Annotated in this window: 53 protein-coding genes and 1 tRNA gene (2 of these 54 running past the window's edge); 25 read left to right on the top strand and 29 right to left on the bottom strand. The window is 63.5% G+C overall.

What is annotated here, in order from left to right; genetic code table 11:
• A protein-coding gene (secD, locus tag ACFOKF_RS02120) for a protein translocase subunit SecD (RefSeq protein WP_380792750.1) crosses the window boundary here: on the bottom strand, nt 1-1,542 show its 5' portion. It extends 57 nt beyond the left edge of the window; 1,542 of the gene's 1,599 nt are visible here — the first part of the coding sequence; it begins with the start codon at nt 1,540-1,542; its stop codon lies beyond the left edge, outside the window.
• An 8-nt stretch (nt 1,543-1,550) separates the two neighbouring features.
• Nucleotides 1,551-1,886: a preprotein translocase subunit YajC gene (gene yajC, locus ACFOKF_RS02115; protein ID WP_298400441.1), complete on the bottom strand. Its 336-nt coding sequence runs from the start codon at nt 1,884-1,886 to the stop codon at nt 1,551-1,553.
• Nucleotides 1,887-2,071: 185 nt separating this feature from the next.
• Here yajC and ACFOKF_RS02110 point away from each other — a divergent pair.
• From ACFOKF_RS02110 to ACFOKF_RS02085, 6 genes are all read left to right on the top strand, one after another.
• Nucleotides 2,072-2,148 (top strand) — tRNA-Pro (locus ACFOKF_RS02110).
• 147 nt (nt 2,149-2,295) lie between these two features.
• Nucleotides 2,296-3,525 (top strand): hypothetical protein, encoded by a 1,230-nt coding sequence (locus tag ACFOKF_RS02105; RefSeq protein WP_380792747.1) that lies wholly within the window; start codon nt 2,296-2,298, stop codon nt 3,523-3,525.
• A 10-nt stretch (nt 3,526-3,535) separates the two neighbouring features.
• Nucleotides 3,536-3,997 (top strand): GIY-YIG nuclease family protein, encoded by a 462-nt coding sequence (locus tag ACFOKF_RS02100; RefSeq protein WP_380792744.1) that lies wholly within the window; start codon nt 3,536-3,538, stop codon nt 3,995-3,997.
• A 433-nt stretch (nt 3,998-4,430) separates the two neighbouring features.
• Complete coding sequence (locus tag ACFOKF_RS02095) at nt 4,431-6,479, top strand: site-specific DNA-methyltransferase (RefSeq protein ID WP_380792740.1); 2,049 nt, start codon at nt 4,431-4,433, stop codon at nt 6,477-6,479.
• A gap of 215 nt (nt 6,480-6,694) precedes the next feature.
• Nucleotides 6,695-7,459, top strand: coding sequence for a hypothetical protein (locus ACFOKF_RS02090; RefSeq protein ID WP_380792738.1), 765 nt, complete (start codon nt 6,695-6,697; stop codon nt 7,457-7,459).
• A complete protein-coding gene (locus tag ACFOKF_RS02085; RefSeq protein ID WP_380792735.1) occupies nt 7,456-10,437 on the top strand; it encodes a type III restriction-modification system endonuclease in 2,982 nt (993 codons plus the stop codon). Before ACFOKF_RS02090 ends, ACFOKF_RS02085 begins: the two co-directional genes overlap by 4 nt.
• Before the next feature lie 206 nt (nt 10,438-10,643).
• On the opposite strand, the gene ACFOKF_RS02080 is transcribed toward ACFOKF_RS02085, so the two are convergent.
• Nucleotides 10,644-10,946, bottom strand: coding sequence for a polyhydroxyalkanoic acid system family protein (locus tag ACFOKF_RS02080; RefSeq protein ID WP_380792732.1), 303 nt, complete (start codon nt 10,944-10,946; stop codon nt 10,644-10,646).
• 127 nt (nt 10,947-11,073) lie between these two features.
• Between ACFOKF_RS02080 and ACFOKF_RS02075 the strand changes: the two genes are divergently transcribed.
• The gene (locus tag ACFOKF_RS02075; protein ID WP_380792729.1) at nt 11,074-11,619 is read left to right on the top strand and encodes a glycoside hydrolase family 108 protein; all 546 of its coding nucleotides are present in this window, start codon (nt 11,074-11,076) and stop codon (nt 11,617-11,619) included.
• Entirely contained in the window at nt 11,616-11,891 is a 276-nt protein-coding gene (locus tag ACFOKF_RS02070) for a 3TM-type holin (protein ID WP_380792726.1), read from the top strand. The genes ACFOKF_RS02075 and ACFOKF_RS02070 overlap by 4 nt, the downstream gene beginning before the upstream one ends.
• Before the next feature lie 141 nt (nt 11,892-12,032).
• Here the strand turns inward: ACFOKF_RS02070 and ACFOKF_RS02065 are convergent, their stop codons facing one another.
• Together ACFOKF_RS02065 and ACFOKF_RS02060 are read right to left on the bottom strand one after the other, a co-directional pair.
• Nucleotides 12,033-12,890: a hypothetical protein gene (locus ACFOKF_RS02065; RefSeq protein WP_380792723.1), complete on the bottom strand. Its 858-nt coding sequence runs from the start codon at nt 12,888-12,890 to the stop codon at nt 12,033-12,035.
• Between the two features lie 231 nt (nt 12,891-13,121).
• Entirely contained in the window at nt 13,122-14,012 is an 891-nt protein-coding gene (locus tag ACFOKF_RS02060) for a LysR family transcriptional regulator (protein ID WP_380792720.1), read from the bottom strand.
• A gap of 162 nt (nt 14,013-14,174) precedes the next feature.
• Here ACFOKF_RS02060 and ACFOKF_RS02055 point away from each other — a divergent pair, with 162 nt between their 5' ends.
• Nucleotides 14,175-15,689, top strand: coding sequence for an acetyl-CoA hydrolase/transferase family protein (locus ACFOKF_RS02055; protein WP_380792717.1), 1,515 nt, complete (start codon nt 14,175-14,177; stop codon nt 15,687-15,689).
• A 156-nt stretch (nt 15,690-15,845) separates the two neighbouring features.
• Here the strand turns inward: ACFOKF_RS02055 and ACFOKF_RS02050 are convergent, their stop codons facing one another.
• From ACFOKF_RS02050 to rpsM, 8 genes are all read right to left on the bottom strand, one after another.
• Nucleotides 15,846-17,528: a flotillin family protein gene (locus tag ACFOKF_RS02050; RefSeq protein WP_380792714.1), complete on the bottom strand. Its 1,683-nt coding sequence runs from the start codon at nt 17,526-17,528 to the stop codon at nt 15,846-15,848.
• Nucleotides 17,529-17,537: 9 nt separating this feature from the next.
• Nucleotides 17,538-18,137 (bottom strand): OB-fold-containig protein, encoded by a 600-nt coding sequence (locus ACFOKF_RS02045; RefSeq protein WP_380792711.1) that lies wholly within the window; start codon nt 18,135-18,137, stop codon nt 17,538-17,540.
• A 79-nt stretch (nt 18,138-18,216) separates the two neighbouring features.
• Nucleotides 18,217-18,837 carry a hypothetical protein gene (locus ACFOKF_RS02040; protein ID WP_380797614.1) on the bottom strand — a complete coding sequence of 207 codons (621 nt, stop codon included), beginning with the start codon at nt 18,835-18,837 and terminating at the stop codon, nt 18,217-18,219.
• Nucleotides 18,838-18,901: 64 nt separating this feature from the next.
• Complete coding sequence (locus ACFOKF_RS02035) at nt 18,902-21,085, bottom strand: prolyl oligopeptidase family serine peptidase (protein ID WP_380792708.1); 2,184 nt, start codon at nt 21,083-21,085, stop codon at nt 18,902-18,904.
• Nucleotides 21,086-21,189: 104 nt separating this feature from the next.
• Complete coding sequence (gene rplQ / locus ACFOKF_RS02030) at nt 21,190-21,609, bottom strand: 50S ribosomal protein L17 (protein ID WP_380792705.1); 420 nt, start codon at nt 21,607-21,609, stop codon at nt 21,190-21,192.
• A 179-nt stretch (nt 21,610-21,788) separates the two neighbouring features.
• On the bottom strand, nt 21,789-22,850 hold the full coding sequence (locus tag ACFOKF_RS02025) for a DNA-directed RNA polymerase subunit alpha (protein WP_298400413.1): 1,062 nt from the start codon (nt 22,848-22,850) through the stop codon (nt 21,789-21,791).
• A gap of 120 nt (nt 22,851-22,970) precedes the next feature.
• Complete coding sequence (gene rpsK, locus ACFOKF_RS02020; protein WP_004208752.1) at nt 22,971-23,360, bottom strand: 30S ribosomal protein S11; 390 nt, start codon at nt 23,358-23,360, stop codon at nt 22,971-22,973.
• 94 nt (nt 23,361-23,454) lie between these two features.
• The gene (rpsM, locus tag ACFOKF_RS02015) at nt 23,455-23,823 is read right to left on the bottom strand and encodes a 30S ribosomal protein S13 (RefSeq protein WP_004208751.1); all 369 of its coding nucleotides are present in this window, start codon (nt 23,821-23,823) and stop codon (nt 23,455-23,457) included.
• Between the two features lie 276 nt (nt 23,824-24,099).
• Here rpsM and ACFOKF_RS02010 point away from each other — a divergent pair, with 276 nt between their 5' ends.
• The 3 genes from ACFOKF_RS02010 to guaA all read left to right on the top strand — a co-directional run bounded on the left by ACFOKF_RS02010 (nt 24,100) and on the right by guaA (nt 28,596).
• Nucleotides 24,100-24,663, top strand: a complete 564-nt coding sequence (locus ACFOKF_RS02010) for a hypothetical protein (protein ID WP_380792701.1) — start codon at nt 24,100-24,102, stop codon at nt 24,661-24,663.
• A gap of 1,082 nt (nt 24,664-25,745) precedes the next feature.
• The gene (locus tag ACFOKF_RS02005) at nt 25,746-26,966 is read left to right on the top strand and encodes a TCR/Tet family MFS transporter (RefSeq protein ID WP_380792698.1); all 1,221 of its coding nucleotides are present in this window, start codon (nt 25,746-25,748) and stop codon (nt 26,964-26,966) included.
• A gap of 70 nt (nt 26,967-27,036) precedes the next feature.
• Complete coding sequence (gene guaA, locus ACFOKF_RS02000) at nt 27,037-28,596, top strand: glutamine-hydrolyzing GMP synthase (RefSeq protein WP_298396800.1); 1,560 nt, start codon at nt 27,037-27,039, stop codon at nt 28,594-28,596.
• 93 nt (nt 28,597-28,689) lie between these two features.
• Here the strand turns inward: guaA and ACFOKF_RS01995 are convergent, their stop codons facing one another.
• Both ACFOKF_RS01995 and queG read right to left on the bottom strand, forming a co-directional pair.
• Nucleotides 28,690-29,148, bottom strand: a complete 459-nt coding sequence (locus ACFOKF_RS01995; protein WP_380792695.1) for an Lrp/AsnC family transcriptional regulator — start codon at nt 29,146-29,148, stop codon at nt 28,690-28,692.
• Between the two features lie 123 nt (nt 29,149-29,271).
• A complete protein-coding gene (gene queG, locus ACFOKF_RS01990) occupies nt 29,272-30,297 on the bottom strand; it encodes a tRNA epoxyqueuosine(34) reductase QueG (RefSeq protein ID WP_380797613.1) in 1,026 nt (341 codons plus the stop codon).
• A gap of 43 nt (nt 30,298-30,340) precedes the next feature.
• Between queG and ACFOKF_RS01985 the strand changes: the two genes are divergently transcribed.
• From ACFOKF_RS01985 to msrB, 3 genes are read left to right on the top strand one after another with little or no spacing between them, the layout of a single operon-like run.
• Nucleotides 30,341-31,318 carry an ABC transporter ATP-binding protein gene (locus tag ACFOKF_RS01985; RefSeq protein WP_380792692.1) on the top strand — a complete coding sequence of 326 codons (978 nt, stop codon included), beginning with the start codon at nt 30,341-30,343 and terminating at the stop codon, nt 31,316-31,318.
• On the top strand, nt 31,315-32,505 hold the full coding sequence (locus ACFOKF_RS01980) for an ABC transporter permease (protein WP_380792689.1): 1,191 nt from the start codon (nt 31,315-31,317) through the stop codon (nt 32,503-32,505). The genes ACFOKF_RS01985 and ACFOKF_RS01980 overlap by 4 nt, the downstream gene beginning before the upstream one ends.
• A 19-nt stretch (nt 32,506-32,524) precedes the next feature.
• Nucleotides 32,525-33,001, top strand: a complete 477-nt coding sequence (gene msrB, locus ACFOKF_RS01975) for a peptide-methionine (R)-S-oxide reductase MsrB (protein WP_380792686.1) — start codon at nt 32,525-32,527, stop codon at nt 32,999-33,001.
• Here msrB and ACFOKF_RS01970 read toward each other — a convergent pair.
• The 4 genes from ACFOKF_RS01970 to ACFOKF_RS01955 form a co-directional block, all read right to left on the bottom strand.
• Nucleotides 32,988-34,745 carry a hypothetical protein gene (locus ACFOKF_RS01970; RefSeq protein ID WP_380792683.1) on the bottom strand — a complete coding sequence of 586 codons (1,758 nt, stop codon included), beginning with the start codon at nt 34,743-34,745 and terminating at the stop codon, nt 32,988-32,990. The two genes, msrB and ACFOKF_RS01970, sit on opposite strands and share 14 nt — an antisense overlap.
• The gene (locus tag ACFOKF_RS01965; protein ID WP_380797611.1) at nt 34,723-35,085 is read right to left on the bottom strand and encodes a GtrA family protein; all 363 of its coding nucleotides are present in this window, start codon (nt 35,083-35,085) and stop codon (nt 34,723-34,725) included. Before ACFOKF_RS01965 ends, ACFOKF_RS01970 begins: the two co-directional genes overlap by 23 nt.
• 41 nt (nt 35,086-35,126) lie before the next feature.
• Nucleotides 35,127-36,662, bottom strand: coding sequence for an NAD(P)/FAD-dependent oxidoreductase (locus ACFOKF_RS01960; protein WP_380792680.1), 1,536 nt, complete (start codon nt 36,660-36,662; stop codon nt 35,127-35,129).
• Nucleotides 36,663-36,819: 157 nt separating this feature from the next.
• Nucleotides 36,820-37,152: a UrcA family protein gene (locus ACFOKF_RS01955; RefSeq protein WP_380792677.1), complete on the bottom strand. Its 333-nt coding sequence runs from the start codon at nt 37,150-37,152 to the stop codon at nt 36,820-36,822.
• A 197-nt stretch (nt 37,153-37,349) separates the two neighbouring features.
• Between ACFOKF_RS01955 and ACFOKF_RS01950 the strand changes: the two genes are divergently transcribed.
• Nucleotides 37,350-38,132 carry a hypothetical protein gene (locus tag ACFOKF_RS01950; protein ID WP_380792674.1) on the top strand — a complete coding sequence of 261 codons (783 nt, stop codon included), beginning with the start codon at nt 37,350-37,352 and terminating at the stop codon, nt 38,130-38,132.
• Nucleotides 38,133-38,143: 11 nt separating this feature from the next.
• Here ACFOKF_RS01950 and purH read toward each other — a convergent pair whose 3' ends face one another.
• The 3 genes from purH to ACFOKF_RS01935 form a co-directional block, all read right to left on the bottom strand.
• On the bottom strand, nt 38,144-39,733 hold the full coding sequence (gene purH / locus ACFOKF_RS01945; protein ID WP_380792671.1) for a bifunctional phosphoribosylaminoimidazolecarboxamide formyltransferase/IMP cyclohydrolase: 1,590 nt from the start codon (nt 39,731-39,733) through the stop codon (nt 38,144-38,146).
• A 275-nt stretch (nt 39,734-40,008) separates the two neighbouring features.
• The gene (locus tag ACFOKF_RS01940; protein ID WP_380792668.1) at nt 40,009-40,383 is read right to left on the bottom strand and encodes a hypothetical protein; all 375 of its coding nucleotides are present in this window, start codon (nt 40,381-40,383) and stop codon (nt 40,009-40,011) included.
• Nucleotides 40,380-41,051 (bottom strand): EI24 domain-containing protein, encoded by a 672-nt coding sequence (locus ACFOKF_RS01935; RefSeq protein WP_380792665.1) that lies wholly within the window; start codon nt 41,049-41,051, stop codon nt 40,380-40,382. Before ACFOKF_RS01935 ends, ACFOKF_RS01940 begins: the two co-directional genes overlap by 4 nt.
• A gap of 112 nt (nt 41,052-41,163) precedes the next feature.
• Here ACFOKF_RS01935 and ACFOKF_RS01930 point away from each other — a divergent pair, with 112 nt between their 5' ends.
• Nucleotides 41,164-42,165: an adenosine kinase gene (locus tag ACFOKF_RS01930; protein ID WP_380792662.1), complete on the top strand. Its 1,002-nt coding sequence runs from the start codon at nt 41,164-41,166 to the stop codon at nt 42,163-42,165.
• 58 nt (nt 42,166-42,223) lie between these two features.
• Here the strand turns inward: ACFOKF_RS01930 and ACFOKF_RS01925 are convergent, their stop codons facing one another.
• The 3 genes from ACFOKF_RS01925 to tsaD are packed head-to-tail and all read right to left on the bottom strand — an operon-like array spanning nt 42,224 to nt 45,809.
• The gene (locus tag ACFOKF_RS01925; RefSeq protein ID WP_380792659.1) at nt 42,224-43,744 is read right to left on the bottom strand and encodes a lipopolysaccharide biosynthesis protein; all 1,521 of its coding nucleotides are present in this window, start codon (nt 43,742-43,744) and stop codon (nt 42,224-42,226) included.
• A 45-nt stretch (nt 43,745-43,789) separates the two neighbouring features.
• Nucleotides 43,790-44,761, bottom strand: coding sequence for an NAD(P)H-dependent glycerol-3-phosphate dehydrogenase (locus ACFOKF_RS01920; protein WP_380792656.1), 972 nt, complete (start codon nt 44,759-44,761; stop codon nt 43,790-43,792).
• Between the two features lie 13 nt (nt 44,762-44,774).
• The gene (tsaD, locus tag ACFOKF_RS01915; protein ID WP_380792653.1) at nt 44,775-45,809 is read right to left on the bottom strand and encodes a tRNA (adenosine(37)-N6)-threonylcarbamoyltransferase complex transferase subunit TsaD; all 1,035 of its coding nucleotides are present in this window, start codon (nt 45,807-45,809) and stop codon (nt 44,775-44,777) included.
• Nucleotides 45,810-45,853: 44 nt separating this feature from the next.
• Here tsaD and hemC point away from each other — a divergent pair, with 44 nt between their 5' ends.
• The 4 genes from hemC (at nt 45,854) to ACFOKF_RS01895 (ending at nt 49,226) form a co-directional block, all read left to right on the top strand.
• On the top strand, nt 45,854-46,780 hold the full coding sequence (hemC, locus tag ACFOKF_RS01910; RefSeq protein ID WP_380792650.1) for a hydroxymethylbilane synthase: 927 nt from the start codon (nt 45,854-45,856) through the stop codon (nt 46,778-46,780).
• On the top strand, nt 46,777-47,448 hold the full coding sequence (locus tag ACFOKF_RS01905; protein WP_380792647.1) for a uroporphyrinogen-III synthase: 672 nt from the start codon (nt 46,777-46,779) through the stop codon (nt 47,446-47,448). The genes hemC and ACFOKF_RS01905 overlap by 4 nt, the downstream gene beginning before the upstream one ends.
• Nucleotides 47,449-47,455: 7 nt before the next feature.
• Nucleotides 47,456-48,364 (top strand): hypothetical protein, encoded by a 909-nt coding sequence (locus ACFOKF_RS01900; RefSeq protein WP_380792644.1) that lies wholly within the window; start codon nt 47,456-47,458, stop codon nt 48,362-48,364.
• Between the two features lie 112 nt (nt 48,365-48,476).
• Nucleotides 48,477-49,226 carry an esterase/lipase family protein gene (locus tag ACFOKF_RS01895; protein WP_380792641.1) on the top strand — a complete coding sequence of 250 codons (750 nt, stop codon included), beginning with the start codon at nt 48,477-48,479 and terminating at the stop codon, nt 49,224-49,226.
• A 53-nt stretch (nt 49,227-49,279) separates the two neighbouring features.
• Here the strand turns inward: ACFOKF_RS01895 and gltX are convergent, their stop codons facing one another.
• Entirely contained in the window at nt 49,280-50,614 is a 1,335-nt protein-coding gene (gene gltX, locus ACFOKF_RS01890; protein WP_380792638.1) for a glutamate--tRNA ligase, read from the bottom strand.
• Nucleotides 50,615-50,631: 17 nt separating this feature from the next.
• A complete protein-coding gene (locus tag ACFOKF_RS01885) occupies nt 50,632-52,293 on the bottom strand; it encodes an NAD+ synthase (RefSeq protein ID WP_380792635.1) in 1,662 nt (553 codons plus the stop codon).
• Between the two features lie 118 nt (nt 52,294-52,411).
• Here ACFOKF_RS01885 and ACFOKF_RS01880 point away from each other — a divergent pair, with 118 nt between their 5' ends.
• Genes ACFOKF_RS01880 through ACFOKF_RS01870 form a run of 3 tightly spaced genes read left to right on the top strand, consistent with a single transcriptional unit; the run spans nt 52,412 to nt 55,123 of the window.
• The gene (locus ACFOKF_RS01880) at nt 52,412-53,347 is read left to right on the top strand and encodes a ribose-phosphate pyrophosphokinase (RefSeq protein WP_380792632.1); all 936 of its coding nucleotides are present in this window, start codon (nt 52,412-52,414) and stop codon (nt 53,345-53,347) included.
• A gap of 7 nt (nt 53,348-53,354) precedes the next feature.
• Complete coding sequence (locus ACFOKF_RS01875; protein WP_380792629.1) at nt 53,355-54,650, top strand: SDR family oxidoreductase; 1,296 nt, start codon at nt 53,355-53,357, stop codon at nt 54,648-54,650.
• Entirely contained in the window at nt 54,647-55,123 is a 477-nt protein-coding gene (locus ACFOKF_RS01870; RefSeq protein WP_380792627.1) for a DUF2269 family protein, read from the top strand. Before ACFOKF_RS01875 ends, ACFOKF_RS01870 begins: the two co-directional genes overlap by 4 nt.
• A gap of 6 nt (nt 55,124-55,129) precedes the next feature.
• Here the strand turns inward: ACFOKF_RS01870 and ACFOKF_RS01865 are convergent, their stop codons facing one another.
• Together ACFOKF_RS01865 and ACFOKF_RS01860 are read right to left on the bottom strand one after the other, a co-directional pair.
• Nucleotides 55,130-55,366: a hypothetical protein gene (locus ACFOKF_RS01865; RefSeq protein ID WP_380792624.1), complete on the bottom strand. Its 237-nt coding sequence runs from the start codon at nt 55,364-55,366 to the stop codon at nt 55,130-55,132.
• Between the two features lie 48 nt (nt 55,367-55,414).
• Nucleotides 55,415-55,843: a VOC family protein gene (locus ACFOKF_RS01860; RefSeq protein WP_380792621.1), complete on the bottom strand. Its 429-nt coding sequence runs from the start codon at nt 55,841-55,843 to the stop codon at nt 55,415-55,417.
• A gap of 71 nt (nt 55,844-55,914) precedes the next feature.
• Here ACFOKF_RS01860 and ACFOKF_RS01855 point away from each other — a divergent pair, with 71 nt between their 5' ends.
• Nucleotides 55,915-56,173 carry the start of an inositol monophosphatase family protein gene (locus ACFOKF_RS01855; protein ID WP_380792618.1) on the top strand. Its footprint extends 563 nt past the window's final position, so only the first 259 of its 822 coding nucleotides appear in the window; it begins with the start codon at nt 55,915-55,917; its stop codon lies off the right edge, out of view.

The following is a 56,173-nucleotide window of genomic DNA, read 5'->3' as shown; positions in this document are numbered from 1 at the left end:
CGTGAAGGTCACGGCGGTAAACACGCTGGTCGCAATGCCGATCAACAGCACGATGGCGAAGCCTTTGACCGGGCCGGAACCCAGCGCGAGCATGATGCCGCCGGCAATGGCGTGGGTCACGTTCGCTTCGAAAATGGTGCGGCTGGCTTCTTTATAGCCAAATTCGATCGCCTGCACCACGCCGCGCCCGCGCCGCCGCTCTTCGCGGATGCGCTCATAGATCAGCACGTTGGCGTCGACCGCCGTACCGATGGTCAGCACGAAGCCGGCGATGCCGGGCAGCGTCAGCGTAGCGCCGAGGATGCCCATCACGCCCAGAATCACCAGCACGTTGATGGCGACGGCGATGTTGGCATAGACTCCGAAGCGGCCATAGCTCAGGAACATGAAGGCCGCGACCGCAACCACGGCGACGAGCGATGCGATCAGCCCGGCGCGAATCGAGTCGGCGCCAAGGCCCGGCCCAACCGTGCGTTCTTCCACCACGGTAAAGTTCACGGGCAGCTTGCCCGATCGCAGCGCGATGGCGAGCTGATTGGCGCTTTCCACGGTGAAGCTGCCGCTGATCTGCGCGCTGCCGCCCAGAATCGGTTCATTGATGTTGGGGGCGGACAACACCTTGCCGTCCAGGATGATGGCGAAGGGACGGTTCACATTCTGCGACGTCACCTGACCGAATTTACGGCCGCCCGCGCTATTGAAGCGGATGTTGACGATCGCCTGATTGCTCTGGTCATAGCCCTGCGTCGCGTCGGTCAGATCCTCGCCCGACACCATCACCTGACGATGCACCGCAATGAAGGGCACACCGGTCGGGTTGGCGGCATAAGGCAGGACTTCGCTGCCCACCGGCGCACGCCCCTGCGCCACTTCGGACGGGTTGGCGTTGATGTCGACCAGCTTGAATTCCAGCTTGGCGGTCTGGCCGAGCAGGGATTTCAGCGCCTTGGGATCTTGCAGACCCGGCACCTGCACGACGATGCGATTGTCGCCCTGTTGCTGAATCGTGGGCTCGCGCGTGCCCATTTCGTCGATGCGGCGGCGGATGACTTCGGTCGAAACCTCCATCGCGCTCTTGATCGCGCTCTTGATGCCCGCATCGGTCGGCGTGATGGTGACAGTGGAGCTGTTCACCACCTCGACATTGAAGTCGCGCTGGCCGGTCAGCCCGGCGCCCTGCGTCAGCGGGCGGATGCGCTCGACGGCGGCATCGACCTGGGCAGGATCGCGCACCATGAAGCTGAGCTTGCCGTCGCGGCTGGAAATGTCGCCGATCGCGATCTTCGGGTCGCCACGGCGCAGCTCGGTGCGGACCTGCTCTTCCATATTGGCGAGCCGCTGCTTGGCGACATCCTGCGTCGACGCCTCCAGCAGCAAATGGCTGCCGCCGGCAAGATCGAGGCCCAGATTGACGCGCGTGCGCATGAAGCCGGGCAGCTGCGCCACGGTCGCGTCAGGCAGGAAGCTGGGCACGGCGCACAGCACGCCCAGCACCAGCGGCAGGAGGATCGCGGCGACCGCCCAGCGCGAAAAGTTCAGCATGGGTCCGCTCAGTCGTTCGCAGGCTTGGCCGCGGCGGGATCGATCACGTCGGTCAGGGTCGACTTGACCGCCTTGACCTTCATGCCGGGCGCCAGTTCAACGTCGGCATAGACGTCATCGACGCGCAGCACCTTGCCGACCAGGCCGCCGCCGGTCACGACCTGATCGCCCTTCTTCACGGCGTCGATCCGGGCCTTATGCTCCTTCATCTTCTTCTGCTGCGGACGGATCAGCAGGAAATAGAAAACGATGAAGATCAGGACCAGCGGGGCCATCTGGACCACGATGCTGGCGCCGGAGGCTTGCCCGCCCGCGGTCTGGGCAAAGGCTGGGGTAATGAACATGGGTGGGACTGCCTTGTTTTCTGTCGGTCGCGGGCGCGGTTGAAACACCCACGGATCAAGGGCGGGCGGCTACCACAGATGCGCCCGGCGAGGCAATATGATTAGGGATTTGGGCCCATGCCCCAGAAAGCGGCGATTGAACGCTTGCAACTTGGCGCAGGGGCTTCTAAAGGGCGCCCTCCGGTCGGGACGTAGCGCAGCCTGGTAGCGCATCACACTGGGGGTGTGGGGGTCGGAGGTTCGAATCCTCTCGTCCCGACCAAATAAATCAACAACTTAGCCACACCTGCCCGCTGCCAAGGGCAGCGTGGGCAGGTCATGGGCAGGTGGCGCGCATATGCACTGGCATACGTCTGCCGAATCCCATTTTACCGTTCGCTTTCGCCTACGATGATGGCACGATGAACGGATGCACTGGCTTTCGTCACATAATCGTTCCGAATTTTTGGCCTGTCCGCAGCTAATTCGCTTTGAATACGGCAAGGGCAGCGATGGCTTCGAACCGACGCTTCTAATTAAAGGCAGCACTGTCCTTTTAAAATACGTCGTGCTTGGCGCACGGATGCAACTTGCCTTCGCCATCTGCGAAGGACGCTTGCTCTATGCGCTGAAGGTCTTTGACGACGGAAACGACGGCGGTATTCTCTGGTCGATTGCAGAACGCGACGCCGAATTGAATGGCATTCGCGGCTTGGTGCGGGGTGAACCGCTGGTTTCGTTCCTGTTTAACGAACTTGCCGTCAACGTCGCTTGGAATGACATGCCCACATTGAGCGGGCTGGACCGCCTTGCCACGTGGGCAGATAGTGCGGCGCTTGGTCGCGTGGATCATGCGGCGATGCAGGCGACGGTTAGCCCAATGATCGACCGGCTTCACCAGTCTGGCGTGAGCGACGATGAATGGTTGGTGCTAGAAGTCGGCGGAAGGTCCGATTGGAAAGCCGTCCATAACCATTTCATCACGGCGGGCGCTTCGTCCAGCCTCATTGATCTATTCGACAGTGACGAAGGCAATCAACAGGAGCAGCTTGGCGTTTGGCTCACCGACAACCTTCAGCCTTTTGACGTGTATCACAGCCCCCAAATTCCGAAGGGCGCTGGCACGCGCGAACTGATCGACATATTGCTTAGTCACGAGTTCGGCGCGGTGCTGATAGAATCGAAAACCCTTTCGATATTGGCGCGTGAACGCTTGCCTGATCGGGCGAAGCTTAAGCACGACGTATCCGCTCATATCAGCAAAGCGTTCGCGCAGTTGCGCGGTGCCATACGTTCGCTCAAATCCGGCGTCCCGGTGACAAGCGCGACGGGTGAAACGCTTGCCATCGAACGCGAAAAGCCCGCCCATGCTATCGTTCTCATTCCCGACTTGGAACTTGTTGAAGACCAAGCCGCCTATGGCATTGATTTCATCCGCGACTTCATGACCGCAACAGGCGCCTTCCCCCATTTGCTCGACATTTCAGAACTACTTCGTGTCGTTCAAGCCGCCGAAATGATAGCGGCGCGGGGCACGACGACCACGCCCATAATGGCGTTCGATTATTACCTTACCGAACGCGCTGAAAAGGCCGTGAACGCCGGAACGCTCTGCATCGAAGTGCTGCTACGCTTCGCCGACGACACGGCGGAGGGTTAAGGCGATGCAAGTGACGGGCAAAGCCGTCGAAGGCTTCGAATTTGCCTTCGTCGGCAACATTCAACCCATGCTTTCCGTCGATGGGGCGATCAATGCCCACATGCCCCAGTCACGATACGCAAATGTGCGAGGCGATCCCCTCAACCGCTACGGCGCTGGCCCATTCTGCAAATTCGTCATACCGCGCACATATCGGCAAAGCGGCGTCTATCTCGTTTTTGCTGGCGACGACCTAAAATACGTCGGCGAATGCGCGAACTTGTCCGCCCGGTTCAACGCTGGCTATGGCAACATTTCGCCGAAGAATTGTTTCAAGGGCGGGCAGGAAACGAACTGCCGTTTGAACAATCTGATTTACGTCGCGACGACCGGCGGCGAAGCGTTGACGCTGTGGTTCCATCCGACGCCCGACTATAAAGCCGTTGAAGCGACCCTTCGTTCGAAGCTTCGTGCGCCGTGGAATCGGGTCTAAAACCTACCCATGCCCTACCCTTTCCATCGTTGGAGAGTTCGAAGGTCAATACGTCGTTGATTTTGTTGAATTTGATTTGCGGATTTGCCCACATTCCATCGCACCATGCAGGCGAAGGAATATAGTTCGAAACGAAAAAGCCCGGCCCAACGCTGGCACCTACGTTGAACCGGGCTTCCCAAGCGCGACGGCACGGAAGGGAATGCCGACGCCGCGCTAACTGGTCGGGATGAAGGGCAATGTGACCTTGACTCGCTCTTTAGGCGTCAGGCGCGCACAACGCTGGCAAGCGGCTCCCGCTCAAACTAAGGTGCGGAATGCTCTGCCGTTTGACACCCCTTCTCCTATTCACTCCTGCCGGATTCCAACGACGCGAAGTCGACCTCGCCGCCGGTGCGAACCAACTGCGACGCCAAGGGAAAAGCCGTCTTTCATGCCTGAAATGAAGAAACTCGTTCTGAACGACCCTGATACCAGGAGCGCCGACATCATCGCCGCGAATGTCGATGCCCTGAAAATTTTGTTTCCTGAAGCCTTTGCGGAAGGGGTGATAGACTTTGACGTGCTCCGGCAGATGCTGGGCGATGCCGTGGGCGAGAAGGACGAGAAATACGGCCTCAACTGGCACGGCAAGCGCAACGCGCGGCAGATAGCGCTGACTCCGTCGAGCGGCACATTATTGCCTTGCCCGGATGATAGCGTTGATTGGGCCGGGACGCAAAATCTGATGATTGAAGGCGACAATCTCGAGGTGCTGAAACTCTTGCAAAAGAGTTACGCGCGGAAGGTGAAACTCGTCTATATCGATCCGCCATATAATACGAATGGGGATTTCATTTACCCGGACCGCTATGCCGATACGCTCAACGATTATTTGAGTTATACTGGACAGAAGGTCAACGGTGATTGGGCGGTGAGTGAAAGCGCCCGCGACACGGGGGGGCGCAAGCACTCCAACTGGCTTTCCATGATGCTTCCGCGGATTAAATTGTCCCATATGCTGTTGCGCGACGACGGCTTCCTGCTGATCCATATTGACGAGCATGAAATCGCGAACGCGATCAGCCTTGTTTCGGAGATATATGGCGAGGAAAATTTCCTTGGCCCTATCATATGGGACAAAAGAAATCCCAAGGGCGACGCAACGAAGATTGCAGTGCAGCACGAATATATTCTGGTCTTCGCCAAGCGATCGGACGTGGTGAAGGAGCTTCATCCGCTAAAGCGCAGCAAGGGCAATGCGGAGGCCATGCTGACCCGTGCGGCGCAGTTTTTTTCGAGGATAGGAAAGGAGATCGCGCCTGACGATCTTCGCAATGTCATCCGGGACTATCGATTGGACATCGACCCGAAGCAATATGCGCGAGCATATGGGCTGGGCGACGCCATTGCTGATTATCAGGCATGGCTTGCCAAGCAGGACACGTCCGGCGGAGAGGCCGCCTACAAATATATCGATGAGGATGGGGAGGTTTTCCGCACCGTCTCCATGGCCTGGCCAAACAAGAAGAAGGCGCCCGCGGAATATTTCATCCCGCTCATTCATCCGGTCACTGGTCAGCCATGCCCTGTGCCCGATCGCGGATGGCGCAATCCGCCGGAAACCATGCGACGGCTGCTTGCGGAGGAGCGGATCGTCTTCGGCAAAGATCATAGCAAGCAGCCTGAACGCAAATATTTGCTCAGGGAAAATATGGACGAGAATGTTCCCTCCGTCCTGCCCTATGGCGGAAGCGACGATGCATTGCTCGGCAGGATGGGGATTCCTTTCGACAATCCCAAACCGCTTGAGTTCGCCAAGCAGCTCATCAGGATATTTGCGGGGGACGACGGCATCGTGCTGGATTTCTTCGCGGGCTCGGGCACGGTCGGCCAGGCATGTTTGGAGCTTGCGCGCGACAGCGGGCGACGCAACCGCTTCATACTTGTCCAGCTGCCCGAGCCGATCGAAGGCCACAAGCGGTTCCGCACGATTTTCGAGATTACCAAACAACGCGTCAGGCAAACGTCGGACGCCATTCGCAACGGCGCCCAGCCCGCGAAAGGGGATTTCGGATTTCGCGTGTTCAGGCTTGCAACGTCGAACATCGTCGCATGGGAGCCCAACATGGCCGACCTCAATGGCGCCCTTTTCGCAAATGCCGAACATCTCGTTCCGGGCCGCAGCGAGCAGGACATCCTTTTCGAACTTCTGCTCAAGCTGGGCCTCGACCTTTGCGTTTCGGTCGAGACGAAGACTATCGACGGCAGCCAAGTCTATTCCGTTGGCGACGGCGCGCTGATTGCCTGCCTTGCGGACGGCATTGACCCGGATAAGGTGGAAACCTTGGCTGATGGCATCCTGGCTTGGTGGAAAGACCTTGCGCCCGCCGTTGAAACCCGCGCCGTGTTCAAGGATTCGGGTTTCGCCGACGACATAGCAAAAGCCAATATGGCGGCCATTCTCAGCCAGTCCGGCATTACCGATATTCGCAGTCTCTAGAGCATAATCCGTTCATACTGAATCGGATTATGCTCTATTTCTCTTTTACTTTCCGCATTTTCCGAGTCAGCAGATGATGCCATCTGCTTCGAACATGCTCTTAGAGCATCATCCGATTAGATCGAATCGGATGATGCTCTAATTTTCTTTTGTTTTCCGCATTCTGCGAGCCGCCTGCTGTTCCAGCCGACTTCAGAATGCTCTTAGAGGCCCTTATGGAAAGATATTATTCGCATAATGCGCTCTACGAGCAGCTCGGGAAAAGAGGATGTCCGGATTTTCTTTGGGCGGCGGGAAGTTCGTGGATGCTTCTTTATGGGGACCGCAGCGTGCCGAAGCTGCTTGTCTTCGTTTCCGGCGCATCGACCGCAGACCTGGACAGCGCCGGGCAGGATCGATTGCGCAAGACGCGTCGGCTCGCGCGCGAACTCGCAAAGCGCGCCGACCCGCCGTTCGGAACGATCGAATTTGACGATCGCATCGAACAGATTTCCGGGGTTTCACTGAACGGAGCGTCTGTCGACATGCATGGCCTGAAGTCTTGGTTTTCCAGCCTGGACCTGCCAGTCAGGGAGGGCGGAATGGCGATCAAGGCGATCAATGACGCTTCGAGCAGCGCCTATCACAAATGGCAGAGAGCTGCGCTTGGCTCGACCATCGTAGCGACGGATCTGGATTTGGTTCGCATCAATGTCGCTAGCGGCGATCCACTATCATTATATGAACTCAAAAGGTCGTACATCTCTCTGGACAGATGGAGCCCCTATCCCGCCGATTATCGCAACTTTGACCTGATCTCGGATTTCGCAAGGATGGCAGGCGTCGATTTCAGCATCGTTTACAACGTGCGTCATAAAACGCCGAGATTTTTCGACGATGCGAGCAGCCTGAGCATCTTCTCCTATTCCAGACAGGAGGGGGCAAAAAGGCGCGGGCAGCTTTCCCTCGACGCGTTTATCGGGAAAGATGCGCACGCATGAAGCTGCATTTCGATCCGGACCTCGATTACCAGCATGCCGCCATCAAAGCCGTTTGCGACCTGTTTCGCGGACAGGAGATCAACCGCACCGAATTTACCGTTACCCGTCAAGCGACCAACAATGCGCAACAGGAGCTTGGTCTCGGCGAAAACGCCCTTGGCATCGGCAACCGATTGACCCTGCTGGATGAAGAAATTTTTTCCAATCTCAATGCGATTCAGCTTCGCAACGGATTGCCGCCGTCCGCCGGCCTCACATCCGGCGACTTCACCGTGGAAATGGAGACGGGCACCGGCAAGACCTATGTCTATCTGCGCACCATCTTTGAGTTGAACAAGCATTTCGGCTTTACGAAATTCGTGATCGTCGTGCCTTCCGTCGCCATCAAGGAAGGCGTCTACAAGACGATTCACATCACCGAGGAGCATTTCAAGGGTCTCTATTCCGGCCAGCCCTTCGACTATTTCCTCTATGATTCATCGAAACTGGGTCAGGTGCGCAATTTCGCCACCAGTCCGACCATTCAGATCATGGTTGTGACCGTGGGGGCGATCAACAAGAAGGACGTGAACAACCTCTACAAGGACAGCGAGAAAACCGGCGGCGAAGCGCCCATCGACCTGATCCGCGCCACGCGCCCCATCATCATCGTGGACGAACCGCAAAGCGTGGATGGCGGCCTTGACGGCCGAGGCAAGCAGGCCCTGGGTGAAATGCATCCGCTTTGCACGCTACGATATTCGGCGACCCATGCGGAAAAACACCACATGGTTTACCGGCTGGATGCCGTGGACGCCTATGAGCGCAAGCTGGTCAAGCAGATCGAAGTGGCGTCGCTTGAAATCGAAGGCGGGCACAATCAAGCATATCTGCGCTTCCTCTCCGCCAGCAATGTTCGCGGCGCAGTGACCGCCAGGGTCGAAATCGACCTGCTGCACGGTGGGCAAGTGCGCCGCAAGGAAATCACCGTGCAGGACGGTGACGACCTGGAAGACAGGACGGGACGCGCCATCTACAAGGGCTGCCGCGTCGGCGAAATCCGCGTGGCGGGCGCACAATCGCTTTTGGAAGTGAAAACCGCCGGTTCAGAATCCTTCCTTGCCGCAGGACAGGCCATCGGTGACGCAGATCCCGACGCCGTCAGACGGCTGATGATCCGCCGCACCATCACCGAACATCTTGAGAAGGAACGGCGCCTTGCGCCGCTGGGCATAAAGGTGCTCAGCCTGTTTTTCATCGACGCCGTGGAACATTACCGCTCCTATGGGGAGGACGGAAATACGGTAAAAGGCAAATATGCGACGATCTTCGAAGAAGAATATCGCCGCGCCGCCAGGCTCCCCGAATTTGCGAGCCTGTTCAGGGAAGTGGACCTCGCCACCGAAGCAGAGGACGTCCATGATGGCTATTTTTCCATCGACAAGAACAAGCGATGGACAAATACCGCCGAAAATAATCAGGCGGGCCGTGATAGCGCCGAACGTGCGTATAATCTCATCATGAAGGACAAGGAGAAGCTGCTGAGCTTCGATACGAAGCTCAAGTTCATCTTCTCCCACTCGGCGCTTAAAGAGGGTTGGGATAATCCAAACGTCTTCCAGATTTGCGCGCTGCGCGAAATCGGCACTGAACGCGAACGCCGCCAGACCATCGGGCGCGGCCTGCGTCTCTGCGTCGATCAAAAGGGCGAACGCGTGCGCGGATTTGAGATCAACACTCTCACCGTGATCGCCAAAGAAAGCTATGAAGCCTTCGCCGAGAATCTTCAGAAGGAGTTCGAGGCAGATACCGGCATCCGTTTCGGCATCATTGAAAAGCACCAGTTCGCGGCCATCCCAGTGTTGCAGGAGGATGGAACGCTGACCATGCTGGGCTTTGAGGAATCCGCCGCAATCCACGAATATCTCAAAAAGGCCAACTTCATCGACGCCAAAGGCAAGGTGCAGGATAAGTTGCGCATGGCGCTCAAAGACGGAAGCTTGACGGTCTCCGACAAGCATGCCGCGCACCTTCCGCAGATAAAGGAGGTTCTGCGCAAGATCGCGGGCAAGCTCGACATCAAGAACGCCGATGGCCGCAAGACAGTGCGTGTGCGCAAGGAAATATTGCACAGCGCCGAGTTTCAGGCGCTATGGGACCGCATCAAGCACCGGACGACGTATCGCGTCCACTTTGACAACGCCAGGCTGATCGAAGATTGCACCAAGGCAATCGCCAGCGCCCCGCCCATCACCAAAGCGAAGGCTGTCATCCGCAAGGCAGGTCTCGCCATTGGCCAGGGTGGCGTGACAGCCACCGAAACCGCAACCTCCGGCCCCATGGCCATTGAGGAGGGCGACATCATGCTTCCTGACATATTGACCGACCTTCAGGACCGTACCCAACTCACGCGCCGCAGCCTCGCCACCATATTGACCGGAAGCGACAGGCTTGACGATTTCAAGCGCAATCCCCAGGCCTTCATCGAGCTTGCAGCCGACAGCATCAACCGCGCCAAACGGCTCGCGCTTGTGGACGGCATCAAATATCAGCGGATCGGCGACGATCATTTCTACGCTCAGCAACTATTCGAGCAGGAGGAATTGACCGGCTACCTTAAGAATATGTTGCACAATACCCAGAAATCCGTGTTCGAGCACGTCATCCACGATTCTGGCGGCGTCGAGCGCAGCTTCGCCGAACAGCTCGAAAAGAACGAGGCGGTGAAAGTCTTCGCCAAATTGCCCGGCTGGTTCAAAATTCCCACGCCGCTTGGCGCCTACAATCCCGATTGGGCGGTCCTGGTGCAGGGTGGCGAAACGGAGCATCTCTATTTCGTGGTTGAAACCAAGGGCAGCCTGTTCGCCGACGACCTGCGCGACAAGGAAGCCGCAAAGATCGCCTGTGGAAAAGCACATTTCAAGGCGCTTGCTGTCAGCAAGAACCCAGCCCGTTACGTGAATGCCACCAAAATCGGCGACCTGATGGAGCATTGCTGATCCAGTTGAGGCCAGAACTGCCGTCCCGCTGAGCATTTTCGAAGCAGACGGCATCCTCTGCTGACTCGGAAAATGCGGAAAACAAAAGAGAAATAGAGCGTAATCCGGTTCAGAATGAACGGATTATGCTCTAGAAGCCGCACCTTCAGACAATCGTCCGCCCTCTGCCTCTGCGCAAAAGGCGGGGTTTTCATCTGTCCCCCTGATCAGGCGGGCCTGGACAGCATCTTTTGCGCGCTGGCCTTCACAAATTCACCGATTGGCCCAGCCATCATCCGCAGCAGCATCGGCACCGCCACCGTTCCGCGCACCTGATCATCGGACACCTGCAAACGGACCGGAATGGTCTGCCCCATGGCGCTGATCTCCATATCCAGTTGATCTTGCGTCGACCAGGTCGCCTGCACCGTGCCACCGCCGGGAATATGCTGCTCCAGCTTGGGCAGCCCGGCCTCGATCCGGCGACGCGCTTCCGCCTTGCCCAGATCATGGGGAATTTCGATGTCCATCCCTGCTCCTTCTTGCATTTCATCGATGGTCAGCGCCTATCGGGCAAATCGCCATAGCGAAAGCCCTGTCCTACAGATAACCATATGGGATAAATAATTCGCCTCATTTCTCTATGGAGGCGCGAACATGGATATTGACGACCTGATCGCAGGGGTCATCGCCCGCGAGGGTGGTTATAGCGATCATCCGGCCGATCGCGGCGGGCCGACCAATATGGGCATCAGCCAGGCCGTGGCGCGCGCCAATGGCTATTATGGCGCGATGCAGGCGCTGCCGCGCACATTGGCCGAAAGCCTGTATCGCCGCCTCTATTGGGACCAGCCGGGCTATGGCTTCGTCGCGGAAACAAGCTGGAAAATCGCCGCCGAACTGTTCGATACGGCGGTCAATATGGGCGCGGCCACGGCGACCGGCTTTCTTCAGCGGGCGCTCAATGCACTCAATCGCAACCAGCAGGACTATCCCGACCTGAAGGTCGACCGGCTGCTGGGCGCGCGGACGCTGGGCGCGCTACGGGCCTTCCGGGCCTTGCGCGGCGCGAGCGGCGACGCGGTGCTGCTCAAGGCGATCGAAGCGTTGCAGGGCGAACGCTATATCGCGCTGGCCGAAAGCCGCCCGGCCAACGAAGCCTTTCTCTATGGCTGGCTGGCCAACCGGATCGGTTCGTCATGAGCCGGCTCGACCCACAAGCGGAAGACAGCGTCGATCGCTGGACGCTGCGCGCCCGGCCCGCCTTTCTCTATGTCATGTACGCCTTAGTGCTCTGGTCGATCCCGATGGGATTGATTGCGGGCGTCCATCCCGCGGTGGCCGCAGCGATCATTGCGGGGATGCGCGCCTATCTCGATGCCTTGCCCGAACCGCTCTATGCGCTCTTTGGCACCGGCTATCTGGGCTATACCGCCGCGCGCGCATGGGGCAAGGCGAAGGGGGTGGAGCGCTGATCAAGGCGGGCGGGGTCAGCTAGAGCATTTTCGAAGCAGATGGCATCATCTGCTGGCTCGGAAAATGCGGAAAACAAAAGAGAAATAGACCATGATCTGATTCAGCATGAACGGATCATGGTCTAGCCCCGCCCTTCCCCTTCAGAAGCGCCGATGCGCGGCCGCCTCCACCGTGTCGCACGTGCCGCGAAACGCATAATCCCCCATTCCCGCGATGCTGATCTGTCCACTGACGCGGTTGATCAGGATGCGCGGCTTGTTGAGGCTGTTCAGCCGATATTCGCCACTGATCCGGTCAGGCTGCATGGACACATTATAGACGTCCCACCAGCCATCATCGGCGCCGCGCGAATGAATGGGCGGCACCAGCTTTCGAGGCAGCTTGATCCGCCCGCCGCCCTGCCAGAATTGCAACATCACCGACGCATCGAATTGCTGCGCCGTCATCTCGACACGATTGCCATAGACATAGCGCTTGCGATCATGATCCCATGTCCAGCCATAGCTGTTGGCGACACCCGGCCGCTGCCCATCGCCAAAGCAGACAAGGCCCAGTTCGATCGACTGACCATCCACCATCGGCGGATCCCGGTCGGATGCGGCATAGCTGGGCGCCTGACGCGCCAACTGCGGCTGGCGATAGCCAATGTCGGGATGATAACCCGATTCCCGCGCATCATGCCCCCGGCCCCGATCGCCATCCGATGGACGGGCCTGTTCCCTGCAATCCGGCGCAGGAGTTGAGACGATCGATTGATAACGGCCATCATAGGTGGCGACACTCAGGCATTGGTGGCGTTGCGGGTGCCACCAATAGCTCCATTTACGATCGTCGCCGGTATCGACGCGAACGAAGCGATAGCCCCGCGCCTGTAATTGCGTTTCCCCTCCCGCCCCCTTCGCCCCGACCAGATCGGCGACATCGGGCGGCGTCTGTGCCGTCGCGGCTCCGGCAAGGCAAAGAAGGCCCGGCAAAACAAGCGTAAGCGATCGACTCATTTTCTCGCTCCTGTGGACAAGGGAAAGCGCATGGCGATGTCTTGCATGAGATCGCGACGGAAGCATGAATACAACGCCCAATTGCTTCAAAGTCTGTTTGGAAATGCGCCTCCGGCGCATCCGCACCAGCCCTCTCCCCCACCCGACCGCCCAGACATGATACCCTAGATGGGTGGTCGGGTGGAGGAGAGGGCTGGTGCGGCAACAAAAATGCGCTCTTTCGCGCATTTTTCAAACGGACTCGCAGACGCTCGCCGGAAAATGGGCCTTCATGAAATCCAGCACCAGCCGGGCGCGCGGCGGCAGGCGGCGGTGGGAGGGGTGAACGGCGAAAATATCGAGCGGGGCGATGACGCAGTCAGGCAGGACGAGCGCCAGCCGCCCCGCCGCCATGTCCGCCGCCACGCGGATCGCGGGCAGCAGGGCGATGCCAAGGCCGCTGAGCGCCGCGCGATGCACCGCTTCGCTATTGTCCGACCGGAACAGGCCCGACACCAGCCGCTCCCGCCCGTCGATCGTCCAGCGCGCGGGCATGTCGCCATAGGCATAGGCGATGCACTGGTGATCGCCCAGCGCATCGACGCTGGCGGGCACGCCATGCCGCGCCAGATAATCGGGATGCGCCACCAGCCTGCGCGCCAGCGGTCCCAGCGGATGGACGACCAGACTGTCGTCGCTCACCGGCCCGACCCGCAGCGCAATGTCCAGCCGGTCCTCCACCACATCGCGCTGCCAGTCTGTCATGGCGCAATCGATCTGGAGTCCGGGATGGCGTTCGGCCAGTTCGCCCAGCCGCTCGACATAATATAGCCCGAGCGCCGTGGTCAGCCCCACGCGCACCAACCCGCGCGGCTGATCCTTCGCCGGGCCGAAATCCGCCTCCGCCGCGTCGAGCGCATCAAGCATGGCGCGGGCATGCAGCAACAGCCGATCGGCCTCCGCCGTGGGCACCAGCCGCCGCGTGGTGCGGTGGAACAGCGGCACGCCGAAATGCGCCTCCACCTGATCCAGCCGCCGGGCGATAGTGGTGTGGCTGGCATGCATTTCCTGCGCCACGCGGGAGAAGTTGGGCACCTCATGCAGGCGCACGAATGTTCGCATTGCGATCAACAGATCAGACATTTGAACAAACCTTGCACAAATATTGTGCGGCCAATCCCTATTGTGTTGTGCCCCGAAAAGCCAGAACGGAACGATCGAAAGCGGCCCGATTGACCGCTGGCATGCCGGAGTCGTCCCGATGGAACGCCGCCCGACCCATGCCGAACCGAGAGCAGGTAGAGGATGATGACCGATCGTATCGCCCATGCGGGCCTTGCCGCCAAAAGCCGCTCCGCGCAGGACGCCGCCGCCCTGATCCAAGATGGCATGACCGTTGGCATGAGCGGCTTTACCGGATCAGGCTATCCCAAGGCGGTGCCGCTGGCGCTGGCCGACCGGATGACCGCCGCGCATCAGGCGGGCGATCGCTTCCGCGTGAAGATCTGGACCGGCGCATCCACCGGCCCGGAACTGGACGGCGCGCTGGCCAAGGCCGACGGCGTCGAGTTCCGCCTGCCCTATAATAGCGACCCTATCGCCCGCGAACGCATCAACCGCGGCGAAATGAACTATTTCGACATGCATCTAAGCCAGGTCGCGCCGATGGCGTGGCAGGGTTTCCTGGGCGATCTGGACGTCGCCGTGGTCGAAGTGACCGGCATTACGCCGGATGGCGACCTGATCCCGTCCGCCTCGGTCGGCAACAACAAGACCTGGATCGATCGCGCCAAGGGCGTGATCCTGGAGGTCAATCGCTGGCAGAACCCCGCGCTGGAGGGGATGCACGACATTTATTACGGCACCGCCCTGCCCCCGCATCGCAAGCCCATTCCGCTGGTGCGCGCCGACCAGCGAATCGGCCAGCCGACCTTCCGCTGCGATCTCGACAAGGTGATCGCCGTGGTCGAAACGGACGCGCCGGACCGCAACGCCCCCTTCTCCCCACCGGACGCCGCCGCCCATGCGATCGCCGGCCATCTGCTCGACTTCCTCAGCCATGAAGTGCGTCAGGGCCGCCTGCCCGCATCGCTGCTGCCGCTGCAATCGGGCGTCGGCAATATCGCCAACGCCGTGCTCAGCGGCCTGATCGACGCGCCGTTCGACAATATGGTCGCCTATACCGAAGTGATTCAGGACGGGATGCTCGACCTGCTGGAATCGGGCAAGCTGCGCATGGCCAGCGCCACCGCCTTCTCGCTCTCGCCCGAAGCGGCCGCCCGGCTCAACAGCGACATGCACCGTTTCCGCGACAAGATGATCCTGCGCCCGCAGGAAATCAGCAACCATCCCGAACTGATCCGGCGTCTGGGCTGCATCGCCATGAACGGGCTGATCGAAGCGGACATTTATGGCAACGTCAATTCGACCCACCTGATGGGATCGCGGATTCAGAATGGCATTGGCGGATCGGGCGATTTTGCCCGCAACGCCTATCTGTCGGTGTTCATGACGCCATCGACCGCCAAGGGCGGCGCCATTTCGGCGATCGTCCCCCATTGCAGCCATGTCGACCATATCAATCAGGATGTGCAGGTGATCGTGACCGAACAGGGGCTGGCCGACCTGCGCGGCCTCGCCCCGCGCCAGCGCGCGGAACTGATCATCGCCAAATGCGCCCATCCCGATTTCCGGCCGATGCTGGCGGACTATTATGCGCGGGCGCAGAAGGGCAGTTTCGGCCTGCAATCGCCGATGCTGCCGGGCGAAGCGCTCGCCTGGCACCAGCGCTATATCGAGACAGGCACGATGCGGGGGTAGGAGAGCGGGGACGGGCCGGACGCTTCATCCGCCGGCCTGTCTCCACACAGACCCGAAGGAGCCGGTGCAGGCAGTCCCCTCAGCCTGTTTCGGATCGCATCTTGCCCGGCGGGCCTGCGCAGCGCACACGCAGGTCCGCCATTTCATTGGGCGCAATCAGCCTTCGTTCGGCGTCGGCGCAACAGGGACGGGATCAGCCGCGCTCTTGACCAGCGCGTCGAGGCTGGAACCGTCCAGGCCCAGTTCCTTCATCAGCCCGTCGATCACCGGCGCCTGCGCCCGATAGCGCAAGGCAGCAGAAACGGCGGCGCTGGCGAGATTCTGATCGCCACCCGTGCCGATCACCGCGCTGTCCCCGCCGCCATGACCGCCGGTCAGGCCATCGACCTGCACGATCTTGATGGAATCGATCGATTCCATCGGCCGGGCTGCTTCGCGCACCAGGTCAGGCAGCACCTTGAGCAACGCCAGCTTGGTCTGGAGCGACATCTGATCGGACGACAACAGGTTCGCCGCCTCATTGACCGCGCGCTGGCCCGCCGCCTCGACTTCAAAACGGACGCGATCGGCCTCGGCGCGCAGCTTGGCGGCTTCGGCTTCACCCTCGGCCGCGACGCGCAGCGCTTCGGCGCGGTCTGCGGCCGCCTGCTTTTCGGCCTCCGCCTCCACCCGGACCTGAATGGCGGCACGCTCCGCCTCACGCGAGGCATCGATCAGTTCGATCCGCTTGGCGCGCTCGGCGATTTCGGTCGCGCGGGACGTTTGCACCTGCTCCTCGGCGGCCACCGCCTTGGCGCGGGCTTCGTCCGCCTGCGCCTTGGCCTGGCTTTCCTCGCGGCTCTTGTTCTGCACCGCGATCTGCTGTTCCTGCCGGGCGAGTTCGAGCGCCTGCGCCTGCGCGATCTTGGCCTGCTGCACGGCGCGGTCGGCCTCGATCTGCTGGCTGTCGACCAGCTTCTTCGCTTCGATGCGCGCCTGATCGGCTTCCTGGCTGCGCAGCGATTGTTCGCGCGCGACCTCGGCGACCTGCGCGGCCCGGCGCATCTCCACTTCGCGCTCCTGCTCCAGCCGCGCAAATTCCGTGTCGCGCGAAATGAGGAGCGACTGACGCTGCGCCTCCAGATTCTTCGTCTCGATCTGGACGCGCGTGTCCTGCTCGATGTCGTTCCTCGTCTTCTTGCGCAGTTCGATCTGCTCGGTCAGCTTGGTCAGACCTTCGGCGTCAAAGGCGTTATTGGCGTTGAAATGCTCGATCGACGTCTGGTCGAGGCCGGTGAGCGACACGCTCTCCAGTTCCAGCCCGTTCATGGCCAGGTCGACCGAGGACACCTGCTGCACCTTCTGCACGAAATCGCCGCGCTGTTCGTGCAACTGGTTCATGGTCATGCCCGCCGCGACCGAACGCAGCGCGTCGACAAACTTGCCCTCGACCAGTTCCTTCAGCGCTTCCGGGTTCATCGTGCGCATGCCCAAAGTCTGCGCAGCGGTCGCGATCGACTGCGCGTCGGGGCGGACGCGCACATAAAATTCGGCCTTCACGTCGATGCGCAGGCGATCCAGCGTGATCAGCGCGTCGCTATTCTTGCGCTCCACCGCAAGGCGCACCGTGTTCATGTTGACCGGCATGGTTTCGTGAAAGATCGGCAGCACCAGCGCGCCGCCATTCATCACGACCTTTTCCCCGCCAAAGCCGGTACGGACAAAGCCAATCTCCTTCGACGCCCGTTTGTAGAGGCGGGCGATCACGATCCCCAAGACGATCAGGACCAGCAGGCCGCTGCCCGCGATCATCGCATAGGGAAGGATGGAAAAGCTTTGCTGGACGGCAGGCAGGTTCATGTCTGTCTCCTAAAGTTGCGGCAGATAATGGTCGCCCTGGGAAATGGCGCGGAAGAGATGGTTTTCGCGGCGGACAAGCAGGATGGTTTCACCTTCCTCCAGCACCTGACCATCATTGTCGGGTTCGACCATGACATAATGGGTCTGGCCATGATGGTCCTGCACGCGGGCGCGAGCCGGCGATCCGCTGGTGGCGCGGCCGGTGACGATGGTCGCGCGGCTGCCGACCAGATGGTCGATCGGAATGGCGGTGGTGTGATCCTGCGGCAGCAGCGGCGCGACGATCCGCGCGGCAAGACCGGTGGCCGGCAGGGCGGCGACACAAGCAGCCGGCACCGCGATCCAGGGCGTGATCATGCCCCCGAACATATCCTGCGCCGCCTGCTGGCCCAACAGGCCGATGATGGCGAACAGGGTGAGGAAGAGAGCAATCAGCGCCAGCAGCGGCAGGCGGCCAAGGCCAAGCCAGCCAAGCAAATCCGCATCGCCGTCAATATCCAGATCGGCGTCGCCGGCAAAACCCATTGCCTGAACCGCCCCGATCAGCAGCATCAGCAGCAGGGCCGAAACGAAGACGAGATTTTCTGGAGCGAAAAGAAAGGCTGCCACTCCTAACCTCCTGATTCGCCAATAATGCTAACTGACGAACCGAGGCTGGGACAGGATAAAGCGACTAGACTGTATTATTTTACTGCATCACCACGTCGCGGCTCAAATAAACCTGCGCCACGCGGCCATCCTTCATCGCGCAGGTGAAACGCCGGGTGGTGCCGCTGGCCGCGCGATAGCTGGCGCGGGTTTCCACCTCGCCATCGATATTGGTCGTTCCGCCCTGTCCGGCGCGAGGCGCTTCCATATGGCGGATTTCGACATAGCCGCTCTGGCCCTGCGCTTCGTCCCGCGCGGCAAGCGCGCAAGCGTCGGTCAGCGCGTCATCCCCGGCGGCGACATCGGAGAAGTCGGCGTGGTCGCGGCTGGGGGTGCTATGGACGTCAGCGCCATAGTCGGTGCCGCTGCTGGGCGGCGGCGCGTCATAATCGTCGCTGTCGTTGCGGGCGGTCTGCGCCTGCTTGTCCTTGTTCAGGGAGGAGGCGACGATCGCCACCGCACCCACCAGCGCCGCGACGCCCACTGCATCGCCAAAACCGAAGCCATTGCCGCGATGGCGATGATGCCGATCCCAGCCGCCCCGATCCCAGCCGCGTCCGCCGCCCCAGCCGGGCTGCGCCTGCGCCGCGCTTATGCTGCCCAGCATCAGCCCCGCGCTCACCAGCGCTCCGGTCATCCAGCGTGCCTTGGTCCCGATCATCATCGAATCTCCTGCGATGGAAAGAGCCATAGCTGCGCTGGGCTGTCCAGCGGCTGAACGAGGACTATTGCGGCTTCGCGCTGATGGTCAGGCCGGTGAAATGGGCCAGGAAAGCATAGCTGTCGGCATATTCGTCAATCAGCTTGTCGACCGGCTTGCCCGCGCCATGGCCGGCGCGCGTTTCAATGCGGATCAGATGCGGCCGGTCGCCAATGTCGGCGGCCTGCAAAGCGGCGGCATATTTGAAGCTGTGCGCCGGAACGACCCGGTCGTCCGTGTCGGCGGTGGTGACGAGGATCGCGGGATAATCCTTGCCCGGCAATATGTTGTGATAGGGTGAATAGCCATAGAGCAACGGGAAGTCGGCCGCCTTGTCCGGCGATCCATAATCATCCACCCAATAGCGGCCGGCGGTGAAGCGGTCGAAGCGCAGCATGTCCATCACCCCCACCGCGGGCAGCGCGGCGGCGAACAGGTCGGGCCGCTGGTTCACCACCGCGCCGACCAGCAGCCCGCCATTGGACCGCCCCTCGATCGCCAGGCCGCCCGGCGGCGTATAGCCATTGGCCTTGAGCCATTCGCCCGCCGCGATGAAATCATCGAACACATTCTGCTTGTTCGCGCCGCGCCCGGCATCATGCCATGCCTTGCCATATTCGCCGCCGCCACGCAGATTGGCGATGGCATAGGCCCCGCCCTGCTCCAGCCAGGCCATGCGCACTGCCGAATAGCCCGGCGTCAGCGAAATGTTGAAGCCGCCATAGCCATAGAGGATGGTCGGCGCGGCGACGGCGCGATCTGCCAGCACCTTCTTGCGCAATATGGTGATGGGGATCATCGTCCCGTCCTTCGACGGATAGAGCCGCTGTTCGATGCCGAAATCATTCGGATCGAAGGGCAGATCGGGCTGGGCGAATATCTGATATTGCTGGGTCGCCGTGTCGAAACGATAGATGCTGGACGGGGTGACGAAGCCCGAAAAGCTGAAAAAGGTTTCGGGGTCGCCCTCCCGCCCGCCAAAGCCCGCCGCCGTGCCCACGCCGGGCAGCGGCACATCGCCGACCTTGCGCCCGTCCAGTTCGGTCAGTTCCGCGACCGTCTGCGCCTCGCTCATATAGGCCAGGATCATCCGGTTGCCGATCAGCGATCCGCCCGCCAGCGTTTCGGGCCGCTCCGCGACGACGGGCTTGGCGCCCTTTCCTGGTCGGGCGGCGTCCAGCGTCACCACCCGCATATGCGGGGCGCGATTGTCGGTGATGAAATAGAGGGTCGATCCCTTACTGCCGATCAGTCGCCAGTCATTGGCCGGCCCCTTGACCAGCAATCGCGGTTTTACCGCGTCGCCGTTGAGTTCGGCGACATGCACTTCCCGGCGCGGATCGATCCCCTGAAAGCTGTTGATCACCAGCCAGCGACCATCCGCCGTCACCTGCGCCTGATGGCTGAGCGCCGGACGATCGGGCGTGGCGTAGATCAGCCGGTCCTGCGCCTGATCGGTGCCGACCCGGTGATAGAAAAGCTGCTGGTCGGCATTGGCCGATCGGAAGGTTTCTCCGTCCTGCGGCGCGGCGAAGCGCGAATAGAAAAAGCCCTCACCCCGCCCGTCCCAGGCGATCTGCGAGAATTTGACCCACTCGACCGCATCGTCCAGTTTTTTGCCGTTGTCGACGTCGATCAGCTTGAGCGTCCGCCAGTCACTGCCGGCCTCCTGCACCGCATAGGCAAGGTAACGGCCATCGGGCGAAGGCGCCCATTCGGCAAGCGCATCCGCTCCATCCTCCGCCCAGTCATTGGGGTCGAGCAGCAGGCGCTGCGCGCCCGTCAGCCCTTCGCGCACATAGAGCGGAGTCTGGTTCTGCAGTCCCTTGTTATAGCCGTAGAAATAGCGTCCACCCGCCTTGCGCGGCACGGTGTAGCGGCCATGGGAGAAAAGCGCCTGCATCCGCCCCTTGAGCGCCTCTCGCCCCGGCAGGCCGTCAATATAGCGGCGGGTCAGGCTGTTTTCCTGCCCCACCCAGTCGCGCACCGCTGGATCGGCGCGCAGGTCATTTTCCAGCCAGCGATAGGGATCGGCGACCTTCACGCCGAAATGATCCTCGATCAGGTTCAGCCGCCGGGCGACCGGATAGCGCAGCCCGCCATCGCCCGCGTCGATGATCGCATCATCGGGGGTAGCGCCGGCGGGCGCTGCGACGGCAGGCGCGGCCGCCAGCACCAGCGGCAGCAGGATCAGGGCAGCGGCGCGCATCCTCTCTCTTCGTCACTCTTATCCAAAACAAAACAGGCCGCGCCTCCCTAGGGAAACGCGGCCTGCCGGTAAAGCATCCAGTCCTGCGCGGCAGGACCGATGGATCAGGCTTCTTCCAGCTCGTCTTCGCCCTGGACCGGACCGGAGTCCTGACCCTTGGCGGAAACGTCGCGGTCGACCAGTTCGATGATCGCGATCGGCGCCGCGTCCGAAGCGCGGAAACCGGCCTTGATCACGCGGGTATAGCCGCCGTCGCGATCCTTGTAGCGCTCGGCCAGAACGTCGAACAGCTTGACCAGCTGCGCGTCGTCCTGAAGACGGGCATGGGCCAGACGACGGTTGGACAGGCCACCCTTCTTGGCGAGGGTGATCAGCTTTTCGACGTAAGGACGCAGTTCCTTGGCCTTGGCGGTGCCGGTCAGGATCTGCTCATGCTTGATGAGCGACGCTGCGAGGTTGCGCAGCAGCGAGTTACGATGGCCGGCGCTGCGCTGCAGCTTACGATGACCAACCTTATGACGCATGATAACTTCCTTCGTTCGTTAAGGGACCGTGTAAGGTATCCCAGACCAGGCGGTGTTTAAGGGCCACCGCCCCATGCCCTTGCCCTGCAATCAGGCGAAGTTCACACCGTCGCAGGGCACCGAAATGCCTGGCCGGTGATCGCCCCCTCCTCCGGCGAAACGGGGGAGGGGAAAGGGGATCAGCCCAGCAGCTCCTGTTCGAGCTTCTTGGCCATTTCCTCGATATTTTCCGGCGGCCAGCCGGGGATGTCCATGCCCAGGCGCAGGCCCATGGACGACAGCACTTCCTTGATTTCGTTCAGCGACTTGCGGCCGAAATTCGGGGTGCGCAGCATCTCGGCTTCGGTCTTCTGGACCAGATCGCCGATATAGATGATGTTGTCGTTCTTGAGGCAGTTGGCCGAGCGGACCGACAGTTCCAGTTCGTCCACCTTCTTGAGAAGGTAACGGTTGATCTGGTTGGTGTCGCTTTCGCCTTCCGAAGCGGCGGCAGCGGCATGACCGGCGGCCGGAGCAGCGGCGGGCAGCGCGTCTTCGAAGTGGACGAACAGCTGGAGCTGGTCCTGCAGAATGCGGGCGGCATAGGCCACCGCGTCTTCCGGCGCGACCGTGCCGTCGGTTTCGACGGTCAGCGACAGCTTGTCATAGTCCAGTTCCTGGCCGACGCGGGTGTTGTCCACCTTGTACGCGACCTGACGGACCGGCGAGTAAAGCGCATCGACCGGGATCAGACCGATGGGGGCATCGGCCGGACGGTTGGCGACGGCGGGGACATAGCCCTTGCCGACGTCGGCGGTCAGTTCCATGTTCAGGGTCGCGCCCTGGTCCAGATGGCAGATCACCAGATCGGGGTTCATCACTTCGATGTCGCCCACGACGCTGATGTCGCCAGCCTTCACCACGGCCGGGCCGGTGGCGGACAGCTGCAGCCGCTTGGGGCCTTCGCCTTCCATGCGCAGCGCGACCTGCTTGATGTTGAGGACGATGTCGGTGACGTCCTCACGCACGCCGGCCAGCGACGAGAATTCGTGCAGGACATTCTCGATCTTGATCGAGGTGACCGCCGCGCCCTGAAGCGAGGACAGAAGAACCCGGCGCAGCGCGTTGCCGAGCGTCAGGCCGAACCCGCGCTCCAGCGGCTCGGCAACGAAGGTCGCCTTGCGCTTGCCGTCACCCGACGCCTTGATCTCAAGGCTGTTGGGCTTCTTCAATTCCTGCCAGTTCTTCATGTTGACAGTCATGTATTTCCCCTGGGGATGGGCCGAAACGCTTCATAATCCTGAACCCGGCAGGACGTTCCGGCGATGCAAACGGGTAAACGGGCGACGCGTCCGCCGCCCGCATGTCATGCAGCGCTGCGATTAGACGCGGCGACGCTTGGACGGACGCACGCCATTGTGCGGGATCGGCGTGACGTCACGGATCGAGGTGATGTGGAAGCCGACGGCCTGCAGCGCGCGCAGAGCCGATTCACGGCCCGAACCCGGACCCTTGACTTCGACTTCGAGGGTGCGGACGCCATGTTCGGCGGCCTTGCGGCCGGCGTCTTCGGCGCACACCTGAGCGGCGTACGGGGTCGACTTGCGGCTGCCCTTGAAGCCCATCATGCCGGCCGAGGACCAGGAGATCGCGTTGCCCTGGGCGTCGGTGATGGTCACCATGGTGTTGTTGAAGCTGGCGTTGACGTGCGCGACGCCGGCCGAGATGTTCTTGCGTTCGCGGCGCTTAATGCGCTGGGGTTCGCGTGCCATTTTGCTCTAATCCTACAAAAATCTGGTTGCGCAGGAGGCGTCTTCCCTTGGGGGGAGCGCTGCCTCCGGCGGAGTAATTCGTCCCCCGGACGAATTACTTCTTCTTGCCGGCGATCGGCTTGGCCTTGCCCTTGCGGGTGCGCGCATTGGTGTGCGTGCGCTGACCGCGGACCGGCAGGCCCTTGCGATGACGCAGGCCGCGATAGCAGGCCAGATCCATCAGGCGCTTGATGTTCATCGCGGTTTCGCGACGCAGATCGCCTTCGACGGTCAGGTCGGCGTCGATGGCTTCGCGGATCTGGAGGACTTCGGCGTCCGACAGGTCCTGAACGCGGCGCGCATGGTCGATGCCCAGCTTGTCGGCCAGGTCAACGGCGGTCTTGCGACCGATGCCGTGGATGTAGGTGAGCGCGATGATCACGCGCTTGTTGGTCGGGATGTTGACACCCGCAATACGTGCCATGTTAGTATAATCTCCTGCTCCACAGGACGACTTTCGCCATCCTATCTCAAAGCGTCAGACCGGATTTCCCTGGCGAGGAAAGGCGGCCAATTACATGCCCCCGGACGCAAAAAAGACGGCAGGTGCATGAAACACCGCCGCTCACCAGCATTTGGGGAGGACGGCCCTTACCGATTCGGGCCTAAACTGTCAATTGCCGTGCGGCCGACCGCGCATGGTCGGCGGTTCGCCCCTTTTCGGGTTGAGCGGGGCGGACGGCTCCGGCATGGAGGGGCGATGCGCCTTATTCCGTCCTTCGCCGCTTTCGTGCCCTCGCTGGCGCTTCTCGCCTCCTGCGTCGGCCCGGCGCCGCAGCGACCAGCGCCGACGCCAGCGCCCCAGCCGACCCGGCCTGCACCACCGCCGCCCGCTCCTGCGCCGGCTGCGCCGACAACGGTCGAATGGCAATATCGGCCCGTTACGCCGGGCAACTGGAGCTATCGCGCCGAAGCGGCTGGATCAGCCGCCTTTTACGGCCCCACCGCCGCCGACGCGCGCCTGATCCTGCGCTGCGATCGCGCCAGCCGGCGGATCAGCCTGGCGCGCGCGAACGCAGGGCCAAATCCAGCCAATGGCGGCGCCATCATCGTGCGGACCAGCTATGGCGCGACCAGCTGGCCCGCGACGCCGTCGGCCGGCGCGCCGCCACAACTCGTCGCCGTCCGCGCCGCGTCTGACCCGGTGCTCGACCAGATCGCCTATAGCCGGGGCAAGATTGCGGTGGAAACAACCGGCACAGAGCCGCTGATCATCCCCGCCTGGGCGGAAGCCGCGCGCGTGATCGAGGATTGCCGGGGATAAGGCGTTTCGCCCCGAAGCGGGGACGCGAAATTATGATTCCAAAAAAGAATAATACAAGTCTTGATCCTGTAATCCGTCTGATTCACAATCCATCTCGTGGCCGGTCAAGAGGGTAATCGAAGCCGGTCACGCGGGCTTCAACATAGCGAAAGGAGGTGATCCGATGTCTCATGGTTCAGCAATGGGGTCGGTCAAGTCCATTCGGGGAATGCGCCGCTGAGCGACGCCGCTGCGTCGGTTCCTGCTGACATCCTGCCGAACTTGCGCGCCAACACACAGGCCGTTCGCAGGACCGCACGGGAATAGCGCGAACACACATTCCCCCTGGGCGGCGCTTCCGGCCGCTGACCATGTCAATGATGGGCCGTCGGGCATCGACCCGGCGGCCCCTCTCATTTTTGGGGATGGCCCGTCGGCCGATCAGTCAGCGACATAGGATGAACTGGCGATCAGGGATGGGGAACGGAAAGTCTTATTTACTCCGTCATCCCAGCGAAGGCTGGGATCTCAGGCCCGGTAGTGCGTCATCGCCTGAGACCCCAGCTTCCGCTGGGGTGACTGCCATTGGGTGAACGAAATTAACCACCGCACAGAAGATTTTGCTCGGCAGCCCCCTTCCGTCATGCCGGGCTTGACCCGGCATCCCGTTTTTCTTCGCTGGCGCCAAGGAGGAAACCCCGGATCAGGTCCGGGGCGAAGGAAGCTGGCCATTGCCCACCCCACGACACACTGTCCTACAGCCCCGCAATCTGCGACCGCATCGGCGGCTCTTTCCATCGTAGACGCTTGCCGCCTGGCTCCTGTCATAAGGTGACATAAAGTGACAAAAGCAGGCGCGTTTTGCGTCTCTTTTGTCACTTTATCGTCGCCGCCCCGCCTATCCTTCCGCCATGTCGCCCCCTGCCACAGGCTCAAAACAGGCCTGATTCACCCCCTCGGCTCTTCCCGCCTTCCCTCCGCGCCAGCGGCTATGGCGCGACCTTTCCCCTGCGGTTTGCATGACCTTCGGTAATGATCGCCAATGCCCTTCCCGGGCGCGCCGCCTCTTGGCATCGCCCTCCCCACGCGATAGCCCCGCCGCCATGTCCACCTCCGCCCCTCGCCGCACCGCCGCGATCCTGTTCATCCTCATCACCGCGTTGCTCGACGTCATGTCGATGGGGATCGTCATCCCGGTGCTGCCGCAACTGATCGAAACGCTGTCTGGCTCCAGCGCGGCGGCGGGGATGTGGAACGGGCTGTTTGTCGCGCTTTGGGCGGGCATGCAGTTTATCTGTTCGCCGCTGATCGGATCGCTGTCCGATCGCTTCGGGCGTCGTCCTGTCATCCTGATTTCGGTTGCGGGGCTGGCGCTCGATTATGTGCTGATGGCGCTCGCACCCAATCTATGGTGGCTGGCGCTTGGCCGCATCCTGGCGGGCGTCACCTCCTCCAGCTTCACCTCCACCTTCGCCTATATGGCCGACATCACCCCGCCGGAGGGCCGCGCAAAGGGCTATGGCCTGATCGGCGCGGCGTTCAGCGCCGGCTTCGTCGCCGGGCCGCTGATCGGCGGGGTGCTGGGCGAGATTTCCCATCGCGCGCCCTTCTGGGCGGCGGCAGCCCTCTCCGGCATCGCCTTCGTCTATGGCCTGTTCGTGCTGCCGGAATCGCTGGCCCCGGAAAAGCGGATGGCGTTCAGTTGGCGGCGGGCCAATCCGTTCGGCGCGTTGCGATTGCTGCGCTCCCATCCCGAACTCTCCAGCCTCGCCGTCGGCAATTTCCTGCTCTACTTCGCCCACCATCTCTTCTCGGCCGTGTTCGTCCTCTATGCCGGCGACCGCTATGGCTGGGGCGCGTGGCAGGTCGGCACGCTGCTGGCGCTGGTCGGCCTGATGGACATGGGGGTGCAGGGATTGCTGGTGGGACCGGTGGTCCGGTGGCTGGGCGACCGCACCACCATGGTCGTGGGCCTCAGCTTCGGCGCGATCGGCATCGCCGCTATGGGCCTTGCGCCGACCGGCTGGCTGTTCGTCGCCGCCATGTTCCCCAATGCGCTCTGGGGCCTCGCCATGCCGACCATCCAGTCTCTGATGACGAGCCATGTCTCCGAATCCGAACAGGGCCAGCTTCAGGGCGCGAACAACAGTGTCGGCGCGATCGCCGGCATCATCTCGCCGCTCTTCTTCGGCGCCGTCTATTCGCTGTCGGTCGGGCCAGAGCCGACACTGCCCTATATCGGCAGCGCCTTTCTGATCGCGGCGCTGGTGCTGGCCGGCGCAGCGCTGATCGGCTGGCGCGCCGGCAGGCAGTTCAAGGCCTGACTGGACTTATCGGGACGGGGCGACTAACCGGGCGCGAATCCCTTCCACCGCACGATATAAAGGCGATTCGATGACGCTGCCCCTTCAGGATAACATCCTTATCGTGGACTTTGGCAGTCAGGTGACACAGCTCATCGCCCGCCGCGTCCGCGAAGCCGGCGTCTATTCCGAGATCGCCCCCTTCAACAACGCTGCCGAAGCTTTTGAGCGCCTGAAGCCCAAGGGCATCATCCTGTCGGGCGGTCCCTCCTCCGTCATGTGGGAGGACAGTCCCCGCGCCCCGCAGGCTTTCTTTGACGCGGGCATTCCGATCCTGGGCATCTGCTATGGCCAGCAGACGATGATGCAGCAACTGGGCGGCAATGTGGAAGGCGGCGAAAGCGGCGAATTCGGCCGCGCCTTCATTGAGGTGAAGAAGGATTGCGCCCTGTTCGACGGCCTGTGGGCCGAAGGCGAAAAGCATCAGGTGTGGATGAGCCATGGCGACAAGGTGACGCAGCTTGCGCCCGGCTTCGAAGTCGTCGCCGTCAGCGAAGGCGCGCCCTATGCCATCACCGCGAACGAGGCCAAGCGCTTCTACGCGACCCAATTCCACCCCGAAGTCGTCCACACGCCCGACGGCGGCAAGCTGCTCGCCAATTTCGTCCGCCATGTCTGCGGTCTGGCGGGCGACTGGACCATGGCCGAATTCCGCGCCACCAAGATCGCCGAAATCCGCGAGCAGGTGGGCGAAGGCCGGGTGATTTGCGGCCTGTCGGGCGGCGTAGACAGCGCGGTCGCCGCCGTGCTGATCCATGAAGCGATCGGCGACCAACTGACCTGCGTCTTCGTCGACCATGGCCTGATGCGTCTGGGCGAAGCCGAACAGGTGGTCAGCCTGTTCCGCGAACATTATGGCATCAAGCTGGTCCATGTGAACGCGGAGGAGCGCTTTCTGGGCGGCCTCGCCGGCCTCACCGACCCGGAAAAGAAGCGCAAGTTCATCGGCGGCGAATTCATCGCCGTGTTCGAGGAGGAAGCCGCCAAGATCGGCGGCGCCGATTTCCTGGCGCAGGGCACCCTCTATCCCGACGTCATCGAATCGGTCAGCTTCACCGGCGGTCCTTCGGTCACGATCAAGTCGCACCACAATGTCGGCGGCCTGCCCGAACGCATGAACATGAAGCTGGTCGAGCCGCTGCGCGAACTGTTCAAGGACGAGGTCCGCGTGCTGGGCAAGGAACTGGGCCTGCCCGACATTTTCGTCGGCCGCCATCCCTTCCCCGGGCCGGGCCTCGCCATCCGCATTCCCGGCGAAGTCACCAAGGAGCGGTGCGACATCCTGCGCAAGGCGGACTTCATCTATCTGGAGGAAATCCGCAACGCCGGGCTGTATGATGCGATCTGGCAGGCGTTCGCCGTGCTGCTGCCGGTCCGCACCGTCGGCGTGATGGGCGACCACCGCACCTATGACAGCGTCTGCGCCGTGCGCGCCGTCACCTCGACCGACGGCATGACCGCCGACATCTACCCCTTCGACGCCGCCTTCCTCAGCCGCGTTGCAACCCGCATCATCAACGAGGTGAAGGGCATCAACCGCGTGGTCTATGATTACACCAGCAAGCCCCCCGGCACGATCGAGTGGGAATAAGCCGGACGAACCATCCGCTTTATTCGGCCACGCAAATGGCGGCATTGGCTCATGGATTGAAGCATTGCCGCCCTTCACCTCATGCGACGACGCTCAATCTGTCGGGATCGCCGTCTCATATTTTGCGACACGCAGCGCCAGATGGGACGATGCACCGGCAACGGAAGGATGTTTGAGCAGTCTGCGCATCAGAAACTGTTCATAATCAGCCACATCCGATGCGATCACACGCAGCAGATAATCCCATTCCCCCGACATGGAAAAACATTCCAGCACGCAGGTCTCGCTCGCGATGAAGCTTTCGAAGGCGCTGACATTTTCCGCCTCGAACGTGCGCATGCGAACGCTGCAGATCATGTTCACGCTCTTGCCCAGCAGCGCCTGATCGGCAAGCCGCACGGTCCGCCCCAAAACCCCCGCCTCCTCCAATTGCCGGATGCGCCGCCAGCAGGACGGGCCGCTGCTGCCCACCCGTTCAGCCAGTTCCGCATTGCTGATGGCGGCATCTTTCTGCAACTGGGCGACAATGCGCTTATCAAGTCGATCGAGCATGATCCTGTTTCTCGGAATGTGAAGCGAAATGATGGAAGCTGAGGCTTTCTAGACCATAGCCGGTCGCACCGAAAGGAAGCAGCGGCGCGATTTCCCGTTGCGCCAGCCCATGACGCAATCGCCTCAGCCCGACAATCGGCCGATCGCCCATAGCGCGGCTTCCGCCACAACGGGATCCTCGTCCCCAACCAGCGCCTCCAGCCGCCCGAGCAATCGGCGATCGCCGCTGTTGCCAGCCGCGATCGCGGCGTTGCGGACCATGCGGTTGCGGCCGATGCGCTTGATCGGCGAGCCGGAGAAAATCTCCCGAAAGCTCGCATCGTCCAGATCGAGCAGGTCGCCGATCGCAGGCGCCGCCAGTTCCGCCCGGCCGACGAACGCCCGGTTGGCGGCGGCCGCGTCGGCGAACTTGTTCCACGGGCAGACGGCCAGGCAATCGTCGCAACCATAGACGCGGTTGCCGATCCCCGCACGCAGAGCCTCCGGGATCGGTCCTTTATGTTCGATGGTGAGGTAGGAAATGCAGCGCCGGGCATCGACCATATAGGGCGCGGGGAAAGCGTCGGTCGGACAGGCGGTCTGGCAGGCGGTGCAGCTGCCGCAATGGTCGCGTTCCGGGCCGTCCGCCGCCAACGCCAGTTCGGTATAGATTGCGCCCAGAAACAGCCAGCTGCCATGATCGCGGCTGACGAGATTGCTGTGCTTGCCCTGCCAGCCCAGGCCCGCGCCCTGCCCCAGCGGTTTTTCCATGACGGGCGCTGTATCGACGAAGACTTTCAGCGCGCTCGGCTGTTGCTCCACCAGCCAGCGGGCCAGCGCCTTGAGCGCCTTTTTGACGATGTCATGATAATCCTTGCCCTGCGCATAGACGGAGAAGCGCGCGCGGTCAGGCACATCGGCCAGCGCCAGCGGATCGCGCCCCGGCGCATAGCTCATCCCCAGCATGATGACGCTGCGCACATCGGGCCACAGCCCTTTGGGTGATCCGCGCTGCTCCGCCCGATCCTCCATCCACAGCATGTCGCCATGATGGCCCGCCTCCAGCCATTGGCGCAGCCGCTTCCCCGTTTGCGGCGCGACATCGGCGGGCGCGATGCGGCAGACGGCAAAGCCCAACCGCAGCGCTTGCGCCTTCAGGCGCTGTTCCAAGGTTTCGGTTTCCACAGACACGGGTCCAGACTATCAGGGCGGGATGATCGGCGACATATCGGCATCGTCCACCGCTGCACCCTGCGCCTATGCCGTTGAAGGCCATGGGCTTGTCAAGACATTCGGCGCTTTCCGCGCGGTCGACGGCGTCGACATCGCGGTGCCCGCCGGGTCCATCTATGGCGTGCTGGGTCCCAATGGCGCGGGCAAGACCACACTACTGCGCACCTTGCTGGGCATCATCGACCCGGACGAGGGGGAGCGCCGCCTGCTGGGCGAGACGCAGCCGCTGCGCATGGCGCGCGAAGTGGGCTATTTGCCAGAGGAGCGCGGCCTTTACCCCTCAATGAAGGCGTTTGAGGCGATCGCTTTCATGGGCGCGCTGCGCGGCCTGCCGCTGAAGGTCGGGCGGGAGCGGGCGAAGGCGATGCTGGACGATCATGGCATGGGCGCGTCGATCGACAAGCCGATCCGGCAATTGTCCAAGGGCATGGCCCAGACGGTGCAGTTGTTCGGGACGATCGTGCATGAGCCGCGCCTGATCGTGCTGGACGAACCCTTTTCCGGCCTTGACGCGATCAATCAGGAAAAGCTGGAGGCGCTGATCCGCGAGCAGGCGCGGCGCGGCGTCACCATCCTGTTTTCCACCCATGTCATCGCCCATGCCGAACGATTGTGCGAACGCATCGCCATTGTTGCGGGCGGGCGCATCCGGTTCGAGGGCACGCCCGGCGACGCGCGCGACCGGCTGCGATCGCAGGTCCGGCTGCGCACCCGCACCAGCGACGGCGCCTGGCGGCGTGCCTTGCCCGCCGACACGATGGCGGAGGAAGGGGCGTGGCATTTCGCCCTGCCCGATGAAGGAATAGAGCCTTTGCTACGCGCCCTGATCGACGGACAGGCGGGAATCGAAAGCCTGTCGATCGAACGGCCCGGCCTGCATGACGCATTCGTCGCCATTGCTGGCGCGGCGGTCGCGCAGCAGATGCAACGGGATCACGCGCCGGAGGAGGGCGCATGATGCAATTGTGGCGCGCCGCCTTCGTCATCGCCCGGCGGGACTTCACCGCCGTCGTGCTGTCCCGCACCTTCATCCTGTTCCTGTTGGGACCATTGCTGCCGATCCTGATCGGCTTCGCCTTTGGCGGGTTGGGCGACAAGATTTCTTCCACCGACCTGCGGCCCGTGGTGGGCGTGGCAATGTCGGCGCAGGACAGTGCGGCGTTGATGCGCGCCCATGACCGGCTGTCGCAGCGGATGGGCGATCAGGCGCTGCCCCGCCTGCGCTCAGCCCCCGCCACGCCCAGCCCGCGCATCCAGTTGGCTCGCCCCGACTCAGAAGTGGTGGCGATTTTGACAGGCACGCTCGCCCGCCCCGTGCTGATCGGAAAGGCGCAGGATCTGGACCGGCTTCAGGGTGATGTCAGCCTGTTGTCCACCGCCGCTCTGGCCGAACGCACGCTGCAATTCGTGACGATCGAGCGGCAGGAGGTCGCGACCAGCCTGGGCGCGCAGGCGCAGGCGCGCCTGATCATCGGCCGCATCGCGCAGGTGGTGATGTTCTTCCTCACCATATTGTTGGCGGGCATGATCCTGTCCAATCTGGTCGAGGAGAAAACCAACAAGATCATCGAAATATTGGCCGCCGCCGTACCGATCGATGCGATTTTCCTGGGCAAGCTGATGGCGATGCTGGCGATGAGCTTCGTGGGCATCGCCTTCTGGGGCGGAACTGCCTTCGCCATTTTCCTGGCGCTGCATGATGGCGGCGGGGCGCTGCCGGCGCCGGCGGTGGGATGGCCGATCTTCCTGATGCTGGCGGTGCTCTATTTCGCCATGGCCTATACGCTGCTGGGATCTCTGTTTCTGGGAATAGGCGCGCAGGCGGCGACGGTGCGCGAAGTGCAGACGCTCAACATGCCGATCACCATGGGGCAGATGCTGATCTTCTTCTTCGCCAGCTATGCGGTCGACCATATGGGATCGCCGGCGGAGGTGGCTGCGTGCATCTTCCCGTTCAGTTCGCCCTTTGCAATGATCGCCCGGGCGGCACAGGATGCGTCGTTGTGGCCGCATCTGGTGGCGTTGCTGTGGCAAGCGGCCTTTGTGGCGCTGATCATCCGCGTGGGCGTGCTGCTGTTCCGACGTCATGTGATGCAGTCGGGCGGGCGCTGGTGGAAGAATCTGTTCAGGCCGGCGACAGGCTGAAGCGGATAGAAACAGCGCCATGAATCGGCGACATTTCCTGTGTGGCGTCGCGACCGGCGCGGGTGCGCTGGCTCTCTGGCAATGCCTGCCCGGCACGGCGGAAGCAGCCTATCCCTTTGCCCTGACTGATACGCAATGGAAGGCGCGGCTCAGCCCCTGGGCCTATAAGGTGCTGCGCCAGCAGGCGACCGAATATCCCGGCACCAGCCCTCTCAATGAAGAGCATCGCGCCGGCACATTCGCCTGCGCCGGATGCGGGCAGGCGCTGTTCAGCTCAAAGACGAAGTTCGACAGCGGCACTGGTTGGCCCAGTTTCTGGGCGACCTTGCCAAAGGCCGTGGGCACCAGCCGCGACCTTGGGCTGGGCGAGGTCCGCACCGAAGTCCATTGCGCACGTTGCGGCGGGCATCTGGGCCATGTGTTCGACGATGGCCCCCGTCCGACCGGCAAGCGTTACTGCATGAACGGCGTGGCGATGAAATTCAGTCCCGCCTGATACGGTAAATGCGCAACGGTCCCTTGCCCGGCAGAGGCGCCAGCCAGTCGGGCGTGCGCCCCTTCGCCAGCATCGCGGCAAGGCCATGCACATTCGCCTGACCATAAAGCCGCATTTCATTGAGGCCATCGCAACTGACCAGATAATGGGCATGGGTGGCGGCGATGATGCTGCGCGCCTGCTCAGGCGGATCGACAAAGCCTTCGATAACGGCGGTGATGCCGGCGGCGTTGCGATGATGGGCGGTGCCGATGACGCTGTGGGGCGTCTGGACCAGAATATCGGGTCCAAGATCGATCGACGCGAACAGGGTGGCGGGCGGCAGCGCGCGCAATGGCGCCAGCACGGTTGCAGCACGGCAATTGGCGCTGGCCGCCTTGGCCGGATCGGGCTTTGCCGCCAGCGCGACCCAGAGCGCGCACAGGCCAACCGGCGTCAGCACCACCAGCGCCACCGATCCGACGATACGGACCAGTGCGAGGCGGCTTGCCTGCACCCGGCGAAACAGATGCGTCAACAGCCAGCCAATGGCTGGCAGCGCAAAGACATGGGCAACCGACAGCGCCCGCATCACCAGCAGCGCCACGCCGGTCGCTCCTGCCAGTAGCAATGCCAGCGTCAGCCACCGCATCCGCGCTTCGCCCTGTGAGCCGCGCGCAGCGATCAGGCTAGCGATCAGACCCAGCAATGACGGCAGCAGGATCACGCCCTGCATCGAAAGGCTCTGCTCCCAGATCGGGCGGCCTTCCATCACTTGGAGATACCAGAGCCTGTAGGCCAAAGGTCCAAGCGCGGCGAAGGGATCGCCCGACAGGCAGGCACCTCCGGTCAACAGGAAGGCAAGGATGGCCGCGCCGCCGCCGATCGCAGCGATGGCGAAGCGTCGTCCGGCCGTGCCGGTATCGATCAGGCGCGCTGCCACTATGGTGGCGAGCGCCAAAACCGCCAGCGGCCAGACATAGACATAGGATAAAGCGTCGCAATAGGGCGTCATCGTCGCGCCCGGACCGCGCAACAACGCCAGCAACAGCAGCGCCGCTCCGCCCAGCACGCCAGCGAAGGCGATGAAACGCGGCGCCTGATCCTGTGCGATCCAGTGGCGCAGGGCGAAGGCCGCACCGAACAAGGCGGCATAGGGCAATGCTTCACTCGAAATCTGGAGCCATAAGGCCAGAGCAAGGCCCGCAATCGCTCCGCCGCGCAGGGGCCGCTCATCCAGCGCGCCGCACAGGGCAATGGCGGCAAGCATGATCTGCCAGCCATGATGGTCAATGCGCAGCGGGGTGAACTGAACGAGGATGCTGGGGCTGGTGAGCAGCAGCGCGACGGCCAGCAATGCGATCGCGCGCCCTACGATGCGACGCGCGGCAAAGAACAGAGCGGCGGTCAGCCCGCCCAGCAGTAATAAGGGCGTGACGATGCAGGCGATGCGTTCCGCCAGTGCGCCTCCCAAGAGCGGCCGCAGCGACAGGGTCAGCGCAGCGATCGGCAAGTCCACGACCCGCGACCAGTGCATCGGTCCGCCTATGGGCGGATTTACACGATGCTGGCTGACATCCCAGAAAGCCTGCCCGCCAATCCAGTCGCGCAACTGGGCCAGCCGCATCGCATCATCGGGATCACGAAAGCCGTACGAGGCATAATCGCCACGGAACAGCCAGAGCAGGACCGCGCTGCATGCCAGCCACAGCGCCCATGCCCACAGGCCGGCGCGGCGCAGATCAGGCGCGGGCGAAGACGCCATATTTGCGGATCGCATAAACGGTGAGGAAGCTAAGGGGCACCGACAACAACTTGGCAAGCGGCGGCGCAAGGCCGAGCGCGCTCAACGCGCCGACCAGCAGCATGGTGACGCCCATGCCCAGCATGGCGCTGACCACGAATCCGATACGCTGCGCATGGGTAGGCCCCTGATCGAGGACGAAAACGAAACGGATGCTGATGATCCAATGCACCACCAACCCCGCGCCATATCCGCCGACCGCCGCGATCACCGGCGACGCGCCCACCCGGTCAAGCGCCAGAAAGACGGCGAAGTCACCGGACAAGGCGCAGATGCTGGCGAGCAGATAGCGGGCGAACATCAACCGCGCCAACAGCGCGCCGACCCGCTCCGACACGGGGATCAGGCCGCCTTCAGCCGCGAGGGGACGGCGCGAACGCTGGAGAGCGCAGCCTGCGCATCCGCATCCGGCCCCGCAATCTGGCCCTCATCGCCCGCTTCATGATATTCGGCGTCTTCGTTGACCTGCCATACGTCATGGACGCGCTTGCCCGCGACGATGTTGCGCGCGGTAAGCATCGCCGTCATCATCGCATGGTCCTGATTATTATAGCGGTGCATGCCGTTGCGACCGACCATGTGCAGCGTGGGATAGCGCGCTTCCAGCTCAGTGCGCATCGCCAGCACATTGGCGGCATAGGCGTCGTCATAGACCGGATAGGCCTTTTCCTGCCGCACGACGGCGCCGCCGACCACATCTTCAGGGCTGCACAGGCCAAGCGTCGCCATTTCCCTGGTCGCCAGTGCGATCAGATCGGCGTCGTCGGAGGCCCAGAGGCCATCACCTTCGAAGCAGAAATATTCCAGGCCCACGCAGGCAAGCGTCGGATCCGGCACCATTTCCGGCGACCAACTGCGGAAATTCTGGATGCGGCCGACCTGCACCTTGGGATCATGAATATAGATCCAGTTGTCGGGGAAGATATCCTGCCCCTTCACCATCAGCGCCACGGTCAGGAAGTCGCGATATTTAAGGTCCATCGCCGCAGGCAGGGTCGCGGGCAGCGGGTGGATGCGACCGGCCAGTTCGCGCATCGGCGCGGAACTGATCACATGAGCGGCGTTAATGGCGACATCGCCATCCGGCCCTTCGGCGATCAGCCGCCATGCGCCGGTCGCCTGATCTTCCTCCAGCCGCTTGAAGCCGTGCGCCATCAACACCTGATTGCCACCGGCAACCACCTTGTCACGGGCGGCCTCCCACATCATGCCGGGGCCAAGGCGCGGATAGCGGAATGTCTCCAGCAGCGTCTTGGTCGCCATGCCGTCATTGGGCTTCTTGTTGAGGCCGAGCGAGCGCTTGAGGCCGTCCGTCACCGCGCCCCAGAGCGACAGGCCCTTGATGCGCTGCGCCGCCCAGTCGGCCGACATTTCGTCGCACGGCATGCCCCAGACCTTTTCCGTGTAGGTCTTGAAGAAGATGGAGAAGAGCTTGTGGCCGAAAGCGTTGACGGTCCAGTCCTGGAACGACTTCACATTGCGGTTCGGGAAGATCCGCGCTTTGGCGAAGCTCGCCATGCAAAGCGTGGAGCGCCATATGCCCAGGTTCCACAGCGCTTCGAAGGCGCGCAGCGGATAGCTGTAATATTTGCCTTCATAATAGATGCGGCTCATCCGCGGGCGCTGAATGAAGTCGTCGGGCAGGATTTCATTCCACAGGTCGACGACCTGCTGCGATTTGGAGAAGAATCGGTGCCCGCCAATATCGAATCGGAAGCCGTCCAGTTCAACCGTGCGGCTGATGCCACCCACATAGACGGGATCCTTTTCGATCACCGTGACGCTAAAGCCTTGTTTCGTCAGCAGATAGGCGGCGGTGAGGCCGGCTGGTCCGGCGCCGATGATGGCGACGTCAACGTGTCGGTCGGTACGCGGCATGGCAGGCGATTCCCCCGGATGGTCCTTCATGTCTCGTGGAGTGAAGGAAATCCTCTAAGGACTGGTTAATCACCGGTAAGCATGATGTGCGGAAGGCCGCCCCACTTGCGCGGAGCGGCCCCCTGCAGTCCCCTTCGTGAGGGGAAGGCGGAAATGTTTAGCCCTGGCGCTGGGCCAGCGTGTTGAGGTCGCTGCGCGCGCCCTCGATCGCCGAGCCGTAGCAGGTGCGATAGTCGTCGGTCACGGGAATGATGGAACCGTTCACGTAACCGCACACCTGCTTGGAAGCCCGGATCAACCGGGAATCGGCGCGGCGCATGCCGTTGGCGCTAGCAAGATTGAGATCGGCCACCGACACCGCGATCGTGCGCGTGGTCGCGCCGCTGTTGCCGTCGACGATCACGTCCATGTCATTGCTGCCGGCCATTGCCGCACCGGGAAGAGCAAGGGTGAAAGTGGCGGCCAGCGCCACCAGCGTCTTGTTGATCATCCAAATGTCTCCTGTCGAACATGCTGTTTTATTTTCTGCCCCACGTCTGGCGTGGAAGTAGGGTTCCGCTCTAAATAAGTGCACAGGCCATTGTTGAAAAGAGGCCACTTGACAAAAAATGGCGGTTTTCCGCGATTTTTGCAGCTGCGAAGGCTTTCGCGCTTGACCTTTTACGGGCGGTGACAGGAGATAAGGCCATGCGTCTGAACCGTCTTTTGCCCGCTTTGCTCCTGCTGCCGCTGGTCGGCGGATGCTCCTACAGCCGGATGCCCGACTGGCTGGTGCGGATGATGGGCGGGCCGGAACGATCGGGCAAATATGTCGATGGGCCGCTGACGGAGGCGTATGTCGTTGAAAGGGCAAAGCTAAAGCTGCCACCGCTGACGCAGGATGGCGCCGTCAGGTTACAGGTCGCGCCGTCCTTTGGCCGTTACGACTATGTGCTGAACTTCACGCCGGAACCGGCGGGTTGCCTGATGTGGTGGCGGGATCAGAATCTTAGCGAAGCCGAAATGAAGCGGGTATGCGAGATTGTCGCCGTTCATGTTTGGCGCAGTGCGTCACGGATGGATGACGGTCCTACAGCAGCGGAACATCGCAAATTCTATGTGCCGCTTGATGACTATACCGATGCCGTCGAGTCTTTCAACGACCGGTTGTCAGATTGGCGGGGCACGCGATCCGGCATTTTGGACGGGACAGGTCTAAATTTGGAGCAGTTCTACAACGGAAGACTCGGATCCATGATCGCGAATGCGGGCGAACGCCCATCCGATAATCCATTGTCCCAGTTCGCCCGTGACATTCACAGGGTTGCTCTGGCCTATGGACCGACCGGCTTCTTTCCTCAAAATGTCCGTTGGCGGAACCGCTACGATCCCGATTATCCCTGCAACGGTGGCCTCGCCGGAACCGACCCGGATGGCATGGGCACTGGCGATGACGCCTGCGCGGCCTGGCTCAAAGCAAGGCCGCGCTGACGCCCTGAACCTTAGTGGCGGAAGTGGCGCATGCCGGTGAAGACCATCGCCAGACCCGCTTCGTCCGCCGCCGCGATGACATCTTCGTCGCGGATCGAACCGCCCGGCTGGATCACCGCCGTCGCGCCGGCTTCCACCGCCGCCAGCAGGCCGTCGGCGAAGGGGAAGAAAGCGTCGGAGGCGACCGCAGAGCCGATCGTGCGCGGCGTGGCCCAGCCGGCCTTTTCGGCGGCGTCCTTCGCCTTCCATGCGGCGATGCGCGCGGATTCCAGGCGGTTCATCTGGCCCGCACCGACGCCCGCCGTGCTGCCATCCTTGGCATAGACGATGGCGTTGGACTTCACATGCTTGGCGACGGTCCAGGCGAACAGGCAATCCTTCAGTTCCTGATCGGTCGGGGCGCGCTTGGTCACGACCCTGAGCGCATCACGATCCACCTTGCCATTGTCGCGGCTCTGGACCAGCAGGCCGCCGGCGATGCTCTTGATCTGGAGGCCGGGACGGGCCGGATCGGGCAGTTCGCCGGTCAGCAGCAGACGGAGATTCTTCTTCTTGGCGAAGATCGCCCTGGCTTCCTCGTCCGCCCCCGGCGCGGCGACGACTTCGGTGAAGATGCCGCTGATCGCTTCGGCAGTGGGGCCATCGAGCGGGCGATTGACCGCGATGATGCCGCCGAACGCCGACACGCTGTCGCAGGCGAGCGCGGCCTCATAAGCTTCGATCAGCGTTTCGCCGGTGGCGACGCCACAAGGGTTGGCGTGCTTGACGATCACCACGGTCGGCGGGCCATCGCGAAATTCGCTGACCAACTCCAGCGCGGCGTCGGCGTCGTTATAGTTGTTGTAGGACAGTTCCTTGCCCTGGATCTGTTCGGCCTGGGCGATCCCCTTGGCGGAGGGGCCGACGGGGAGATAGAGCGCGGCGGACTGATGCGGATTTTCGCCATAGCGCAGCGTTGTGCCCAGCTTGCTCGACACCGCCAGCGTTTCGGGGAACATCACGCCCTGATCGGCGAAGGCGAACCAACTGGCGATCATCGAGTCATAAGCGGCGGTGGCGGCATAGGCCTTGGCCGCGAGCATGCGGCGGAAATCGTAGCTGGTCGCACCGCTCTTTTCATCCATTTCCTCGATCAGGCGAGCATAGTCGGCGGGATCGGTGACGATCGCGACGCTCTCATGATTCTTCGCGGCCGAACGGACCATCGACGGACCGCCAATGTCGATATTCTCGATGATTTCGTCGCGGTCGGCGCCCTTGGCCACCGTCGCAGCGAAGGGATAGAGGTTAACGACCACCAGATCGATCGCGCCGATTTCATGCTCGGTCATCGACGCGACATGCTCGGGATTGTTGCGCACGGCGAGCAGGCCGCCATGCACCTTGGGATGCAGCGTCTTGACGCGGCCGTCCATCATTTCGGGGAAACCAGTAAGGTCGGAGATGTCCTTCACCTCAAGGCCGGCTTCGCGCAGCGCCTTCGCCGTGCCGCCGGTCGACACCAGTTCGACGCCATGTTTACCGAGCGCCTGCCCCAGTTCGATAAGGCCCGACTTGTCGGACACGGACAGGAGGGCGCGCTTGATGGTGACGTCAGTCATGGGAAAGAGCTTTCTCTGGGCAAAGGGCGGGACGACTTTGCGCCAGCCCCTTAAGGCCGGATGGCGCAAAAATACAGCCCTGCCCGTCACCGAGACGCGACAGGAGCGATTCGTTCTGGGTCGCTGCGTTGGAAAATGCGCGTAAGAGCGCATTTCCGATGCGGCACCGGCCCGCTCCCCCACCCGACCGCCCAGACATGGTATCCTGATGGGCGGTCGGGTGGGGGTGCGGGCCGGTGCGGATGCGCCAAGGGCGCATACTCACAAAAGCCCCGTTATTTCGCCTGCAATGCCGTTGCGCAGGCAGCCGGATCGACATCGACGCCGGCGGGCGATCGGGCGTCGACATGGGTGACGACCGGCTCCTTGCCGCGCGCGGGGGCATAGAGATAGGCGTCGAGCACGCAGCGGCCATTGGCGAATTGCAGCTTGCGCACTGTGGTTTCGCGAATGTCGAGCCGGGGCGTGCCGAACATTTGCGTCAGATGCCGCGCGTCGCTGCCCAGCAGCGGTCCCTGTTTCATGAAGGCGCTGGCCGGCGGGCCGGGCGGCGGCTGAATCTGGGTGGAGGGCGGCACGATCGCGCCCGCGCCGCATGCCGCCAGCGGCAAAGTGAGGAAGGGCATGATCGCCGAACGCAGGCTTTTCATGGCTTTGTCTTTCGTCCCAGCAGCATGTGCACCGCCATAGCCGCGCTGAAGATCGGCGCAAGCAGGTTGGCCACCGGGACAAGGAAGGCAAGCGCCGAAACGAGGCCCATGAGCCACCGGCTGCTGCGCGCGAGCGGCGGAAGCGCGGGATGGCGCGGCTCCACCATGTCCGCCATGTCGCGACCGAGCAGATAGGCGTTCAGCGCCAGGAACAGACCGATCGTGCCGATTCCCGTCACCAGCAGCGCGACATAGGCGGGCAACGCGATCAGGTTCCAGCCGATGGTGCGCCCCGCCGACCGCAGCGCGAAACGCAGGCTGCGCGCCCAGCCGACCGGGCGGGCGGCGACATGGGGATAATCATCCCGCTCGATCGCTTCGATAATATCGTCGGCAAACAGGCCCATCACCGCCATGGCCGTGGCGCGAAACAGCAGCCAGCCCGCCGCGATCATCACCAGCAGCGTTGCCGCCCCTTCGCCCCAACCGCCCCAGCCCGCGCCGTCACCCCAGCCATAATGCAACCGCAAAGCATGGAATCCGGTCCAAAGTGCAGCGGCCAGCAGCGCGAACAGCAAGAGCGTCAGGATGATCGTCTTGACCAGCAGGCGCAGCGCCGCGCCGTGGAGCATTGAGGGGAAAGCCCGCAGGGCGGCGATCAGGACCATGGCCCTGCTATCCCTCCGCTCCCCCCTCGCGTCAATCAGTGGCGTTGCATGGGCCGCGCCGGCCCGGTAGAGACTGCGAAATTTTATTTCCGTCACAACATAAGGATATTGCGTGACCGCTTCCGCACCCGCTCTTGACGTCGTCGCGATCGGCAACGCCATTGTCGACGTTCTCGCCCGCAGCGACGATGCTTTTCTGGCCGAACATGCGCTGACCAAGGGCGGCATGCAGCTGATCGACGCAGCCATGGCCGAAACCCTCTATGCCGACATGCCGCAGGCCAAGGAAATCAGTGGTGGCTCCGCCGCCAACACGCTGGCCGGCCTTGCCGCGCTGGGCAAGAAATGCGGCTTCATCGGTCAGGTCAATGACGACCAGTTGGGCGCGGTGTTCGCGCATGACGTGCGGGCGCTGGGCATCCGGTTCGACACCCCGGTCATGCATGGCGACGTGCCGACCGCACGCTGCCTGATTCTGGTGACGCCCGATGCGCAGCGCACGATGAACACCTTCCTGGGCGCGTCGCAGTTCCTGCCCGAAGCCGCGCTCGACCTGGACATGATCCGGTCTGCCGGCATCCTGTATCTGGAAGGTTATTTGTGGGACCCGGAACAGCCGCGCGCGGCGATGCGGGCGGCGATCGACGCGGCGCGGGGCGCGGGGCGTAAGGTCGCCTTCACCCTGTCCGACAATTTCGTGATCGACCGGCATCGCGCCGACTTCATCGATTTGATCGAACAGGGGCTGATCGACATCCTCTTTTCCAACGAGGGTGAAATCCAGTCGTTGGCGCAGGTGGATGATTTCGAAACCGCGCTGGCCTGCTTCGCCGGCAAGGTGCCGGTGCTGGTCTCGACCTGTGGCGAGCGCGGCGCGGTGGCGATCGTGGACGGCGTGCGGCACGAAGCGCCGGCCGCTGCGGTCGATCGCATCATCGACACGACCGGCGCGGGGGACCTGTTCGCCGCGGGCTTCCTGGCCGCGCATATTGATGGCCGCAGCGTCGAAGATGCGCTGGCGCTGGGCGCCGCCGCTGCCGCCGAAGTCATTTCCCATTGGGGCGCGCGCCCCGAAGAGGATCTGGGCGTGATCCGCGACAAGCTGTTCGCCTGATCGCCTTTGGCAGAGACAAGAAAAAGCCCCGCCTCTCGATGGAGAGGCGGGGCTTTTTCTATGCCGGCTTTTGCTTCCTGAACAGCGCCCGGTCGTCCGATCCGAAGCCCCAGCGCCAGATGACGAGGCCGTAGGCCCCCAATATCGCCCAGACGCCGACCGCCAGCTCCACCCATTCCAGATGCGGCGGCAGGGCGACGAAGCCCGCGCCCACGATGCAGGCGACGCCCGCGGCGCTGAGCAGCGGCCAGCGCCAGGCATTGACGGGCGCATTGAGCAAACTCGAGAGCAGCCGTGCCTTGACGAAGGCGCCAAGGCCCAGCGCAAGGCAAAGAGCGAGCGCCGGTGCGGCGGCGATCCACATGACCGGCATTTCCATCGCGCGCGCCGCGAAGATCAGGGCGAAGCTGAAGCCCGCCTGACAGCCGATCATCACCAGCGAGATCATGAGGTTGCGGTGGCGGGCAATATAGACCAGCGCCGATTCGCTGACGACGGCGGTGGCCGCCACCACTTCGGCCAGCAGCAGGAAGGCGAGCGCGCCGGTGCCGCCGACGAAATGTGGACCGACCAGGCCCATCACCGCTTCGCCAGGAATGCCCAGCGCCAGTGCGATGCCCGCCTGCGCCGCGATGATCCAGAATCCGACCTGACTGACCTGCTTGGCGATGGCGGCCAGATTATTTTCGGCCAGATTGCGGGTGATGACCGGGCCGAGAATGGGATCGAAGCTGGTCTTCAATTTCTGGGGAAGCGAGGCGACCTGCTGAGCCACATAATAGATGCCGATCACGGCCGGGCTGACGAACAGGCCCAATATCGCCATGTCGAGCCGGCGCGATCCCCATTCCACGCCGTCCGCCGCCGCCAGCGGCAGGTTGCGCCGGGCCAGCCGCCAGAGTCGTCCTGCGTCGGGCCTCCAGCCGCGCGGCACACCATAATGGCGCAGCATCGGGATGATGGAGGCGATGAAGGCCGCAATCATCGACACGGCGTAGGAGAGGATGAGGCCGTCGCGCGTGGAGTAGAAGGCGAAAGCGAAGGCGCCGATGCTGATCGTCCAGGGTTCTATGATCGATCGCGCCCTTACCGTCGCACCCACGTCGAAGCGATAGGCGCATGCCGCCAGCGCCACGTCCGATCCCGCCACGCCGATCACCACCAGCGCCAGCAGACGGTCTAAGCCGTTGATACTGCTGTTGGGGAACATCGCCTGCGGGAAGGCGATCAGGATCAGCGATCCCAGCAATGCGGCGATCAGGGTGACGACCATGGCGTCGGTCACGACATGATTATGCGGCCGTTCCGTCTGCGCCAGAGCGCCCGCAAGCCCACGCTTGAGGCCCAGCGTTGCGATCTGGGCGACAAATTCAACCACCAGCACGGCATAGGCGAAGCGACCCAGCGCTTCGGCGCCATACCAGCGGCCGGCGATGAACAGAAAGGGCAGGCGCGCGGCGAGGCGCAGCAGAAAGCCGAACACATTGGTCCGCCCGCCCTTTGCCAAGGCGGCGATGTCATCCTGATCCTTGGTCGGGGATGACGGCGTCACCAACGGCCCCTCTGCTGCCTGCGTCATATATCCAGATCGATTCTAATTGTTATGCGGTCGTGACGCGACGACTTATTCGGGGCGCAGCGGGCGGGCGAGCAGCGCGTCAATCACCTGCCCCAGCGGCGCGGCGTCGGTCAGCAGCGCGCAGACGGCTTCGACCACCGGCATCTCCACGCCGGCCGCGCGTGCCGCATCCCGCAGCACCGGCGCGGTATGCGCGCCCTCCGCCACGGTGCGGCGGTTGGACAGGAGGTCGGCGGCGCTTGCTCCCTCGCCCAATCCCTTGCCGAGCGAGAAGTTGCGCGAATTGGTCGAGGAACAGGTCAAGACGAGATCGCCCAGACCCGAAAGGCCGCCCAGCGTTTCCGGCCGTGCGCCGCGCGCCAGGCCAAAACGGGTCATTTCGGCAAAACCCCGGCTGATCAGTGCGGCGCGGGCGTTGAGGCCAAGCCCCGCCCCCTCCGCGACGCCGCAGGCAATGGCGAGCACATTCTTGACCGCGCCGCCAATTTCCGCGCCGATCACATCGTCGGACAGATAGGGGCGGAAGGACGGGCGGGCGATGCGGGCGGCGAGCCGCTGGCCCAGCGCCTTGTCTTCGCAGGCGAGCGTGATGGCGGTCGGCAGCCCTTTCGCCACTTCATGGGCGAAGGTCGGGCCGGAAAGGACGGCAATGGGCGAGGTCGGCTGCGCCTGTTGCGCAACTTCCGACATGAGCAGGCTGCTGCCCGCCTCTATCCCCTTGGAGCAAAGGACCAGCGGCACGCCAGCGGGTGCCTGCGCCACGACGCTGCGCAGATGCTGGGCGGGGCTGACCACCAGCAGCATGTCGCACGCGTTCAGGTCCGCCATCGCGCCGGTCGCCCGGATCGAGGGCGAAAGCGGGATGTTGGCGAGGTAGAGCGGATTTTCGTGGACGCCGTTGATCGCATCGATCACATCCGGCTCCAGCGCCCAGAGCGCCACATCCTGCCCGTCGCTGGCCAGCAATTGCGCCAGGGCCGTGCCCCATGCGCCCGCGCCGATAACCCCTGCCTTCATGCTGTGACGCCCTTCATGCTTTGACTCCGGCGCCACGCGCTTTTTCCGCCGCCGGATCGAGCGGCCAGCGTGGCCGGGCAGGGAAAGTCAGATCATCGACCAGTCCCGCCGCATAACGCTCCGCCCCGGCCCAGGCGATCATCGCCGCATTGTCGGTGCACAGCCAGAGCGGCGGCGCGACGAAGGGCAGATCATGAGCCGCAGCCAGTTTTTCGAGCGCGGCGCGGATCGGCTGGTTGGCGGCGACGCCGCCGGCCACCACCAGTGCGGTGACGCCCTCGCTGCGCTCCAGCGCCTTGCGCGTGCGATCGATCAGGCAGTCGATCACCGCCTGCTGGAAGGAAGCCGCAATGTCTTCAGTCGAATATTGGCCCGACTGGACGGCGCGCATCACCGCGCTCTTGAGGCCGGCGAAGGAGAAATGCGGTTCGGCCGTGCCGACCAGCGGACGCGGCAGGGGAACGGCCTTGGGATTGCCGCTGGCCGCCGCCTTTTCCACGCGCGGGCCGCCGGGATAGCCCAGGCCCAGCAACTTGGCAGTCTTGTCGAAGGCTTCGCCGGCCGCATCGTCGATCGTGGTGGCGAGGCGCGCATAGTCGCCCGGTCCCTTCACATGGAGCAACTGGCAATGGCCGCCCGATACCAGCAGCAGCAGATAGGGGAATTGCAGGCTCTGGTCGGCAAGGCGCGGCGAAAGCGCATGCCCCTCCAGATGGTTGACCGCCACCAGCGGCTTGCCCGCCGCATGGGCCAGCGCCTTGCCGGTGACGAGGCCGACCATGACCCCGCCGATCAGCCCCGGCCCGGCGGTCGCGGCAATCACATCGACATCGGCAAGCGTCATGTCCGCATCGGCCAGCGCCGCTTCGATCAGGGGAGCGAGCGCCTCGACATGGGCGCGCGCCGCGATTTCGGGCACGACCCCGCCATAGGGGCGGTGCGCCTCCTCCTGCGTCGCGAGACGATGCGCGAGAATCCGGCCGTCGGCGCTCACCAGCGCCGCCGCGGTTTCATCGCAGCTCGATTCCAGGCCCAGAATGATGGTCATTGCCGCTTCCATCTAGTGCCGCTGGCCATTAGAGCAAGCCGCATATGCTTTTCACCGAACGACCGTTGCGCCTGGGCACCAGGGGATCGCCGCTGGCGCTGGCACAGGCGCACATGACTGCGCAGGCTTTGCGCGCTGTCCATGGCTGGGGCGAGGACGCCATCCAGATCGTCACAGTGCAGACCAGTGGCGACCGGATTCAGGACCGGGCACTGGCGGAAATTGGCGGCAAGGCGCTGTGGACCAAGGAACTGGACCGGGCGCTGGTGGACGGCGAGATCGATTTTTCGGTGCATAGCATGAAGGATGTGGAGACGGTGCGGCCCGCCCCATTCCATATCGCCGCCATGCTGCCGCGCGCCGATGTGCGCGACAAGCTGGTCGGAGCGGCAAGTTTCGACGTGCTGCCCGCCAATCCGCTGGTCGGCACCAGTTCGCCGCGCCGGGCGGCGCAGGTGAAGCGAATGCGGCCCGATGCGACCATCACTTTGTTTCGCGGCAATGTGGCGACGCGGCTCGCAAAGCTGGACGCGGGGGAGGTGCATGCCACCTTGCTGGCGGCGGCTGGCCTCGACCGGCTGGACCAGAGCGACGTCGGCGCGCTGATCGCGATCGACACGATGCTGCCTGCCCCGTCGCAGGGCGCGGTGGGGATAGAAACGCTGGCGGACAACCGGCCGGTGCGCGATGCGCTGGCGGCGATCAACGAAGCAGACACCTATGACGCGGTGATGGCCGAACGCGCTGTGCTGCGCGGGCTGGGCGGGACATGCCATTCGCCGATCGCGGCGCTGGCGCTGGTCGAGGGCGAGCGCCTGTTCCTGCGGGCCGAGATCATCAGCCCCGACGGGACCGAAACGGTGCGCGAGGAAGCGCGACTGGCCCGCGGCGACGATTTAGTGGCAGAGGCGATCGGCCGGACATTGCTCGACCGGGCCAGCCCGGCGCTGCGCGCGCTGTTCGAGGAGTGAGACGCCTCCTGATCCTGCGGCCCGAACCGGCGGCGGGCAGGACGGCGGAAAGGGCGCGCGCGCTGGGTCTGGACGCCCATGTCCACCCGTTGTTCGCGCCGCAGCCGATGGACTGGGCGCCGCCAGTACCGGAGGATTTCGACGCGCTGCTGCTGACCAGCGCCAATGGCGTGGCGCTGGCCGGGCCGGCGCTGGACCATTATCGCGCCCTGCCGGCCTATGGCGTGGGCGCGACAACCGCGCAGGCGCTGACGCAGGCGGGCTTTGCCGATGTGACGGCGGGTACGGGCGACGGCAGCGCCATCGCGGCGCAGATCGCGGCGGACGGGCACCGGCGCGTGCTGCATCTGGCGGGTACGACTGTTGCGCCGATGGAGGCGGGACCGCTGGAAATCAGCCGGATCGCGGTCTATAGTATGGCGAGCCTGCCGGATAACCCCGCCCTTCTGGACGCCGCCGCGCCGGGATCGATCCTGCTGATCCATTCGCCACGTGCGGGCGAAAGGCTGTCGGCGCAGATGCCGCAGGCGCAGCGCGCGACGCTGCACATCGTCGCCATCAGCCCAGTCGCGCTGGCCGCCTGTGGCGAGGGATGGGCGAGCGGGAATGCCCCTGCCCAACCGCGCGATGAGGAGATGCTGGCCCTTGCCCGTCGATTATGCGAATGACGGGTCAATGACAGACGAAAGGGCCGGCATGAGCGATGAGGATGGGGCAGCGAGCATCGGCATAGTGCCGCCGCCCGCGCGCCGGCGCAGCCTGTTGCCGGTGCTGATCCTGACCCTGCTGGCTTTTGCGTTGGGCGTGGTGCTGACCGTCTGGGCCTGGCCGCAGATCCAGCAGCGCTGGGGCGATCCGCAACCGCAGGCCGCCCTGCCCGCCCCGTTGCCGGCCGGCGCAGGCGTGCTGGCGGCGACGCCGGGCGTCACCGTCCGGCCGCTGTCCGCCGACGCGGCGCAAATGCTGGACGGGCGTGTCGTACAGCTGGAGGAGCGGCTCAATCGCATCACGGTGGAAGCGCAGGCCGCTTCGGGCAATGCGGCGCGGGCCGAAGGGCTGCTGGTCGCCTTCGCCGCGCGGCGCGCGCTCGATAATGGCGCGCCGCTGGGCTATGTCGAGGGGCAGTTGCGGCTGCGTTTCGGGCAGGCGCAGCCTCGCGCCGTCGCCGCGATCATCAACGCCGCGCGCGAGCCGATCACGCTGGCGGACCTGCGCGGCGGCCTGAACGCCATTGCCGACGAGGTGATCAAGACGCCGTCCGACGCCAGCTGGTGGACGGCGCTGGAGCATGAGGCGCGCGAACTGGTGACGATCCGCCGGGCGACGACGCCCTCCCCCCGGCCGCAGGCGGCGATGGACCGGGCGCTGCGCTATATCGACGGCGGGCGGGTGACGGCCGCGCTGGCGGAGGTGGAGCGCATGCCGGGCAAAGCGGTCGCCGATCGCTGGACGCAGGCGGCACGGCGCTATCTGGAGGCGCGGCGCGCGCTGGACCTGATCGAAACGGCGGCCATATTGGAACCACGCCAGTTGCGCGGAACGGAAGGTGCAACCGTGAGCCAGACGTCGCCGCTGGCCCCCTGATCGCCATTGTCACAAACGACGAACCGTTTGCCCTGATCGACAAAAGCCATGGACGCCGCAGCCCATGTCATGAGAATGTCATCTTTCCACCTGGAAAGAGGACCATATCTTCGTGCCCCCCTATGCCGACGCAATCGCCAGCTTCTGGAAGGACCGCCTGACGGGCGGGCCGCGCGCTGCGCAATTGCCGCCGGTGCAGCAATTGCTGGGCAATTTGTCGGTGCCCTTCGACCTGAAGCGCACGCGGGCGCAGGCCCAAATGCTGGCGGGCCAGATGCAAGGCGACGGGCGCAGCATCCTGCTGATCCCCGGACTGATGGCGTCGGAACAGCGCATGGGATGGCTGCGCGATATATTGAACGCGGCCGGTTATGACGCGCATGACTGGGGCATGGGACGTAATTTCGGTCCCAAGCCCGACAGCCTGGACAAGATCGACCGCCGCGTCGATGCGATCCGCAAGCAGAGCGGCGCGCCGGTGACGCTGGTGGGGTGGAGCCTGGGCGGGCTATATGCCCGCGAATATGCGAAATTCGCCCGCCACAAGGTCAAAGGCGTGGTGACGATGGGGACGCCCTTTTCCGGCGACCCGCGCGCCAATCATGCCTGGCGACTGTATCAGCTAGTGTCGGGTTTCCCCGTCGACCGCCCGCCCTTCCCCTGCACCCGCGAGGAAAAGCCGCCGGTGCCGACCGTGGCGTTGTGGTCGCGGCGCGACGGCGTGATCCTGCCCGAATGCGCCAAGGGTCGCGCGGGCGAACGCGACCGGGCGATCGAAGTGGATTGCACCCATATGGGCTTTGCCGCGTCCCCCGAAGGGATTGCTGCGGTGGGCAAGGCGCTGGAGGCGATGCGCACCTGAACAGATCACCGCTTTTTTTGGCGACTGCTGGGCTGGCACCATGTCGCCGTAGCCTATTCCGAGACATCGAGGCGCGCCAGCGCCTGATCCTTCCCGATCAGCGGCAGAAGCTGGCCCATGTCCGGGCCATGGTCCAGCCCCGTCAGCGCGCGGCGCAGCGGCAGGAATAATGTCTTGCCCTTGCGGCCGGTTTCATCCTTCAGCGCACCTGTCAGCGTGCGCCAGATGTCGGCGTCGAAGGCTAAGTCGGACAGGATGCGATGCGCGCTGGCGAGAAAATCGCGATCCTCATCCGCAACGGCCGGCGCGTCGATCGGGCCGGTCACGATGCGCCACCAGTCAGCCACGCCCGCGACTGTTTCCAGATTGGGGCGGATTGCATCCCATGCGGCTTCCCCTACGCCATCGGGCAGGCGATCGGCGACGGCCGCATAAGGCAGCAGATGGACGATCTTCTGGTTGAGCGTCGCCAGTTCGGCTTCATCGAAGCGCGCGGGCGCGCGGCCAAAATGGGCAAAGTCGAAACTGTCGATCAGCGGCTGCATGTCCGCGAACGGCTCTACGGACATCGAACTGCCAAGGCGCGCCAGCAGCGAAGCGATGGCGGACGGCTCCAGCCCGATCTCGCGGAAATGGGCGACGCCGAGCGAGCCGAGACGCTTGGACAGCTTGCCCTCGCTGCCAGTCAGCAGCGCCTCATGAGCGAAGGCCGGGAGCGACGCACCGAGCGCCGTGAACATCTGAATCTGGGTCGCGGTATTGGAGACATGATCCTCGCCGCGCAGGACGTGGGTGACGCACATGTCGACGTCATCAATGACCGAAGGCAGCATATAAAGCCAGCTACCGTCGGCGCGGCGGATCACCGGGTCGGACAGCAATCTGGGATCGAAGCGCTGATCGCCACGGATCAGGTCGGTCCAGACGATCGGCTGATCATGATCCAGCTTGAAGCGCCAGTGCGGCGTGCGGCCTTCCGCTTCATAGGCGGCGATCTGGTCCGGGGTCAGCGACAGGGCGGCGCGATCATAGACCGGCGGCAAACCGCGCCCGAGCAGGATCTTGCGGCGCAGCTCCAGTTCCTGTTGCGTCTCATAGGCGGGATAGACATGACCCGACGCCCGAAGCGCTTCGAACCGCGCTTCATAGAGGGCGAAGCGGTCGGACTGTTTTTCTTCGCCGTCCCAGTGGAGGCCGAGCCAGTTAAGGTCCGCCTTGATGCTGTCCGCATATTCGGGGCGCGAGCGTTCAAGGTCGGTATCATCGAGGCGAAGCAGAAACTGCCCGCCCGATTTGCGCGCCCACAACCAGTTGTGAAGCGCGGCGCGGATATTGCCGACGTGGAGATGGCCGGTCGGCGACGGGGCGAAGCGGGTGATGACGGTCATGATACTCTTCGTCCGCTTTATATCGAGCGGAAGCCGTTGGTGATCGGATAGCGGCGATCGCGGCCGAAATTGCGGATGCCCAGCTTCACGCCGGGCGGCGACTGGCGGCGTTTATATTCGGCGATGTAGAGAAGGCGTTCGATCCGGGCGACCGTCTCCTTCTCGAACCCGCGCTCGACCAGTTGATCGACCGACAATTCCTCCTCAACCAGACCGTAAAGGATCGGGTCCAGCACCTCATAGGGCGGCAGGCTGTCGTCATCACGCTGATTGTCGCGCAGTTCGGCGCTGGGCGGCTTGGTGATGACCCGTTCGGGCATCACCGGGCCGGCCGGGCCAAAGGCTTCGCCGAGCGACGGGACATTGTCGTTCCGCCAGCGGCAGAGGTCGAACACCGTGGTCTTGTAGGCGTCCTTCAGCACCGAATAGCCGCCCGCCATGTCGCCATAAATAGTGGCGTAGCCGACCGACATCTCGCTCTTGTTGCCGGTGGTCAGCAGCATATGGCCATATTTGTTGGAGATGCCCATCAGCGTCACGCCGCGAATGCGCGACTGGATATTCTCTTCGGTCAGGTCGCGGCTGCGGCCTTCGAAGACGGGGCCGAGCATGGTGTCGAAGGCAGCGACGGCCGGTTCGATCGGAATGGTGTCGTAGCGGACGCCCAGCAGGCGCGCGCATTCGACCGCATCGTCGAGGCTCTCCTGCGACGTGAAGCGCGAGGGCATCATCACGCACCAGACCCGGTCCGCGCCCAGCGCATCGACGGCGACGGCAGCCGAGAGCGCAGAATCGATGCCGCCCGACAGGCCCAGCACCACGCCGGGGAAGCGGTTGCGGTTCACATAATCGCGCAGGCCCAGCACCATGGCATTATAGATGTCAGCCGGGCGCGGATCGAGATCATGTTTCTCCCCGGGCAGGCAGACCCACTGGCCGTCCCATTTCTCCCATGTCGTCAGCACCAGCGATTCTTCCCAATCGGGGAGTTGCTGCGCCAGAGTGAGGTCGCCGTTCATCACGAAGGAGGCACCGTCGAACACCAGTTCGTCCTGCCCGCCGACGCGGTTGAGATAGACGAGCGGCAGGCCGGTTTCGCGCACGCGTGTGCCCGCGACCATGTTCAGCCGGCGATCATCCTTGTCGACTTCGAACGGGCTGCCATTGGGGCTGATCAGGATTTCCGCGCCTTCGCTGCGCAGATGCGCAGTGACGAAGGGGAACCAGATGTCCTCGCAAATCGGCACGCCGATCTTCACGCCCTTGAACAGGATCGGCGCAGGCAGCGGGCCGGGGGCGAACAGCCGCTTTTCATCGAAGGTGCCGTAATTGGGCAGTTCGCGCTTCTGGCGGATCGCGGTGACGGCGCCATTTTCCAGCAGGGCGACGACGTTGAACAGAACGCCTTGCGAAGCGACCACGGTGCCGACCAGCATCGCCGGGCCGCCATCGGCCGTTTCCTGCGCCATCCGGTCCAGATGATAATTGGCCTGATCGACCAGAGCGGGCTTGAGCACCAGATCTTCGGGCGGATAGCCGATCAGTTGCAGTTCGGGATAGACGATCAGGTCGGCGCCCTTGGCCCGCGCGCGCCATTCCAGCATGGCGTCGGCATTGGCTTTAGGGTCGCCCATATATTGGGACATCTGCGCGAGCGCGATCACGAGTTTGTCGGTCATGCGCGCGCCGTAGAGCATTTTGTCGCAGGGCGCAAAAGCGCCTTTCCACATGCGCCATGCGCCGCTAAAGGGGCCGCGCTTCGCGCATCGTCATCCATCTGTCACAGGGGTTTTCATCATGAAACTCATGACCGGCAATTCCAACAAGCCGCTTGCGGCCGCCATCGCCGACTATATTGAAATCCCCCTGACAGACGCTAGCGTCCGTCGTTTCGCCGACGAAGAAGTTTTCGTTGAAATTCATGAGAATGTCCGTGGCGAGGACGTGTTCGTGATCCAGTCGACGGCCTATCCGACCAACGACAACCTCATGGAATTGCTGATCATGATCGATGCGCTGAAGCGCGCGTCGGCCAAGCGAATCACGGCGGTCGTCCCCTATTTCGGCTATGCCCGCCAGGACCGGAAGCCCGGCCCGCGCACGCCGATCAGCGCCAAGCTGGTCGCCAACCTGATCACCACGGCAGGCGCCGACCGCGTCCTTTCGGTCGACCTGCACGCCGGTCAGATTCAGGGCTTTTTCGACATTCCGACCGACAATCTGTTCGGCGCCCCGGTGATGTCGGCCGACATTCAGGCCCGCTTCGGCGATCGCAACATCATGGTCGTGTCGCCCGACGTGGGCGGCGTGGTCCGAGCGCGTGCGCTCGCCAAGCGGCTCGATAACGCCCCGCTCGCCATCGTCGACAAGCGCCGTGAGCGCGCCGGCGAATCCGAGGTGATGAACATCATCGGCGACGTGAAAGGCCGTTTCTGCATCCTGATCGACGACATTGTCGATTCGGCGGGCACGCTGTGCAACGCCGCCAGCGCGCTGAAGGCCGCCGGCGCCGAGGAAGTCATCGCCTATGTCAGCCATGGCGTGCTGTCGGGCGGCGCGGTGGCGCGCGTCGAGGCATCGGAACTGCTGGAACTGGTCATTACCGACTCCATCCAGGGCACCGATGCGGTGAACGGCGCCCAGCGCATCCGCCATCTGCCCATCGCTCCCCTGCTGGGCGAAGCGATCAAGCGCATCGCAGACGAAAGCTCCGTTTCCAGCCTGTTTGATTGATCCGCATATGCGCGTGCTGCTGATCGGAGCCTATGGCTTCATCGGCAGCGGCGTTGCGCGCGCATTGATGGCTGCCGGCCATGAGGTGCGAGGCGTGGGCCGATCCAGGCGGGCTGCGCTGCGGATTTTCCCGGATCTCCGCTGGCATTTTGCCGATCTGAACCACATGACGCGCCCCGCAGACTGGGCGGAAGCGCTGCAAGGCATCGACGCCGTGGTCAATGCCAGCGGCGCGCTCCAGAGCGGAGGCGGAGACAGGCTGGATGCTATCCAGGGCGACAGCATCCGCGCGCTGATCGCAGCATGCGAGACGCGGGGCATCGCCCGCTTCGTCCAGATTTCCGCGCCCGGCGCGCTGACGGCTGATCCCAGCGCCTTCCTGTCCACCAAGGCATTGGCCGACGACCGACTGCGCGGATCTACGCTGCATTGGGCGATCCTGCGCCCCGGCCTGGTCATCGGCCGTAACGCCTATGGCGGCACATTGCTGCTGCGTGCGCTGGCGGCCATGCCGCTCCGGCTATTCGCGGTGCGCGCCAATAGTCGGATACAGAGTGTCGCGCTGGAAGATGTGGCAGACGCGGTCTTGCAGTGCCTGTCCGCCGATGCCCCCAAGGGCGTTGATACTGACCTGGTCGAACGGGAGGCGGCGACGCTGGGCGACCTGATCATCGCGCACCGGCGTTGGCTGGGCATCACGCCGGCACCATTGATTGCCCTGCCAGCAGAAATCGCCGCTCCCATCAGCGCCATAGCCGACCTGCTCGGTCATCTGGGCTGGCGATCGCCACTCCGCAGCACGGCAATGGCGATGATCGCACGCAATGTGCGTGGCGACGCCACAGGCGGCGAGCAATTGCTTGGCCGGCCGCTATTGACGTTGAACCAGATACTTTCCCGTCATCCGGCCGGATTGCAGGATCGCTGGCAGGCGCGACTGGTGCTGCTGACCCCCTTCATCATCGGCGCGCTGGCGCTGCTTTTCCTGCTGTCGGGCGTCACCAGCCTGATGCAGATCGATAAGGTGGCGGCGCAACTGAACGGCACCATCGTCGCAGGCGGCACGGCGCGATGGCTGGGCATTGGCGGCGCGCTAGCCGACATTCTGCTGGGAGCACTCCTATTGATACGTCGGTGGGCACGTTCCGCCGCAATCGGCATGGCGGGCCTGACGATCGGCTATCTGCTGATGGGCAGCTGGCTGCGCCCGGACATGTGGATCGATCCGCTGGCCCCGCTGGCCAAGGCCGGCACCGCGCTGATGTTGGCGCTGGTCGCTCATGCCTTGCTGGAGGAACGATGAGCGATTTCGTCTTGCTGCTGCTGCGCTGGACGCATGTGCTGGGAGCCTGCACTCTGATCGGCACCGGGGCCGGCATCGCCTTCTTCATGCTGATGGCGCATCGGAGCGGCGATGTGCGCGTCATCGCCCATACCGCCCGCATTGTGGTGATCGCCGACATGCTCTTCACCGCCAGCGCGGTGGTGGTGCAGCCTATCACCGGAACCTTGCTGGCTATGGGGCTGGGCTGGCCGCTCGCCACGCCATGGATTGGCGCGTCCATTGGCCTCTATCTGCTGATCGGCGCTTTCTGGCTGCCGGTATTGTGGATGCAGGCGAAGATGCGCGATCTGGCAATGGCGGCCATGGCTGCGGACGAACCACTGCCTGCCACCTATCATCGCCTGTTCCGCTGGTGGTTCGCGTTCGGCTTTCCGGCCTTCGGCGCAATCCTGCTTATCGTCTGGCTGATGCTGGCGCGCCCGGCGCTCTGAAATGCGTCAATGCGCGGGAAACAAGATGATCGGCAGGGCGACGACCAGCGCCAGGCCGGTGACGATGCGCTGACCGCGCGATACGCCCAGCGGCAGGTCGCGCCAGATCATCGGGCAGGCGAGCAGGGCGAAGACGATACACAGGTTGGACAATGTCACCGATCCGCCGATCGGCATGTCCTGTCGCAGTGCGAGACCGCCAAGCATGCAGATGAAGCTTAAAATCCAGCCGAGCAGCGCCATGACCATCCCTTTCTGTCCGCAGGCTAGGACGGCAAGGTTGCCAAAGGCTTAAGCGGGAAATTCCCAAGGATCATAGCTGCCGAAGCTCCAGACATTGCCCTCGGGATCGAGCGCGGTGTAGCCGCGCCCGGGATAGCCCGGATTGTCATGAGGTTCGTCCACCACCACCGCGCCTTCGTTGCGGGCGTGCAGGCAATGGGCATCAGGATCGGGCACCACGACATAGACGGCGGCCGTGACACCGCTGAGGTCGCGGGCGGTGGACCAGGTGTAGAGCGATTCGCTCTCCATATCCTTGACGCTGCCCAGCATCACCATGCCGTCCCCCAGCATCAGCTGGGCATGATGGATGATCGTGGAATCGACGTCGTCTGGATAGACGGCATGGCGGGTGAAACCGAAGGCGGCGCACAGAAAGGCGATGGCGGCGGGCGCATCGGCATAGCGCAGACATGGGATGACAGGCGAACCGGGCATCTTTCCTCTCCCTTGTTGGAATCGGGTACGCCAGTCTAGCCTAGTGCGCGCCGACCGGCTAGGCGAAGGGCATGACGACCCGCGACGATCTGGCCCTTGCCAACCGCCTTGCCGACGCCGCTGGCGCCGCCATCCGCCCCTTTTTTCGTGCGCGCTACGATCTGGAGATCAAGGCGGACAAGTCGCCAGTGACGGAGGCCGATCGTGCCGCCGAAGCCGCGATCCGCGCCATATTGGAAAAGGAGCGGCCCGATGACGGCATCATCGGCGAGGAATATGGATCGGTGCGGACCGATGCCGAACGGGTATGGATTCTCGACCCGATCGACG

It is taken from the genome of Sphingobium rhizovicinum, from assembly GCF_042647625.1.
Taxonomy (GTDB): domain Bacteria; phylum Pseudomonadota; class Alphaproteobacteria; order Sphingomonadales; family Sphingomonadaceae; genus Sphingobium; species Sphingobium rhizovicinum.
This window is presented reverse-complemented; position numbering and strand designations above follow the sequence as displayed.

Bases quoted from the DNA above. Each gene is read 5' to 3' on its own strand.
- yajC (WP_298400441.1), bottom strand. From the start codon at position 1,886: ATGTTCATTACCCCAGCCTTTGCCCAGACCGCGGGCGGGCAAGCCTCC.
- ACFOKF_RS02105 (WP_380792747.1), top strand. From the start codon at position 2,296: ATGCACTGGCTTTCGTCACATAATCGTTCCGAATTTTTGGCCTGTCCG.
- ACFOKF_RS02095 (WP_380792740.1), top strand. From the start codon at position 4,431: ATGCCTGAAATGAAGAAACTCGTTCTGAACGACCCTGATACCAGGAGC.
- ACFOKF_RS02090 (WP_380792738.1), top strand. From the start codon at position 6,695: ATGGAAAGATATTATTCGCATAATGCGCTCTACGAGCAGCTCGGGAAA.
- ACFOKF_RS02085 (WP_380792735.1), top strand. From the start codon at position 7,456: ATGAAGCTGCATTTCGATCCGGACCTCGATTACCAGCATGCCGCCATC.
- ACFOKF_RS02080 (WP_380792732.1), bottom strand. From the start codon at position 10,946: ATGGACATCGAAATTCCCCATGATCTGGGCAAGGCGGAAGCGCGTCGC.
- ACFOKF_RS02075 (WP_380792729.1), top strand. From the start codon at position 11,074: ATGGATATTGACGACCTGATCGCAGGGGTCATCGCCCGCGAGGGTGGT.
- ACFOKF_RS02070 (WP_380792726.1), top strand. From the start codon at position 11,616: ATGAGCCGGCTCGACCCACAAGCGGAAGACAGCGTCGATCGCTGGACG.
- ACFOKF_RS02065 (WP_380792723.1), bottom strand. From the start codon at position 12,890: ATGAGTCGATCGCTTACGCTTGTTTTGCCGGGCCTTCTTTGCCTTGCC.
- ACFOKF_RS02060 (WP_380792720.1), bottom strand. From the start codon at position 14,012: ATGTCTGATCTGTTGATCGCAATGCGAACATTCGTGCGCCTGCATGAG.
- ACFOKF_RS02055 (WP_380792717.1), top strand. From the start codon at position 14,175: ATGATGACCGATCGTATCGCCCATGCGGGCCTTGCCGCCAAAAGCCGC.
- ACFOKF_RS02050 (WP_380792714.1), bottom strand. From the start codon at position 17,528: ATGAACCTGCCTGCCGTCCAGCAAAGCTTTTCCATCCTTCCCTATGCG.
- ACFOKF_RS02040 (WP_380797614.1), bottom strand. From the start codon at position 18,837: ATGATCGGGACCAAGGCACGCTGGATGACCGGAGCGCTGGTGAGCGCG.
- ACFOKF_RS02035 (WP_380792708.1), bottom strand. From the start codon at position 21,085: ATGCGCGCCGCTGCCCTGATCCTGCTGCCGCTGGTGCTGGCGGCCGCG.
- rplQ (WP_380792705.1), bottom strand. From the start codon at position 21,609: ATGCGTCATAAGGTTGGTCATCGTAAGCTGCAGCGCAGCGCCGGCCAT.
- ACFOKF_RS02025 (WP_298400413.1), bottom strand. From the start codon at position 22,850: ATGACTGTCAACATGAAGAACTGGCAGGAATTGAAGAAGCCCAACAGC.
- rpsK (WP_004208752.1), bottom strand. From the start codon at position 23,360: ATGGCACGCGAACCCCAGCGCATTAAGCGCCGCGAACGCAAGAACATC.
- rpsM (WP_004208751.1), bottom strand. From the start codon at position 23,823: ATGGCACGTATTGCGGGTGTCAACATCCCGACCAACAAGCGCGTGATC.
- ACFOKF_RS02010 (WP_380792701.1), top strand. From the start codon at position 24,100: ATGCGCCTTATTCCGTCCTTCGCCGCTTTCGTGCCCTCGCTGGCGCTT.
- ACFOKF_RS02005 (WP_380792698.1), top strand. From the start codon at position 25,746: ATGTCCACCTCCGCCCCTCGCCGCACCGCCGCGATCCTGTTCATCCTC.
- guaA (WP_298396800.1), top strand. From the start codon at position 27,037: ATGACGCTGCCCCTTCAGGATAACATCCTTATCGTGGACTTTGGCAGT.
- ACFOKF_RS01995 (WP_380792695.1), bottom strand. From the start codon at position 29,148: ATGCTCGATCGACTTGATAAGCGCATTGTCGCCCAGTTGCAGAAAGAT.
- ACFOKF_RS01985 (WP_380792692.1), top strand. From the start codon at position 30,341: ATGATCGGCGACATATCGGCATCGTCCACCGCTGCACCCTGCGCCTAT.
- ACFOKF_RS01980 (WP_380792689.1), top strand. From the start codon at position 31,315: ATGATGCAATTGTGGCGCGCCGCCTTCGTCATCGCCCGGCGGGACTTC.
- msrB (WP_380792686.1), top strand. From the start codon at position 32,525: ATGAATCGGCGACATTTCCTGTGTGGCGTCGCGACCGGCGCGGGTGCG.
- ACFOKF_RS01970 (WP_380792683.1), bottom strand. From the start codon at position 34,745: ATGGCGTCTTCGCCCGCGCCTGATCTGCGCCGCGCCGGCCTGTGGGCA.
- ACFOKF_RS01965 (WP_380797611.1), bottom strand. From the start codon at position 35,085: ATGTTCGCCCGCTATCTGCTCGCCAGCATCTGCGCCTTGTCCGGTGAC.
- ACFOKF_RS01960 (WP_380792680.1), bottom strand. From the start codon at position 36,662: ATGCCGCGTACCGACCGACACGTTGACGTCGCCATCATCGGCGCCGGA.
- ACFOKF_RS01955 (WP_380792677.1), bottom strand. From the start codon at position 37,152: ATGATCAACAAGACGCTGGTGGCGCTGGCCGCCACTTTCACCCTTGCT.
- ACFOKF_RS01950 (WP_380792674.1), top strand. From the start codon at position 37,350: ATGCGTCTGAACCGTCTTTTGCCCGCTTTGCTCCTGCTGCCGCTGGTC.
- purH (WP_380792671.1), bottom strand. From the start codon at position 39,733: ATGACTGACGTCACCATCAAGCGCGCCCTCCTGTCCGTGTCCGACAAG.
- ACFOKF_RS01940 (WP_380792668.1), bottom strand. From the start codon at position 40,383: ATGAAAAGCCTGCGTTCGGCGATCATGCCCTTCCTCACTTTGCCGCTG.
- ACFOKF_RS01935 (WP_380792665.1), bottom strand. From the start codon at position 41,051: ATGGTCCTGATCGCCGCCCTGCGGGCTTTCCCCTCAATGCTCCACGGC.
- ACFOKF_RS01925 (WP_380792659.1), bottom strand. From the start codon at position 43,744: ATGACGCAGGCAGCAGAGGGGCCGTTGGTGACGCCGTCATCCCCGACC.
- ACFOKF_RS01920 (WP_380792656.1), bottom strand. From the start codon at position 44,761: ATGAAGGCAGGGGTTATCGGCGCGGGCGCATGGGGCACGGCCCTGGCG.
- tsaD (WP_380792653.1), bottom strand. From the start codon at position 45,809: ATGACCATCATTCTGGGCCTGGAATCGAGCTGCGATGAAACCGCGGCG.
- hemC (WP_380792650.1), top strand. From the start codon at position 45,854: ATGCTTTTCACCGAACGACCGTTGCGCCTGGGCACCAGGGGATCGCCG.
- ACFOKF_RS01900 (WP_380792644.1), top strand. From the start codon at position 47,456: ATGACAGACGAAAGGGCCGGCATGAGCGATGAGGATGGGGCAGCGAGC.
- gltX (WP_380792638.1), bottom strand. From the start codon at position 50,614: ATGACCGTCATCACCCGCTTCGCCCCGTCGCCGACCGGCCATCTCCAC.
- ACFOKF_RS01885 (WP_380792635.1), bottom strand. From the start codon at position 52,293: ATGACCGACAAACTCGTGATCGCGCTCGCGCAGATGTCCCAATATATG.
- ACFOKF_RS01880 (WP_380792632.1), top strand. From the start codon at position 52,412: ATGAAACTCATGACCGGCAATTCCAACAAGCCGCTTGCGGCCGCCATC.
- ACFOKF_RS01875 (WP_380792629.1), top strand. From the start codon at position 53,355: ATGCGCGTGCTGCTGATCGGAGCCTATGGCTTCATCGGCAGCGGCGTT.
- ACFOKF_RS01870 (WP_380792627.1), top strand. From the start codon at position 54,647: ATGAGCGATTTCGTCTTGCTGCTGCTGCGCTGGACGCATGTGCTGGGA.
- ACFOKF_RS01865 (WP_380792624.1), bottom strand. From the start codon at position 55,366: ATGGCGCTGCTCGGCTGGATTTTAAGCTTCATCTGCATGCTTGGCGGT.
- ACFOKF_RS01860 (WP_380792621.1), bottom strand. From the start codon at position 55,843: ATGCCCGGTTCGCCTGTCATCCCATGTCTGCGCTATGCCGATGCGCCC.